Raw genomic sequence first — 57,671 nt, 5'->3', positions numbered from 1 at the left:
TTATCAAATTCAACTTGTCGATTTGGATGCTCACGTTGCGGGTGAAGCCAATTCAAAGGGCGTGATTACAATCAATAGCCGAATCCTTGATCGCGATGACCTCGTGACTCGCACGATCGTGCATGAGCTTTCTCACGTCTATGATTTCCTGAAGGTTATTCCTCAGGATATTAAAGATGCGAAGTGGGATTGCCAGATGTCAGAGCAGCATAATCGTGAATACGGTGTGCCCGACGTCTGCCAACTTTATAAGAATACAAAAACGACAGTTTCAACCATGCCTGATTTCTTAGATGCCACTGGTTGGTATCAAGAATTAAACGGCAATGGAATGCGCATGGACGAGACGACATTTGGGTATCGTTCTCCAGATCCATATGAAGCTCGCAGCCCTCAAGAGATGTTCGCCGTGAACATGGAATACTTTCTGACAGACCGTGAGTATCAATGCCGTCGTCCGTCTATATATAGATATCTAGCCAAGCACTTCAACTTTCAACCATTTGGGGAACAAGCCTGCCAAGAGACGTTGTCCTTTGTGGATTCCCAATTCGGCAAAGCTGAAAAAGCAATTCGCTCAATTGATCCAAGTCGCGTTTATCAAATTCATTATCTTCTTGCCGGAGACGGCGATGCCTTGATGAGTTCTTTCGGGCATTCCCTTGCGCGCATTGTTGTGTGTGCTCCTGAAAGAAAAACTGTGGGGCCTGAATGTCTTCAAGACATTCAATCACATATCGTCGTATCATTCCGCGCATTTCTTGATAGCCCACAAATTAGCGGCTGGGGTGGCTTGACGGGTCAGTATCCAAGTCGCCTGTTCTTCGTTCCATTCGTACAAATCATCAGCGAATACAATGTTACACAATTGCGTGATTTAAAAAGCTATCCGTTGTCATTAACTCGCGAAGAAATCAAATCGTTTCTTGAACGAGCCGTGGAAACTCATTGGTCTTATAACAACAGATATTATTTCCTAAGCAACAACTGCGCAGTTGAAATCATGAACTTGCTTAAAGCAGGCTTGGGTCGCGCCGATCTTATGAATGTTCGTACACAAACTCCAAAAGGTGTTTTGCAGGAACTAAAAAATCATAACCTGATCAGCAATGAAGTAGATATGAAGAACCTTCCTGCTGCCAAAGCCGCGGGCTACTATTTCCCATCAAATCAAGCAAACCTAGATCAGGCCTTAAGCATCATCCGTGAACTTTCGGGTCAAAAATATTCTTTGAAGAAATGGTTAAACTTTGAGCCCTCTCAGCGCAGACAACTGTACTTAAGCAGGTCCTTTGCTGAACCACTACAAAAAAGAAAATGGTCAGCAGCCTTCTTGTATCTAGAGCGCTTCATTGAAAAACGTGTGACAGAGTACACATACAATCAATTCCTTCAGGGTGACATCGACGAAAAAACTGCAGCAGGACAACAGAAGAAAAGCTTTGTTGATAGCATCCTTAAAACTCTTTCTTTCGACCAAGAGTTGACAGGCCCTGCCCAAATCGTGAAAGCCGGTTATGGCATCCCGTCACAACAAGAGTTGAATGACGTGCAAGGCTACTTATACCAGATTCAACAAAAGCGTGAGCAAAACCAGTCGCAAATCGATGCGTTGGTTCAGCAGCTGATTAAAATGTTTGGCGCCAACGAAATTACTGACACAAAAGCTAACATTGCCCTCTTCGCTTCCGGCGTTAAACTCTAGCGCCGGGGCTTGCCAAGCGTAAGCCTTCGCATTAGGATTTCTTCAAATGAAAAACCAACATCAAGACGTCGTCATTATTACGACTGGTGGAACGATCGAAAAGACCTACGATGAATTCGATGGTTCTCTTCAGAATCGTGGCACTAGCATTAAGAACCGCATTCTTTCAAAAATGCGCTTGCCGTACACAAACATCCTTGTGCATCCGCTGATGAGCAAAGACTCTTTGTACATGACGGACCAAGACCGCGAAGAAATCGCAGCGACAGTTCAAGCTGAAATGAAGCAAGGTCATCCGATGGTGGTTCTTCACGGAACAGATACGATGAGTGTCAGCGCAGAATACTGCTTCAACAAGCTTCCCCATCCAACGGTGGCCGTCGTGTTCACTGGTGCGATGATTCCAATGGGCTTCGACGATTCCGATGCATCTCAAAACGTAACCGAAGCGTTACTTGCAGCGAAACTTTTGAAACCGGGATTCTATATCTCGTTCCACAACCAAGTGTTCGCTCTACCAAATGTTCGTAAAAATAAAGAAAAAGGAACTTTCGAAAAGTTCTAGTTCAAAGAATACTCGATGGGGATTTCGAGCTTAGCTTGATCTCCCTCAAATCCTGCTGGCAACGGCTTATATCTTTTGATTCCGTTGATTAATTCAGATGCCGCTGAATTCAATCTTTCAAAATGACTTGGGTTCTTCACCATAACGTCTTGAATCGCGCCGTCTTTATTCACAGTAAATTGCACAGTGACTTTGCCAGATTCACGCAAACGTTTCGACAGCGCTGGATAAATCTTGCGTCCTTCGATCAAGACATGCAGCTCGAACAAGTAACGTTCACGAGCCGTCGCTTGGTAACCTTTAGAATGACCAAGCTCCCCGCCTTCATGAGTGCCATCTTTAAAACCGATTTCACCGCGTGCCACTTGATCTTGATTTGAATTCGCTTCAGAAACTTGTTTGTCTTCCTTCTTCGTAGAAGGAATCACGACATCGCCTTTATCCGCCGGCGCAGGTTGCGCTTTCGCACTCTGCACCGAAGTCTTTGCTGGCGAAGACAATCCAATCTCAACAAGCATTGGATCGCCTTTTTTGTAATGACCGTAAGGGATCGCAACCGGCTTCATCGCATACACCGATACCAAGCCGAACACACCTAAGTGCAAAGCCAAAGAAACGATGTATGAAAAGTAAGGGCGGACCATGACCATTAATTAATATCCTTGTGCCTAGAAGAAATAGCTTCCAGAGATACGGAAGTCACGTCCTTCTTCATACAGTGGAATTTCATTCCCATTAATCGCAAAGACCGAGCCTTGCGCCACGTATTTTTTATCAAAGATATTATGGATGGCGAAGCCAATACGAGCATCACCAATTGGCAACCACGTTGCACTGATATCATGGACATCATAGCCAGGTTGTGACGGAGAATTAGCCGGCACATCCGTTAGTTCCATCGCAAACAATGAATTCCAACCCAATGTCACATTGTATTCACTAAAGACTTTTTCAAGGCTTAAGTTAATACGATCGCCGAAGCCACTGCCGATACCAAATGCTGTGTAACCTAAAGGTTCGCTACCGAAACGTGTTTTATTGTGCGCATAAGCGACTTTACCAGTGAATGAACCCGCTGTGTAACCGACACCCACATTCACACCTTGCGAACGAACGTTATCGATATTTGAACGAGTCACCACACCGGTCGTTCTATTAATACCAACGTTGATCGGATTGCTGATGATCGTGTCATAAACAGTCAAATCACTCATGAATGGATTGTTTTTATAGTGAAGAGCCCATTGAGTCGTCTCTGCAACAGAACCTTCAAGACCGCTGACTGGAGTCACCGACGTCACATTGCCTAGCAAGAAAGACTGCGCCGGAGTCGCGCCTTTGAAAGCTTGGCTCCAAGACAAATCAGTCGCCCAGTTGCCATTGATATTGTAAGTCAGCATTACGTTCGGGCTTAGGTGATTATTACGAATCTTGCTGTCATCTGCTTGAGTCAGATTGTAATCATCCCAACGTGCTCCAACTGATCCCAACCAATTAGGAGTGAGCACTTGATCAAACTGCGCATACAAACCGTAAATGTTACCTTCTTCGTCGGCGGTGCCTTTCGAATTCGTACCTTTAGATTTATCAACGTTGTAGTCGGTACCCACCGTTAACTTGCTATCGCCCATTTTAAAAGTATTACGAACATCACCACCGTAACTATCCCAGTGACCATCCGATGTTCCTGCTGTTTGATCGTAAGCAATCGTATTGCTAGATGTGTACGCCTCAGCTTTCAAATTCAACAAAGAATTTTCAGGAGCGATATCATAGGCCAACGTATTTGTGATGGTTCTGAATTTTTGATCGGCAATGGCATTACCACCCGCAGAACCATAGTTTGAACGAATGTATCTTGTCCCATTATCTTCACGTTGCGTGCGCGACAAACTGACCTTTTGATCTGAAGTTGGACGCCAAGTTAATTTACCAAGCACACTCCATGGCTCTCCGCCCGTCAGCGGAACCTTATCGCCACCCCCGTCAGTGTAGTCATTGAATTTTGAAGATGTTCCGTATAACAAGAAGCTAGTATTTGTTGTTGGACGAGCATAAACAGCTAAAGAACCTTTTTTCTCGTCAGCGTTTGTGCCGTATTCACCTTTAATCATCGCACCAGCAACGCGACCTGGAGCCAAAAGATCTTCTGCATCTTTCGTTTCAAAGCGCATTGTGCCGCCTAAAGCACCAGGACCCGCCAACGCATTCCCCGTTCCTGCATCGACATCTACACGTTTCATCATCTCTGGATCAATGTTCAAACGACCTTGGTGATAGAACATGTTTTGACTTTGGCGTGCACCATCAACAGTGATGTTCAAGTTTTGATCTTCCAAACCACGCACATAAACTTTTTGTGCTGTATTGTTCAAACCACCCACTGTGACATCAGGAGTATTTTTAAGAACTTCTTTTAAGTTTGTTGCTTGTTTTTGTTCGATCTCTGTCGCATCGACTTTTTCAGTATCTTTCCATTCGTCATCTTGCACACGAACAGTATCCATCTTGATGTTGTCTTGTGCTTGCGCGCGAATACTAACTGCGCTGAATGCTAAAGTTAACAATAGTAATGAGTAAGGCTTAGTAATTAGAATGTTCTGAATTTTCATAGGACGCTTCTATGAAAAAAACGTCCTCAACGCAATTCTTCGAGGGAAAACGGAACAAGATGATTAAGAGTTGAGATGCAATTGAAAAGTAAAAGATAACCGAGCTTCATTCTAGAAAATAATTTCGCAGAGAAAAAAGCTCGGCTTGCTTACTCCGGCGGAGCCGGAGTGTAGACCAGCCTAGCGAAGCTTCGCGCGCAACAAATCTTGTACGTGCAAGATACCCACTGGTTTTTTTGTTTGAACATTGTCTTTATCAAGAACGAACAACATGTTGATTTGGAATTGCTCCATGATGAACAAAGCTTTTTCCGCCAATTCATTCACATCAATCGTGCGTGGATTTGCAGTCATCAAATCTTTTGCAGTTCCAGTCAATGGATCCGTGCTCTTTTCAAGACGACGACGAATTTGACCGTCGGTAATCACACCAACCAAATCACCTTTTTCATCGACAACACCTGCTGCACCACGAACATCTTTATGAGTCATGATCGAGAACACTTCGCGCAATGGCGCTTCCAAGCCCACTGTCGGTAAAGCATCTCCGCCGTGCATAACATCGCGCACGCGAGTCAACAAACGGTAACCAAGACTGCCACCTGGATGGAACTCTGCGAAGTCTTCAGTTGTAAAACCTTTTTCAGACATCACAGCCATTGCAACGGCATCGCCCAAAGCTAACGTTGCTGTACTGCTTGCGGTTGGTGCTAATCCCAACGGACAAGCTTCTTCAGAAACGTGGACGTTCAAAACAACTTGCGATGCTTTCGCTAACGATGAATTCACATTCCCCGTGATGCCAATCAAAGGCATACCTTTACGAGCAACAAAACGCAAAATTCCTGCGAACTCTGGCACTTCACCGCCATAGGAAATAGCGATAACGACGTCATCATTTTCAACGACACCCAAATCACCGTGTGAACTTTCTGCCGGATGCAAGAACACCGCAGGCGTTCCCGTTGAAGAAAACGTGCTCGCCAATTTACGAGCGATCTGACCGGACTTACCCATGCCAGTCAAAATCAGTTTGCCTTTACAAGCCGTGATTGTTTTCACCGCTTGTTCGAATTCAGCACCAATTCTGCCTTTCAAAGCTAGAATTGCCTGCGCTTCGACGTCTAATACTCGCAAACCTTGTTGAATTACTTTCGACATACGTTCACCTATTTATTCTTCAAACTTGCTTTTACAAAATGCACGAACAATGGATGTGGTGCCAATGGTTTTGATTTAAATTCCGGATGGAATTGCACACCTACAAACCATGGATGATCAGGAAGTTCGATGATCTCGACAAGATCACGCTCACGACAAATACCTGACGCCACCATACCGTTCTTTTCAAACAATGCTTTATATTTATTATTGAATTCAAAACGATGACGATGACGTTCCATGATGTTTGTTTGCTTATACACGGAATAAGCCGTTGTACCTTGTGCCAGCGCACATGGGAACGCACCCAAACGCATTGTACCGCCTTTATTCACGATACCACGTTGTTCAACCATCGAATCGATCACGAAATTGCCATTGCGTTTATTTTCCGCATGGAATTCGCGACTTGTACTGTCTTTGATTCCGCACACGTTACGAGCGAACTCAATCGCCGCCAATTGCATACCGAAGCAAATACCAAAGAATGGAACTTGTTTTTCACGCGCATATTTAATCGCTGTGATTTTACCTTCTACACCACGCGTACCGAAGCCACCTGGAACCAAGATACCGTGAACTTTACCAAGCAATTGGTTGACCGTCTTATCAGTCACTTTTTCTGAATCGACATAGATAATTTCCAAGTTGGCGTTATTCGCAACACCACCATGAACCAAAGCCTCATGCAAAGACTTGTAGGCTTCTTTCAATTCAACGTACTTACCAACCACACCGATTTTCACAGTGTGCGCTGGATGAGTCAGAACCTTCACAAGATTCTGCCAGCCTTTTAAATTCGGCTTCGTACCACCTGTGATACCAAGACGCTCAACAATCAATTGATCAAAGTTTTCATGATTCAATTTCATTGGCACTTCATAAATAAAGCGACTGTCTTGAGCCGCGATAACATTTTCTGGCTTCACAGAACAGAACAACGCAATCTTGCCCTTCAAATTGTCATCGATATGCTTTTCGCTTCTGCACACCAAGAAATCTGGCTGCAAGCCGATCATACGCAATTCTTTAACCGAGTGCTGAGTTGGCTTCGATTTCAATTCACCGGCTGCTGCGATGTAAGGAACATATGTCACATGCACCAAAACCGAGTTTTCCATGCCTACATCAATGCGCATTTGGCGAATAGCTTCAAGGAACGGTTGTGATTCGATATCACCCACAGTTCCACCGATTTCAACCAAGACAACTTCACTGCCTTGAGCCGCTTCATAAATACGCGCTTTGATTTCTTCAGTGATGTGCGGAATAACTTGCACAGTTCCACCTAAGTAATCGCCACGTCTTTCACGCGCAAGAACTGTGTCATAAATTTGACCAGTCGAAACAGAGTTTGAACGGCTCATTGTCGCTGAAGTGAAGCGCTCATAGTGACCCAAATCCAAATCTGTTTCAGCACCATCTTCCGTCACATAAACTTCACCGTGCTGAAATGGTGACATCGTGCCCGGATCCACATTCAAATACGGATCGAACTTCATGATTGTGACACGATGACCGCGGGCTTCGAGCAATGCTCCAAGACTTGCGGCTGTCAGGCCTTTACCGATCGATGAAACCACACCACCCGTCACAAAAATAAATTTTTGCTTCAAGGCCTTCTTTGTCGACTTCGCTGTCGAAATTTTCGTGGTCTTCTTTACTGCTGATTTCCTTGCTGCTTTGCTTGTCGCTTTTTTTGCCATTTTATTTTCCTTGGCTTAATAGCTTTTCGAGTTTCACTAGATCCTCAGGAGTATCCACCCCAAGGCTAGCTTCTTTCACACGAACCACTTTAATTTTTGCACCTAAATATAAAGCACGAAGCTGCTCAAGACTTTCTGCTTTTTCAATCAAAGCTTGAGGAGCTTCACAGAACTGCTTTAAAAACTTTTTCGAATACGCATACATGCCGATGTGTTTTAAACAACCCTCATATGTACCAAGCTCGGAAGCTTTCATGCGCGAATAAGGCATCGCAAAGCGACTGAAGTACAAAGCTTCATCTTTGTGATTCAAAACGACTTTCACTGAATTGACCGATTGCAGTTCTTCTTCACTGATCGGATGGGCAAGTGTCGCCATATCCATCGTCGGATCATCAATAAAAACCTGCGCTAATCTATCGACTAGCTCGCCTGTCACTAAAGGCTCATCACCTTGAATGTTAACAACGACGTCGCAATCGATATCTTTGATGGCAGCATGAATACGATCACTTCCAGAAGGAAGATCACTGTCCGTCATCGCAACTTTGCAACCGACAGCTTCTGCTGCGGCTTTGATTCTTTCATCATCAGTTGCGACGATCACATCGCTCAGAAGGCGGGATTTTTTGGAACCCTCGATCGTCCACTGAATAAGCGGTCGACCTTTTAAAGACACCAGAGGCTTCCCGGGAAAACGAGTTGAACCGTACCTAGCAGGAATCACTCCGACAATCTTCATTCTTTTATCCAATTCTCATAAATATAGTCTTCAACAGCTTGCGCGCCTTCTTTCTTCGTCGCCGAAGAAGCAAACACCGCACTTAAGCCTGTCACTTTTTTGATTTTCGCTACAGCTTGCAGAACTTGGCTGTAAGAAAGTTTATCGGCTTTCGCCAACACCACAGCGATCGGAAAACCTTCACGCTCTGAAAAACGTTTCATGATCTCTTCGTCTTCAGTCCATGAACGACGAATATCCATCACAAGAATCAAACCTTTAAGGTTTTCACGAGTTGTCAGATAGGTTTCGATCATCTGTTGCCACTCACGCAATTCATTACCACTGCGAGCTGCAAAGCCATAACCCGGCATGTCCGTCAGAACATACGAATCTTCCATATTAAAGAAGTTCAAAAGACGTGTTTTACCCGGAGTCGAAGAGACCTTTGCAATTTTGCTTTTCGCAAGACCGTTAATGAAGGAACTTTTTCCAGCGTTAGAGCGACCTGCGATAGCCACTTCGGCCATGTTATGAACGGGGTAATCTTTTGCCAGGACAGCACTTTTAATGAATTGAATCGATTTTGGCATAACCGAGTCTATCAAAGCCTTTTCCATTTCTCAATTCTGAGAAAGCCATCCTGTCCCTGATAATTAGGCGAGTCGAAATGCCGCAGAGGTTCATTTAATTGCATCTGAGCGCGGCAAGCCTCTTGTAAATGCCTTCCCTGCGACAATGAACACTTTTTAAGCAGGAGAAACCCTAATGCAACAAGCTTACCTTAAAACTTTTGGCGAAAACCCGAAAACTCTTTCAATCACGGACTTCGTGACCGTTGGTAAAGACTCCAACTGCCAGGTCCAAATTTCCGGCGAAGACGTTGCCGATCGTCACTGCCGTTTAGAGCGAAAAGAAGTCGGATTCATGATTCGCGATATGCGTTCAGCTTCCGGTACATTTGTGAACGACGCAAAGATCGTCGAAGCCCTTCTGCAAGAGGGCGACATTATCCGCATCGGCGACCAAGAGTTGCTATTCACTCTTGAAAAAGAGGTCACATCAACTTTCCCACTCGAAAGTCGTAACGAAGTTTGGAATGAAGAACTGCAAACTCTTGGCAACGTTTCTAAAACAGATTTTCCAGTTTTAATCCTGGGCCCATCCGGCACAGGTAAAGACGTCATTGCCCAAGCTTTGCATGACAACAGTCTTCGTAAAAACGGCCCGTTCATGTCCGTCAACTGCAGCGCCTTAAGTGAAACATTGATTGAGAGTGAACTTTTCGGTCACATCAAAGGCTCGTTCACGGGCGCTATCAACGACCGCAAAGGAGCGTTTGAATCAGCTCGCGGCGGTACTTTATTCCTTGATGAAATTGGTGATCTTTCTTACAGCTTGCAGGCAAAACTTTTGCGCGCTTTAGAAAACAGCGAAATTCGCCCGGTCGGTGCAGATCGTAACGTGAAGACAGACGTACGTATCATTGCGGCGACTCACCAAAACCTTTCTGATAAAATTCGCGAAGGCGCCTTCCGTTCTGACTTGTATTTCCGTTTGAACGTCGTGACGGTATCCCCACCAGCTTTGACTTTGCGTATGGAAGATTTCGATCACCTTCTTTATGCCTTTGCTAAAAAAATGAAGGTGCGTTTTTCATTCAACGCGATTGCACGCATGAAGAAACACCCATGGCCAGGTAATATCCGAGAGCTAAAAAATCTTGTCACTCGTGCTTCAGCTTTGTATCCACGTATTCAAATTGAAGAACATCACATTGAAAAACTTTTGGATAAAACTTTGCTTTCGACTCAAGAAGCGACGCCAGTCAATAACATCCCTGTGATTAAAGAGATCGAAAAACAAATGATCCTGAAACGTTTGGCAGCAAATAAAGGCAATCAACGTCGAACAGCACAAGATCTTGGAATGCCAAAGAGTACTTTGCACGATCGTTTGAAATATTACGATATCGATGTCGAGGCTTTTAAGGCTTAACGATTGCGGTCTTAATAAAGATACGACGAACTTTACCGGTCGTAAGGACTTTATTGATGTCCTTACGAAGACGGTCACAAAGAAGTTGTTTTCCTTCCCCTGACGCCATCTGATCGTAATTCATCTCTTCGATCGTCCTCAGGAATAAATCCTTCATCTCAGGCTCACGGTCTTTGATTTCGACAACGACTTCAGCGACCGTGCCTTCCACATAAAACTCCATCGCGGCCATAGGATTTGGCCCGGAGCTCTTCGAAGGGCGAATATTCGCAACAATCTTTTTCATCTCAATCATGTTTTGAGATGTTCTTGTGGAATCATAAAATGATTCCATCTGTTCTTCTTTAGTATCGTACAAATACTTCGCTTGCGCCCATTCTTCCAATGATGGCAAGAACAGATCTTGATCTTCTGGCAAAAGCTTGTGATTTGCAGCTTTGTAGCCCACGATGCAGGCGACCACTGTCGCTGCAACTAATCCCACGAATGCTAATTTTTTTACTAAGCTAAATTCTTTGAATGCAGCGAGGCCTGCGCCTATACCGTCTTTAATTTTTCCTAAGCCTGCTTTGATCGCTTTCAAAGTTGCGGGACCAGCGGCTTTAATTCCTACGCGGAGTTTTTCTTTGGTGTCGATCCACTTCAAACGAAGTGCAGATCTTTGCATTTTAATTTTATAAGAAAGACTTGGAAGGAATGGGAAAACTTTAAGGATCTTTTGGCGAAGTGCTGAACCCTTTGCCCAAAGTTTCTTTTCATCATCGACAGTATAAGTACCGTCGCTGTCGATTTGCGAATTCGGATCGATCGGACCGATCTCTCCCAAGGATTTTGCAAACTCGGGATCTTCTTCCGCCAAAATAGAATCAAGATTATCCAACGAAAGAAGCTCTTCCGAAGTTTCTTCCGGAGAGTTTTCTTTATTGTGGTCCTCTACTTTGGTCGTGCTTTCATTTTCAGCCAAACGAATCTCCCAAGACGATTGTAAGAAAAGAACTAAATAAGCAGCAAGAACAATTTATAAACAGAAGTCCATCGGCTAGAATTTAGTTTTAGGAGTCTTTCAATGAAATGGATGTCTTTTCTAGTTACCGTGCCTATGCTGGCAGGTTGTGCGGGTTTCCAAAGATCAGCAAACAGTGGTTATGGTTCTGATGGGGTTCAATACTCCGACTCACGTGATCGCAGTTCAAGTCGCGATAAAGCCGTTCGCCAAACTGCCTATGAATTAGGAAAAGATCCAAGCTCTCTGTCGGAAAGCGATCTGGAAGATATTCGCAATCGCCAAAAGGTTCGCGAACTTGAGCGCAGCCTGAGCTCTAAAAAAGAAAAAGAACAATATTCCAAAGTTTTGCCATGGTTGAAGAACGATGAAGAAAAAATCTCGTTCTTATCGATTCCTTCTTTAGAAGGTCGCCAGCAATGGATGAACAGCCACAAGATCTGGGATCGTTCGCAAGCTCCACAAGCTGAAATGAAAGATTTGATCGAGACGCAGGACATCGCCATCGGTATGCCGCAAGAATACGTGAAACGTTCGTGGGGCGAACCAGCTTCTGTCGAAGTTTCTGGAAATCCGATCTACAAAAATGAACGTTGGAAGTATCAACGCTTCTCGTCTTCACCGGAAGGTTACCGTAAAGAGACACGTTTTGTGTATTTTGAGGGTGGCCGCGTTGTCGGTTGGGAAACTGAATAATTAATCCCTGACAGCGTTCATTTGTAAGCGTAAATTGTGGGGCAAGGAGATTGCTTATGACTTCTTCCCCTTCTTCCTCTTGGAATCCAAATCAATACGAAAAATTTAAAAACGAACGTTCGCAACCGTTCTTCGATTTGATGGACATGGTTCATCCGATCCCAAACGGTACTGCGATTGATCTTGGCTGCGGCACGGGCGAGCTGACTGCAGCTTTACACCGTCACTTGCAAGCGTCTTCAACAACAGGCTTAGATTCATCTGATACGATGATGCAAGATGCGCAGAAGTTTGCTGGCAACGGTTTATCGTTTACGTTTGGTGATATCAACACGTGGTCCGCTGATAAAAAATACGGCGTGATCTTTTCGAATGCAGCTCTTCAATGGTGTGACAACCATCCTGATTTATTCAAACGCTTGTACGAAGCACTGGTGCCAGGTGGACAGTTGGCTGTACAAATGCCGATGAATCACGATTATCCAACTCACACATTAGCAGCTCAGATGAGTCATGAAGAGCCGTGGAAGACTTTGCTGAAAGGTCAAACCTACGAAAAAGCCAACACGATGATGTTGGCCGAAGACTATGCGACGTTATTATTTAAACTCGGTTTTGCAGAACAAAAAGCTCACGTAGAAATCTACGGCCACAAACTTGGCTCACGCGAAGAAGTGGTTGAGTGGGTCAAAGGTTCAATGCTGACACATTTCAGAAGCCGCTTAAGTAAAGACGACTACGAAAAATTCCTAACGGCCTACAAAGAGCGATTATTCAAAATCCTCCCCGACGACCGCCCATTCTTCTACCCCTTCAAACGCCTCTTCCTCTGGGCACGCCGTTAAACAGTCACTCTTCCGGCGCCAAAGCCTCGTCGAGACCGAGGCGCAAGGAGAAAGGCGTACTACCTGTACGCCGCCGACGAGCAACGAAGGTATCGGCGAGGATCTGGCGACGATTAGTGGGCTTCGTCCCAATTATCGCCGATGGCATAATTGACCTTGAGCGGAACCTTCAAAGCAACCACCGATTCCATGATCTTCACTAATTCAGCAGAGTACTTTTGCAAGTTTGCTTCTGTGTCTTCGAAGATCAATTCGTCATGCACTTGAAGCAGCATGCGCACTGGAACTTTTGCGGCGACATCGATCATCGCTTTTTTAACGATGTCACTTGCCGTTCCTTGAATCGGGGCATTGATTGCGGCGCGCTCGCCAAATTTTTTCAAAGCCATGTTCTTAGACTTCAGTTCATCGATGTAACGACGACGACCGAACAATGTTTCTACGTAACCTTGTTCGTGGGCCAATTTGATCGTGCCTTCGATATAGTCGCGCACGTTTTTAAAGCGCGTGAAGTAACGATCGATAATATCTTTCGCTTCCGAACGAGAAATACCTAAGTTTTCAGCTAAACCGAATGCTCCCTGACCGTAAGCGATACCAAAGTTCACAGCTTTGGCTGCACGGCGATGTTCTGATGTCACAGCCTTCAAGTCGATACCATAAACTTCCGCAGCGGTTGCCGCATGGATATCTAGGTCTTCAGCGAAGGCTTTCATCATGTTTGGATCTTCAGAAATGTGCGCCAAGATTCTTAGCTCAATTTGTGAATAGTCGACAGACATCAACTTCATTCGTGGAGCCGCGATAAAGGCTTTACGCACACGCTGACCACGCTCTGTTCTGACGGGGATGTTTTGCAAGTTCGGATGAGTACTTGAAAGACGGCCCGTCGTTGTCAGTGCTTGATTGAAGCTTGTGTGCACACGCTGATCTTTTGGAGAGATCAACGCTGGAATTGCATCTACGTATGTCGATTTTAATTTTGAAAGTTCACGCCAGCTCAAAATCAATTTCGCAATCGGATGTTCTAGTCCCAACATCACTTCTTCATCTGTTGAATAGCCAGTTTTCGTTTTTTTACCGGCTGGCAGACCCATTTTTTCAAACAGAACGACGCCCAATTGTTTTGGACTGCCGACGTTGAAACTTTCACCTGCTTCTTTGTGAATTGCGGTTTCAAGTTCCGAGATTTCTTTCGCCAAATCTTCACTTTCTTTTTTCAAAAGATCCGTGTCGATGCGAATACCCCAGTTTTCCATCGCAAGTAAGACGTTTGCGAGTGGCAATTCTAGGGTGTTGTAAACTTTGTCGCCGTGAACTTCTTTAAGAAGTTTTTGGATTGTCTTGGCAAAATGTAAATGCGAATTGTAAAGCTGTGATGGAGTTGGCATTTCACGCAACTCTTCACCCATAAACTTGTTGTACATTTTTGCGAAGTCAGTCGCATCACCGGCCTTCAAAATGTAAGCACCAAGCATGCTATCCCACGCAGCGACCGGAGTTTTTGCGCCGATCTTATGCCAGAATTCTTTCAGATCAAATCCGCTCCAGCGAACATTGAAAGTATCAGTTAAGATACCCAAGTTTTCTGAATCGGAAACCGAAATCACTTCTTTGTCAGTACCAAGGAAAACCCCGCGTTCGTCTTGGAAGCCCCATAAAGGCTGATTCTCTGCCAACACTTCTGTTAGCTCACGAGTCGACATTTTCACTTCAGGGTATTCTTGAGCGGTGTATTCAGTGATCTCTGCAATAGAGGCCGTCAATGGATCGCTGACATTTGCTGGAGCCGCTGCTACTTGCACTTTTTGAGGCGAAGGGTTGGCAGTTTCCGAATACCAGTTTGTACCGTCAGCTTTAAGTTTATCTTCGCCTTCAAGACCTAAAAGATTTTTCTCGAAGTTTTTGAAATTCAGCTCACGCAATAAAGCGCGAAGCTCTTCGGTCTTCCAAGGACGAAGTTTATAGGTCTCTAGATTCTCATCGATCGGAATATCCGTTGAAATAATCACGAGCTTTTTGGAAATCAAAGCATTGTCTTTAGAAGCAAGAAGCTTTTCTTTCACGCTTTTGCTTTCAACTTTGTCGATGTTTTCGTAGATGTCTTCAAGGTGTTTAAACTGTTCAAGCAACTTAATCGCACCTTTTTCGCCGACACCTTTCACTCCCGGGACGTTATCGACCGAGTCGCCAAGGATCGCCAAGAAATCGATGAACTGATCTGGGCGCACGCCCCATTTATTGAAGGCTCCCTCAGAGTCGTATTTGATGTCCTTCATTGTGTCGTAAAGAACAACGCCAGGTTCGATCAACTGCGCGAAGTCTTTATCGCCTGACACGATGACTACGTCCATGCCTTGACGGCGGCCATATTTTGTTAACGTGCCGATGATGTCGTCGGCCTCGAACGTTGGCACTTCCAGCGATGGCACACCCATCACGTCAGCTAAACGTTTGATGTAAGGAATTTGCACGCCAAGGTCTTCAGGCATTTCTGAACGGTGCGCTTTGTATTGGTCGTACATTTCGTGACGGAAAGAAGGTTCTTTACGGTCGTAACAGAACACAAGGTATTCTGGCTTCTCATCTTTCATGAGTTTGGAAATCATGCTGAGGAAACCATAGACGGCGTTCACTGGAACACCCGCCGGAGACGTCAGCGGTCTGATCGCGTAAAAGGCGCGAAAAAACATAGAACTGACATCAACTAAATAGAGCTTTTTCATTCGAGAACTCCCTTTGCAGAATATTTCTACAACGGGAGTGAATTATTGTCGATACGGGATTATTCGAGGTCTGCTTTAACGCGAGAAAACTCAACTTGTTCAAGTGCGCTTTTCTCTAAAACGTTTTCACAAGCAGCTGTGTACTTCACTTCATCAGAACATTCTTGGCATTGACGATACATCATCTCAAGTTGCGACTTGATGAGTGACTTCATCTCGCTTTGGCCCTTTTCGAAAGACTCAAGATCTGTCAAAGAACACTGAAGTCTGCGAGCCATGTCTGACTTGCTCCAACCCAAACGCAGGCGAAGGGCGCGAACGCTTTCTTTGTTCCAATCAAGTGAGTAGTTTTCGTTCTCAGTCATATAAACCTCTAGATTCATTAAACAAAGTAGACCTGTTTAGAGCATGAATACTAGTAAGAGTATAACCGAGAAGCACGCGTTAATGCGTCGCATTTGAGGTCTAGGTACGCCTATTGTTCAGGAAAAACAAAGACAAGGTCATGTTCGCCAGCCAAATCCAATTTATCGCGAGCCTGACGTTCGATAAAAGCTGGATCTTTGGCTTGCTTCAACTGACTTTGCAAATCGAAGATGCTTTTTTTAGTTTGTCCAATTTCACTTTCGATATGGGCGAAGTCTCTGTGTAGACCCCACAGGCGCCATAAGTTTCCGTTCAATACGATCGAAGTTGTGAAGACAACGAAGCACACCATCGCCACGCGAGTGGGATGATTTAGGAAACGACGAACACCAAGTGCAAATTGAGTATAAGACATGAATCTAGTGTAGCCACCGCAAGTCCGCGGTGGCTAGTCCAGATCGTTTTCGGAAATTATCTAAAAGCGGATTTGTCCCAGTATGTGCCCATACCACCCAAGTCTTCTTCGATGCGAAGAAGTTGGTTGTATTTCGCAGTTCTTTCACCGCGGCACAAGCTGCCCGTTTTGATTTGGTGGCAGTTCAACGCCACAGACAAGTCTGCGATCGTCACGTCTTCTGTTTCGCCAGAGCGATGAGACATCACAGTTTTGTATTTGTGTCTTTGCGCCAAATTCACAGCTTCGAAAGTTTCTGTCAAAGTACCGATTTGGTTTACTTTCACTAGCAAAGCATTCGCAGCTTTTTTATCCAAACCTTGGCGAAGACGTTTAGGGTTTGTTACGAACAAATCGTCACCAACCAATTGCATTGTTTGGCCCATTTGTGCAGTTGCATTCACCCATGAATCCCAGTCGTCTTCAGAGAAGCCGTCTTCGATAGAGATCAATGGATATTTCTCCGCCCAATTTTTGTAGATGCCAAGAAGTTCATTCGGAGTGATTTGCGAACCTTCCCAAGTGTATTTGCCATCTTTGTAAAGTTCAGTCGAAGCAACGTCCAAGCCCAAGAATACGTTTTGACCTGGATCATAACCAGCATCAACAATCGCACTCATAACCAAATCCATCGCTTCTTGATTCGAACCCAATTTAGGAGCGAAACCACCTTCATCACCAACCGCCGTCGAGAAACCTTTTTTGCCCAAGATTTTCTTAAGCGTGTGGAAGATTTCGGCACCGGCACGAAGTGATTCAGCGTAAGAGTTGTTCACAGTTGGAATGATCATGAACTCTTGGATGTCCAAGCCATTGTTCGCGTGCGCACCACCGTTCAATACGTTCATCAATGGAACTGGCAAGCGGCAAGCTTGTGAACCACCCACGTAACGGTACAACGGAAGATTTGTATCAAGAGCTGCTGCCTTCGCAACCGCCAATGAAACACCAAGGATCGCATTCGCGCCTAAGTTCGATTTGTTTTCAGTGCCGTCGATGTCGCGCAAAATTTTGTCGATGTAAACTTGCTCTGTCGCTTGCAAGCCCAACAATTCCGGAGCGATTTTTTCGCGAACGTTATCAACAGCTTTGTAAACACCTTTACCCAAGTAGCGATTTTTATCGCCATCACGAAGCTCGCAAGCTTCATGCGCACCAGTTGATGCACCTGATGGTACAGCGGCGCGACCTACGTTACCGTCTGCAGTAGTTACTTCTACTTCAACCGTTGGATTTCCACGGCTGTCCAAGATTTCACGGGAGATAAGACTGACGATTTCAGACATGATGATTTCCTTCCTTCTCGGTGTTTACTTTATTAAATTTTTTAACAAGCTCCATGCTTTCGAAAACCGTGCGTGGATATTGAGTTTTCACAAACTCCCAATCAACACGTCTCATGGCTTCCTTCACTGCTGGAGTCATTTTTCCTTGAGCGGCAAGCATCGTAATCAATTGCTGAGCACGAACCATGTAGTCGTGCATGCGCGCTAAGTTCTGATTCAAAACATAACCTGGAGATTCGCTATCGAAATGCAAGTGCGACAACGTGCCTTCTTGTGGAAGAAGCGATGGCGACTCGGCAGAAATTTTGGCGTTGCTCGCAAGATCTTTTGAAGATTGCAGTTTTTGTTTTTCGTAGTCGCGAATTTTTTCTTCAAGATCGCCAACATACTTTTGCAAATCTTCACGCTCGCGCTGAGTTCTTTGCAAATCGTCGATCAAACTCTTGAACAAATCGGGACTGACTTGGTGGCCGACATTTTCGTTTTCGCTGAAGATAGACTTCTGCTCTGTCGACCAATTCAATTTCAAACTAATGCCCGTCCACTCGCAATGAGCAGGCGGTTGTCCCACATACACCGGCAAAGATTCGAACGCCGCTTTTAAGTACGTCGTGACCAGAGGATATTGCTCGGCCGGCAGTGGAAGATCGAAGCCGATGCTTGTTTCGTCTCGGCGCAAATTTTCAATCGGTGGTTTTGGCGAAATGAAGTACGACAGGAATTGTTCCGGTTGATTAAAAATTTCCTGTGGACGTGGCATCATGCGAAGCACGCTATCAAGCACACCCCACGCACGAAGCTCGGGACCATTGTGACCTGCTTTGACAAGCACATCACCTTCATTCGATTTCAACGGAAGACGAACAACAAGTTCTAAGAACTGCTCCATGTCGGGAGCAGAAATCCAGTATGAAGAATCACGCAAAAGTTCGACAGACAGATGTGTCTGTTCATAGATCGGCGTCAGGTCTTCACCCTGCTCTTCAAGAACCGTCAAAACTGCGTTAGATATCTTACAACTAAAGTGCACGGAATGGTCTTAGCGCAAATCCCATCCCATTGAAATAACTATATTATGCAAAAACCAAAAAGGTGCCTGCCACTTTTTTGGGTCTACAGCGCGTCATAAACGCGACTCGGCCGGCGTTTTAACGCAGTATGGGCCCAAAAAAGTGCCAGGCACTTTTGCGGAAAAAGTGGCAGGCACCCTTGCATGACGCGGTGTAGACCCAAATTAGTGACAGACACCCTCGGTTAGGCGGCTGTTGGTTTTTGGAATTTGGATTTTGGGAATGGGAGTTTGTTGTCCACGATTTCTTCCATGAAGGTTGGGACGTTGCCTGTTGCTTGCAACTGACCTTCTAGTTTTCCATCGGGACGGCGGACTAAACGACCTAGTTCGAATATTGGTACGACGTCGTACGAACCGTCTGGCAAGAAACCACGCACTTCGCTGATCGCACCGATGCGGCGTGAGCCGTCTCCGTAACGCGAGATTTGTACGATGATGTCGATCGCCGATGAAACTTGTTGGCGCAAAGCTTTTTCGCTGATTTTGCCGTCGCCACCTTGGGCTAACGCTTCCAAACGAACGATCGCATCTTCAGGCGAGTTCGCATGCACCGTGCCCATACAACCTTTGTGACCTGTGTTCATCGCATTCAACAACTCAAGAGCTTCGCCGGAACGAACCTCCCCGACGATGATGCGATCCGGACGAAGACGCAGAGCACTCTTCACAAGATCTTTGATTGTGACTTCACCTTTACCCATGGCATCGGCCATGCGCGTTTCAAACATCACCAAGTGGTCGTAATCGATTTGCAACTCGGAAGAGTCTTCGATCACCAACACACGCTGACCTTTAGGAATGCGCGAGCACAACAATGAAAGCAAAGTCGTTTTACCAGAACCGGTACCACCACTGACGATCACGTTTTTGCCAAGGAACATACAGATATCCAAAAAGCGCGCACCGTCTTCAGAAATAGTGCCGAGCTTAATGTAATCCGTGAAACTGATTTTAGTATTTGTAAATTTACGAATAGAAAGCGTCGTCCCTTTACGCGAACACGGAGGGATCACCGCTGCGATACGCGAGCCATCAGGCAAACGCGCATCAAGGCGCGGGTTTTCGTCGTCGATACGACGACCGACCGATTGGGCAATCGAGTTCACAGCCGCACGCAGATCGTCTTCACCCATAAACGTGTCAGGAACCTTTTCAAGTTTACCCTTACGTTCGACAAAAATTTCTTTGGGACCATTCACAAGAATTTCAGAGACAGTAGAATCGTCGAGATACTTTGCTACAGGACCCAGATTCTGCTGGATGGTCTGTCTAAAAACATTCGATTGATCCGACATAAAACGTCCTTAACCCGCTTTAGTTAGAAGCGGGTTTTCTTCCTGAAGAGTTAGCATCAGAGTAGATAATGAATTTACCTTGCACCGCTGTTTCAGGGCATTGGTAAGAAAAGATTCCATCCGTTTTAGGAGTCACGTTGAAAACTTTTTGCTCACCGAAAACCGTGTTGTGGTGTTCAGAGAAAGCATCAAGTACGAAGCTGACGTTTTTCTCTTTACCGTTTACGTTCACAATGTGCACGCGGTAGTTGTTGCCTTTTTTCAAGCGCACAGTATCTGGTACGAAACCTTTTTCCGTATTCATGATAACGATGTCTTGAGTGGGCTCAACAGAGTCGAAAACTTTATTCAAAATTGAAGCGGATTGATCTTCTTGCACGCTGGCTGGAAGACGATCTTCGTTGCTCACCTTGTTGAATTCCACTTGGCGTCTTGAAAAGTCAACTTCCCAGGCAAACGCCGGTGAAGCCAAACACAAAAGCAAAGAGATCTTAGTGCAAGTCTTTACGATCTTGGAATTCACAGAATTCACGAGCAACCTCCATCGCGATATAATTCACGGATCTTGGATCCATCATGTGAAGTTTTTGAACCAAGAGGTCTTTGTCTCCGCGGCAGCCATTGATTGTTTGGAATGCATCACTCAAGATTTGTGGGTTTGCCATCATCTCTTTCGTCACTTCTGACCAGTCTAATTTCAAAACTGGATCGATAGCGCCTACTGTGTAAAGTGCATCAAACATCATTTGCAAATCGCCTTGAAGAAACATTGAATCCTCCTAATTCTCTGTTCACTGCTCCGCTTTCGCGAAGCCTGCACAAGCATCCGGCTCGTGCCCTTCCCATGTTGTTATATCGGTAGGAGTTCACTAGAACTTGAGTCAATTTGAGGCGATTTTCGAAGAGTTGAGGAGATCTATCGTTTGACGCTGGCCCGTGGTCTGCGCGGACGAGGGGCCAGTCAAGTCGAGGGAAATTATTGCTGAGAAGTGGAATTTTCTGCCGACGTTTCAGTCGTTTTTGCTTGTTCAGGAGCAGGTTGAGTTAGAATTTGATTCGCAATTTCTGATGGAGAAACCAAAGATTTCATCATACGAAGTGCCCTCTCATCTTGAGCGGCTTTCGAAATTTCAATCTTCGCGTCTCTGACTCTTTCAGCAATCTTCTTCTCAAAACCGTTATCTTTTACGAGAGGCTTGATCTCTGCCAAAAGATTTTCCAGAAAGATGGCGTAGGTCACTTGCACCACCGGTTTAAATGTATTTGGATGCTTCAAAGCGCCGATCGCTTCGTCAGTTAATTGACTGATCGTTTTTTCCCATGCGTCCAACTCATCTAAATTTGTGCGAAGAGGTGCGACAACTTTGTCAATCATGTCATCTTCGTTGGGTCTCGAGTAGACGGCTTGCAAGGCCTCACGCAGTGGAATTGCTTTGCCGCCCGGCGACTTTCGCGATTCTTTCACTTTGTCGTTAACCAACTTGTTCATTTGATCGAGATCTTTTGTTGCCAATTGAGAGTAGTTAAACAACAACCCTGCGTGGGCATTCATACAAAATACAAATACCAAACTTGCTAAAATAAAATTTGAATTTTTCATAGTAACAAGTGTAAAGGCTCCGGTGCCTCGAGCAAGTCCAGAGCTATCAAACTGAGACTACTCAGGGAGCCTAATTCTAGAGCGAAGCATTACGACGTAGCTAGACTAAAGTACGAGGCGTTTTTTTGTTTTCTATACCTAGTTTTTGGTGTCAAATGGAGTGGCTTTGATTTTGTACATTTAAAAAATTTCCATCTGGAGGAAAATTTGAAAGCACTTAAGTTATTCGGTCTATCTGCTATCGCACTTTCACTAGTGAACTGTGCTCCGTCTGCGAAACAATTAAAAGAAGCTGTAGAAAAAGATCCAAGCATCGTTTTCGCTGCTATCGAAAAAGCTCCTGAGCAATTCATTGAAGTAGTAAACAAAGCTGCTCAAAACGCTCAAAAACAAGCTCAAGAAAAAGCGATCGCTGAAGAATCTAAAAAGCGTGACGAAGAATTCAAAAACCCATTGAAACCAGAAGTTCAAGAAGGTCGCGTTATCTTTGGTCCAAAAGACGCTAAGATCACGATCGTTGAATACTCTGACTTCGAGTGCCCATACTGCTCTAAAGGTTACGCAACTATCGAAGAAGTTATGAAAGCTTACCCTAAAGACGTTCGCGTTCTTTACAAGCACATGCCTCTTGATTTCCATCCAATGGCGATGCCTTCAGCTCGTTACTTCGAAGCGATTGCAATGCAAGACCATGCAAAAGCTGAAAAGTTCTACCACATCGTTTTCGAGAACCAAGGCGAACTTCGTTCTAAAAAAGAAGGTTTCTTGAAAGAGACTGCTAAAAAAGCAGGCGCGGACATGAAACGTCTTGAAAAAGACTTGAAAGACGAAAAAATCACGAAACAAATCGAAGCTGACATGGAAGAAGCTCGTAAATTCAACTTCTCTGGTACGCCAGGTTTCTTGATCAACGGTGTTTCTCTTCGTGGTGCTTACCCATTCTCTGAATTCAAATCTATCATCGACCGTCAACTTGGTAACGGTGGCGATAAAAAAGAGTAAAAATAGTCGTGAATTTTTAAAAATTCTCGATAATACTGAACCCACAAATCGCAAGGTTTGTGGGTTTTTTATTTTTCTCTACCGAAGGAGTTTCTCGTGAGCGTTTCTACAGCTAAATCGATGGTTTTAAAGGCGCAAGACAACCTTGAAACTGCAAAGAACAATCTGAACGATGAGAAACAACACGATATCGCTGGTTACAACCTAGCTCAGGCTTGTGAATTGTACCTGAAAGCGATGTTGGAAATGCGTGAACTTGAATACCCACACGATGCTGAAGGTCACGACCTAGATAATTTAATGGCGATCTTGGAAGAAGAAGGCTTCGCAGAGGTTTCTTCACACGCAGACGTTATTGAGCTGACTCAATACAACGATACAAGCGCCCATGTTCGCAAAGAAGATCGTTTGGATTTAAAAGAGTACATGGGTTACGCGGAAGACCTTAAGAAGCTTGTTGGCGAACAATTGAAGTTGTTCTAATCAGGTGTCAAAAAATTCGCTCGGCAATATTTGCTGAGTCAGCATAAAAACAAAAAGCGGAGTTTTACCTCCGCTTTTTTATTATGCACCTTCTAACAAGTAATCAAATTATGTTTCTTAATTTTCAGTCGCAGAAGCATAAATCAAGCTGCCGCCTTTAATCATATTAATCACCTTCGTTCGATTTTCCATCGCAACCGCAGGACAACCCCAACTACGACCTTGAATCACGTTCGACTCAGACACATAGTCAGCTCCATGAACCACGATAGCACGTGACCGCGCATTTGAGTTCGTCGAAGACTGCCCGTCTAACTTCAAAGAATAACCATGGCTGCCATCATAAGTTTCTGCCGTCAGGTAATAGCCCAAAGAGCTTGAATTTGAACCAGAGACATTACTGAAACTATTCGCGTAACCATCATGATCAGGGTCAGAACCTTTACCATGCGCCACACGAATCGCCCACACTTCACCCGTTTTCATATTGATGATGAAGAAACGTTTTTTGCCCGAGTACTGTCTGAAATCGATGACCGACATGTAGTCTTTGTTTTTAATTTTTGAAGCGTTCTTATCGTAATAAGTTAGTGCGGATTTCAACTGGCCCGTTGGAACAATTTTAGTTGGATCAACATACGAATACTTTGCCATCACGTCAGTACTGGATGGCGTCGATCCCGAAGACGTAGATCCCGATGAGGACGATGAACTTGATCCACTTGACGAACTGGAGGAACCCCCAGAAGTCGAAGGCAATTCCGTACTGCCGCTGCTTTGGCTAGAATTATCACCGACCGAGGTCGTTTCATTATCGGGATCATCGGCAAGCTTTGTTGCTGAAGATTCAAAGCCACCCGGCGCACAGGCCGCCAAGGCAAAAGTGAGAAGGGATACCGAGAGAAGACTCTTAAATGTTGAGGGCTTCATGCCGACCTCCGTGGTTTCACGAAGGTCTTCGGAGCGCTCATATTAAAACTTTAAACTCTTTTTTTCTGTCAGATTCCTCGACAGGAATTTAAAAAATCACGTCAGAAATTTCTACGAATTACTTACACTCGTCGCCCGTGTCGCCGCCACTAGAGCTGCATCCGAGCGCTTTTTTAATTTCAGGTTTCGCAAACATGATGCGATTCACACGCAGCGAAGTTTCAGGGTGATCACCGTGGCCTTCGCCACTTTCTTTAATCACCTTCTCCATACCATCCAGGTAAGAGCATTGTTCGCCAGCGGCTGCCTTAATTTTGCTGACCACCGCTTGATGTACGTTTTCACAATCGATACTGAAGAAGATGGAATTGGAAGCGAACGCAAAATCTTTAGCTTTCGCAGAGTCTTGAATACCATCAATCTTTTTTGCAACTGTTTGCGATGCAACCCAGTCAGCAAATGATTCCTGCATATGACCGTTGTTACTGAACGTCGAGCAATATTTATATTCATCATAGTGATTGCGAATCACATTGCGCTGATCTTCGAATTGCGCTTTGGTCGCATCAAGAAGGTCGTCACCAGGCGATGAACCGCTCTCGATCTCCGTTGTATTGTCACCACGCGCTTCATCCAACAATTCTTGTTCATCTTTATCAATGCGAGAAAGCATTTCTTGTGCAGAAGGAACATCGACGCCGATCGAAGATTTTTTCTGTAAACACGAAATCACAGACGAATACGGATTGGCACTGGCTTTTAAAGCTTTGAACACTTCTTTGCCAGAAGCGGGAACACCGCCCATAAATTCTGGAACGGACATCGCTAAGCCACCTTTGTCTTTTTCAAAACCAAAAGCCATTGTACATGGATCGATGGCGTGCCCCAGCTCATGGGAAATCGTCGCATATAACGACGCTTCAGGCATGTTCATAAACTGCGGGCAAATCGTGATTTCATGTTTGCTTGGACTATAAAACGCATTCGGTGCCTCACAGCCCTCAACACTTAACGAGTATTTGGCATCGCCAAATACTGGAGTAGCCATCTTCGCACTTTGAATACGTTGAATCATATTATCAATCGCCGCGGCGTTATCGCTCGTGCGGCGAGCTTGCAACATTTCGATAACACCTTTACGCGCGTCTTCAAAAATCGTACGGGTGCGAGTTAATGCTTCTTGATAGCGCGCTTTATTTTTTTTCAATTGCGCAGCTCCGCCCGCTTTAGCCGCACTGATAAGCTGTTCGGGATAGACAAAGGGATCTTGCACTGCCGCTTGCGGGAATGGACGACGAGCACACGCTTCAGCGACATCTAAATACATCGCCATTTGGAAATTAGGAACTTGGCGACCGTCGGCGTCTTGGAACAAGTACATGCTTTGCGTTTTATCAGCAAAAGCACTGCAATAATTTTGAAAGCTACAATTTGGAGAGTTCGGCGTATCACAAGCCGCCGTCACACCTGCAGATGCAGCCAAACTTTTACGAATTTGCGAAATTTTATTGATCGATTCCTTCATGTCATTCGAATCGGCAGCAAAACTTTGCAACGAATAGAAAACCGTCAAAGCGATAATCACGTGCTTCATCATGAGTTAGGTTCCCTGCGAATAAGTACGAACTTCTTCGATATTTTTAATCATCTGCCCGTAAGCATCGCCTTCCGTGCAGCCTTCACGACGCAAAGATTTTTTATTATCTTTTTTGGTAAAAACAAATTTGCCGGATTCACACTGCAACAAACGCGAAGACTTCACCGGTCCTTTTTCGATTTGTTTCCACGCCGCTAAAACTTTTGCGGGCAGCGTTTTTCCCAAATCTTTGCCATTAAAAATGTAAGCACCGTTTTCCTGTTTAAGGATGTCGATTTTGCGAATACCAACATGATTGGTACGATCTAACGAGATCTCCCACGCAAAGGCAGAACTAGAAATGAAAAACAGGATTAACCCGACGAGATGTTTCATTATTTCAGTCTAAATCTTGGACTAAAACTTGTCGCAAAATATGTCCGGTTCAAAGCGGAGTTGGACTTTGGTCAGAATGAAAAATCTGCTCGAATCCTTAAGAGCCGGCACCTGGGCTAAAAAAAAGGAGGTCTGGGACCTCCTTTTAAAAATTTAAAAACTCAAAGCTAACTTCTTCGCAGATAAAGCCGCTTCCGCAGGACTGAGATCAACAACTAACGGAGAAATTTTAAGACCTTTTTTAGCGGCTTCACGAAGTAATTGACCGTATTCAGGATCGATATCATCAGCCGGTGCGAACGTTTCGCAGTCTTGTCTTTGTACTGTGAAAACGATTTCCGCCGAGTGGCCTTGGTCGATCAACGCCATCAGTTCGCGCAAATGTTTTTGCCCACGCTCTGTCACGGCATCGGGAAATTTCGCGACTCCGTTTTCACCCAACGTAACGTTTTTCACTTCGATGAAATGCATTTTATCTGAAGCTTTTTTCTTCAACATGAAATCCAAACGGGTCTCTGCCGAGATTTTGTATTCGGGCTTTACTTCATCAAACGAAGCCCAGTGCGAGAAGCTTTCGGCTTCATGTGAGCCCTTACCCACAAGATCCATCAAAGTCTCACGCATCACCGTGTTGGGTGTTGCCGTGTTCACGCCGATCCAGCCGCCAGCCGGTGATTGGATCATCTCAAGTGTGTATTTTAACTTTCTTTCAGGGTTGTCACTCGTAGAAAACAGGCAGTTTTGCCCTGGATTGTTCGCAGTCTTCAAGCTCCCCGTGTTCGGAAGATGAGCTACCAAAGTTTGCCCTTGGAACTCAATATCAGCGAAAAAGCGTTTATAACGTTTTAAAAACACGCCCTCTTGCAATTGTGCAGAAAATTTCATCGGTCCCCCGTACTACTTGGAATTTCCCGGTGAATTTAAAGGGGCTTGAGGCCAATTTCAACCCCCTTCCACCCGCCTCTGATAATAACGCCTTATGCGATGCGTAAGTCGGTGCAAATACTCTATGGCAGGCTTAGAAAGAACTGTTTAAAAAAAGACAGCAAAATCGCTCTGGAAAAGGACTTTTCTGAAAGGACCTTTTTGCACGAGAGATTTGATAAATTGAAAGGAACATTCGCAACATGGCAACTGATGTAAAACTGCCTGAACTTGGTGAAGGTGTCACAGAAGGTGAATTGGTAAAATGGTTGGTAAAACCAGGTGACTCTGTAAAAGCAGATCAACCTATCGCTGAAGTTCTGACTGACAAAGCAACTGTAGAGGTTCCATCTCCTACTGCTGGTACTGTTCAAGAATTGAAATTCAAACCGGGCCAAGTTGTAAAAGTTGGTTCAACAATGATCACATTGGAAGCGGGCGCAGGCAAAGCAGCTCCGGCTCCAGCAGCGGCAGCTCCAAAAGCAGCAGCTCCTCAAGCTTCAACACCAGCTCCAGCAGCAGCTGCAGGTGGCGGTAAAGTTCAAGACGTTAAACTTCCTGAATTGGGTGAAGGCGTTACAGAGGGTGAACTTGTTAAGTGGTTGGTAAAACCAGGTGACTCTGTCAAAGCAGATCAAGCAATCGCTGAAGTTTTGACTGACAAAGCAACTGTTGAAGTTCCGACTCCAGCAGCTGGTATCGTCAAAGAATTGAAATTTAAATCAGGCGACGTTGTTAAAGTTGGCTCAACAATGATCACACTTGAAGGCTCGGGTGCTGCGGCATCTGCTCCGTCTTCTTCTCCGGCGGGCGCGCAACGTGAAGTTCCTGCTTCTGCACACGCAAACTTCGCAGGTGCATCTGCAGCTTCAACTCCAGCTCCAGCAGCGAAACCAGCGGCAGCAACTGTTGCTCCGAATGGTATCTTCCCTCCAGTAGCTGATTCAAAAGTTTTGGCAACTCCTGCAACTCGCAGACTTGCTCGCGAAACTGGCGTTGATATCAACTCACTAACTGGTACTGGTCTTGCGGGTCGCGTGACTCGTGAAGACGTGTTGTCGGCTGGTGGCGGTGCTGGTGCGGGTGCAGTTTCTGCTAAAGCTCCAACTGCTTCTGCTCCAGGTATGACAATCCCACGTCCTTCTTACCAAGGCCCTGCGGGCGCGGCTGAAGAGCGTGTAGCATTGATCGGTATCCGCAAACGTATCGCTGAAAACATGCAGCGTTCAAAACAAATCATCCCGCACTTCACTATCATGGATGAAGCTAAGGTCGATTCTTTGGTTGCTCTTCGTGAGTCTTTGAAAGACTTCGCTGAAAAGAACGGTACAAAAATCACTTACCTTCCTATCGTGATGAAGGCGATGATTGCAACGATCCGCGAATTCCCAATGTTCAATGCATCTATCGACGATGCTGCGGGTGAAATCGTTTACAAAAAATACTTCAACCTTGGTTTCGCAGCTGACACTCCAACAGGTCTTGTTGTTCCAGTGATCAAAAATGCAGATCAAAAAACGATCCTTGAGATTTCTAAAGAGATCATCGATCTTTCTAAACGCGCGCGTGATGGCAAATTGAAACCAGACGAAATGAAAGGTGCTTCAATCACTATCACTAACATCGGTTCAATCGGCGGCACTTACGCAACTCCAGTGATCAACCACCCTGAAGTGGCGATCCTTGGTATGTACAAAATCGACGAAAAACCGGTTATCAAAGATGGTCAGTTGAAAGCGATCAAAGTGATGAACTACACGATGACTGCGGACCACCGTTTGATCGACGGCGCGTTGGCAGCTCGTTTCTTGGCAGCATTCATCGCTCGTATCGAGAACCCAGGTAAACTTTTGGTGGAGATGCTGTAATATGGCTCAATCTTTTGACGTAGTAGTAATCGGTGCGGGTCCTGGCGGTTATGTCGCCGCTATCCGCTCTGCTCAGCTTGGTTTTAAAACAGCAGTTATCGAAAGAGAATTCTTGGGTGGCGTGTGCTTGAACGTGGGTTGTATCCCATCAAAAGCAATGATCACGGCAACTCACCTTCTTCATAAAGCTCAACATAACTTCAAAGATATGGGCTTGATGATCAAAGGCGATATCAACGTTGATATGAAACAACTTGTGAAGTGGAAACAATCCGTATGTGACAAAATGTCTGGCGGTGTTGGTCAACTTCTTAAAGGTTACGGTGTCACTCACATCAAGGGCGACGCTGAATTCAAATCTTCTAAAGAAATCTCTGTAAAATCGTCTTCTGGTACGGAAGCGATCCAATCAAAATACTTCATCGTAGCAACGGGTTCTCGTCCAATTGAAATCCCTGGTTTCAAATTCGACGAAAAAGATATTTGCTCGTCTACTGGCGCTTTGGCATTCGACGAAATCCCAAAACGTGTTGCAGTTATCGGTGGTGGTTACATCGGTTTGGAAATCTCTTCGTACCTTCGTAAACTAGGTACTGAAGTGACTGTGATCGAAGCGATGCCTTCTCTATTGGCTGGTGTTGTTGATCCAGATTGCGCAAACGTGGTTGTACGTAAGCTTGATAAAGCGGGCGTAAAAATCATGTACGGTGCGAAAGCTAAATCTCAGAAAAAAGTTAAAGACGGCTACGAGGTTACTGTTGAAATCAACGGTAAAGACGAAGTTGTTAAATGCGATAAGATTCTTGTAACTGTAGGACGTCGTCCAAACGGTGACCAAGCGAACTTGAAAGCAGCAGGCATTGCTGTTGACGAGCGTGGCTTCGTAAAAGTGGATGCTCAACGCAGAACAAACGTGCAAAACATCTTTGCTATCGGCGATATCGCGGGCCAACCAATGCTTGCGCATAAAGCTTCACACGAAGGTGTGTTGGTTGCTGAAGTGATCTCTGGTGCAAACCGTGTTTACGATGCGAAAACAGTTCCAGCGGTTGTATTTACAGATCCAGAAATCGCATCTGCGGGTATGACTGAAGCTGAAGCGAAAGCGAAGGGCTACAACGATCTATTGATCGGTAAATTCCCATTCGGCGCGAACGGCCGTGCTGTGAGCATGATGGAAACTGAAGGTTTCGTGAAAATGATCGCTGACAAGAAAACACATGTTTTGTTGGGCGTTCACATCGTGGGTCCTGAAGCTTCAAACTTGATCTCTGAAGCAGTTCTTGCAATCGAAATGGGCGCAAGAATCGAAGATCTTGCTTTGTCGATCCATCCGCATCCAACTTTGGGCGAAACGATCATGGAGTGCGCAGAGGCAACTTTGGGCCACGCGATCCACATCATCCAAAAACCTTTGAAACACTAATTCAGATTTTAAATTTTGAATTTAAAAAGGGAGTGGCAACACTCTCTTTTTTTTGGGCTTTTTTTATTGTTTCACGCTACCGAAGACGATTTCGATTTCGAAATACATTGTCCAGGTTGCAGTGAAGTGTTCGCGGCGTGGCCATGATAGCTCTGGCGTGATTTGCACGAACAGCCAATTCAATGGCAACACAGCGGTACGATAAGTGATGCCTGCGGTGTAGTTATCAGTGTAAAGATTGTTGTCTTCAATGATCGTGATCAAACGTAAATCGAATGACGTTAAGCTGACACGATTGATGGTATAGATCAGTGAAGGCCCGTGATAAGAATTAAATTTTTCATCGCTAATTCCCCAATCCGCCTCATCAAGAAAACGAAACAGCAACTTACGATCTAAGGCATAGTCATTCGTTAGTGACGTCACAGACTCCCACAAACGATCGGAATCCCAACCGACTTGTTGATAAAAGTGATTCACGACATCGCCAGTTAAAAAGTTCTTACTTACACGCGCTAAAGCACCGTAAGCAACAGGACGACTGAAGCGAAGATTAACACCTTGGTTGAATTCCCAAGGGTTGGCTTCTTTAAATTCCTTTTGGGTCACTTTGCCTTCGTCGTCCTGCGGACCATTCCACCAATTTTGAAACTTCTTTTCCGTGTCTTTCCAATTCGGCAAACTTAAATTTAAATTGGTAGAAATATCATAGGACCCAGAACCTTTCGAATTCACGTAAGACGTTTGATAAATACGCAAACTGCTTTCGTAGTATTCATCCAAGGCACGAGTGGTACCGAACAAACGGTCGACTTCATTGGCAAGAACGATCACGCGATCTGACATGCCTTCTTGCGGACCTTGCAAATAATCAGCGGCGCGTTCGATCAAGGGCTTTGCCGGTTCAGGCTCTTTTTCGAAATCTTCAGGCTCGGTATCGACAGGACCTTTCAGTCTTTTCTTTTTCTTTTTTGGTTTGGCTTCTGCCGCGGGTGTGATCAACGTGTTGGTCATCGTTTTTTCTGATGACGGTGCTGGAGGTAGATTTGTTGTCGTTCCAGCTGGAGCCGTAGGTGGCTTAGGAATCGGCTTTTCGCCTAACATCTCTTCTGGCGAAGGCGTGCTTTGAGTGCTTTGTGCAAAACTCACAGAGCCAACGAACAATAACATGAAGAGAAAGAATTTAGCGAACACGACACCTCTCCCTTGTAATCCTAAGTATTATTAGGAGAGATGTCATGAAACTAATGAGAGATATTTTTATGGACGTTCAACGATAGCAGTTACGCCCATACCGCCCGCAGTACAGATCGAAATCAAACCGCGACCCGAACCTTTTTGTGCAAGCATTTTTGCAAGACTCACAAGAATGCGTCCACCTGTCGCTGCGAATGGATGACCAAGAGCCAAACTTCCGCCGTTCACATTCAATTTACTGCGGTCGATGGAACCTAGTGCACCGGGCTCGCCAAGTCTGTTCACGCAATATTCTTCAGTTTCCCATGCTTTCAAAGTACAAGCGACTTGGCCCGCGAATGCTTCGTGAATTTCATAGAAATCAAAATCTTGGAGTTTCAAATTATTTCTACGAAGCATACGAGCTACTGCATAGGTTGGTGCCATCAACAAGCCTTCACCAGCGACGTAATCAACCGCTGCCACTTCCGCATCAACCAAGTAAGCAAGAACTGGAAGATTATGCTTTTGTGCAAAGTCTTCGCTACCAAGAAGAACCGCAGCCGCACCGTCCGTCAATGCCGTACTGTTCCCTGCTGTCAACGTGCCCTTGCCTGTGAAGTCGAATGCTGGTTTTAACTTCGCTAGCTTTTCAAGACTTGTATCACCACGAACGATCGTATCTTTTTTCAAATTTTTGAATTCAAAAACAAGATCGTCAAAGAAGCCCGCTTTCCACGCTTTGTCGGCGTTTTGGTGGGATGCCAATGCAATCTTATCTTGTTCCAATTGTGAAATGCCCCACTCTTGAACCATCAATTCTGTATGCTGACCCATTGAAAGGCCTGTGCGCGGCTCAACCACTGCTGGGAATTTTGGTTTCAAATCTTTTGGTCTTAATTCCGCAAATTTTGCGATACGACCTAGGACAGATTTTTCTTTTTGTGCATCCATCATGATCCACGAAAATCTGTGCGGCAAAACCCCTGCGATGTCAGAGTTTGTATCAGTACCACCAGCGATACCGCTTTCCATCGCACCTGAAGCAATCTTCAAACCGATTTGCCAAGCAGTTTCCAAACCTGTACCGCAGGCACGTTGTACGTCGTAACCCGGAGTATGAGGATCCAAAGCTGAACCCAAAACTGACTCACGCGCCAAGTTCCAGTCAGAAGCATTCTTCATAACTGCACCCAAAGCGACGTCGCCAAGGCGTTGACCTTGAAGATTCGTTTTCTCTACAAGATTGCGAATTGTTGCTGTCATTAACTGTTGATTCGAAATGCGCGAATACAGACCCATTGATTTCGTGAATGGAGTTCTTGAACCCGCGATGATCGCTACAGGTCGCATTTGTTTCGTTTTCATCATAAGGAAATCCTTTTGTGTCAGAAACCTCGTATTCGAGGCCTTGATTATCTACCTACTGGTAGGTAGAATATGCCCATGGATACTAAAACACAAGCGATTAAAAGCGCCAAAGCTCAGCTCCAACTAAAAGGATTTAATGGATTTAGCTTCCAGGATATCGCTGACGATTTGGGTATCCGCAAAGCCAGTTTGCATTATTACTTTAGCTCAAAAGAAGACCTGGGTTTAGCTCTGATTTCAGATTATGAAGATGCATTTCTACAATGGACGCTTTCGCTGGGTGAAGTGAAAGCTCTAACGAAGCTAGAACGTTTCTTCGACATGTTCCAAGATATGTCATCAGATAAAATGAAGGTCTGCCCGACTGGTGTGTTTTGCATCGACTACAACACTTTGGGCACAAAAATGAAAACGGCCTTGCTTGAACTCCATAAAGGACAGAAGGAATGGATCGAACAAGTTCTGCGCGAATGTGTTTCTGATGGCGACCTTCGTAAGGGACTTAAGATACCGGAAGTTGCGAACTTGATCTTAAGTATGGTGCAAGGTTCGTTGCAAATCGCACGTCTGACCGGCAGTCAGCAATTGGTGAAGAACAACTATCATTCCCTTCTTATGATGTGTAGAAATCGCTAACCTTCTTATATGGAGGTTCGCATGAAACATCTGATCGCACTTTCCATTCTATCGCTCTTCTTTGCACTGAACTCGCACGCGCAACCAGCAGAAAAAGATAACATGAGCGGCCCACCTATGGAGCAAGGCCACGAAGGTGACTCGCCCCATACGACTGAGAAAAAGGGCACGGGCACCAAAGGGAAAAAATTAAATCGCACACAAGGAACTGGAGCCGTATCGGGTTCAGGAACTGGTGGCACTGCTGAACAATCAGACGAGAAAGCAAAACTTCGTCATCATGAATAGAACTGCTTTTCCAAAGTGAATACTAGACGTTCGCGCAGCTAAGGATCAACAATCTAGATCGAGCGAAGGTCTTATCAAATGTGAGTTATTGCTTGGTCCAGTTCCAAATTGGAGCTACACTGGCGCCTGACACATTTTTCACGGAGGAAAAATGACAAACCACTTGTCGCGCGTTCTAGTGTGCCTTCTGTTACTTATTGGAACTTCATTCGCACATGCTGCTGAGCCAATGAAAGAATGGAACTTCCTAGTATTTATCAACGGTGTGAACAACCTTGATAGCTTCGGAGCTCAGAACATCAACCAAATGGAAGAAGTTGGTTCTTCAGACAAGATGAACATTCTTGTTCAATGGGGTTCTGCTAAAAATCCAAACGTGCAACGTCTGCTTGTTAAAAAAGATAACGACAAAAAGAAAGTCACATCACCAGTTGTACAAAACTTGGGTGGCGCTGACATGGGTGACTGGAAAGAACTTGTTCGTTTCGTTGATTGGGCAAACCAAAACTATCCAGCAAAACACTACTTCATCGTTGTTTGGGATCATGGTAACGGCTGGCATTTGACGAGTGTTAATAACAACGGCACTCATATCCAAGATATCTCTTGGGATGACAGAACTGGCAACTACATGACGACTGAACAATTGGCTCAAGCAATGGCAGAGTCAGCAAAAATCATCGGTCATAAAGTAGATATCTACGCTTCCGACGCGTGCTTGATGGGTATGATCGAAGTTGCTTCTGAAATGCAAGATTCAGTTAGCTATTACGTAGGTTCACAAGATGTTGAGCCAGGTGCCGGCTGGCCTTACAACACGTTCCTAACTAAATGGGCCGCACAAGTTGATTCATTGAATTCAGCACAAGTGGCAGCTCTTCTTTCAAAAGACTATACAGCTTCATACAACGGCGGCATCAACGGCAAAAGACCCGTAACAATGTCAGCATATGATTTGTCTAAAATCGGTGCTTACGAAGCAGCCTTCGCACAAGTGGGTAGCGATTTGAACAAACTTTCTGCTTCAGACATCGCGAAAGCAAAAATGGCAGCAGGTAATACGAAGTTCTTCACGAACTGGGATTACAGAGACGCTTTGGACTTCTTAACTCAGCTTGAAAAAGGCGGCATCACTGCCTCTTCTTTCGCAGCTCTTCGTTCTGCACAAAACAGCTTTGTGCTTTCAAACGACCAAACTCAAGATCAAAAAACTTGGGGTGTTTCTGTTTGGCTGCCTTCAGATGACAGCGACTATTCACAGTATGCTGAACGTTACCAAGGTTTACGCTTCCATAAAAATTCTGACTGGGGTTCATTCCTTAAGACTTTGAATAAAAAATAATTTTTAAGACATAAAAACGAAAAACCCGGTTCACAAGACCGGGTTTTTTATTTTTTAGAAGAGCTATTTTAAAGGCGGAACGGATTCACTAAAGCGCTTTACCATTTCCATGATTTTCGCCTCATCCGTTTTTTCAGACTCATAACAAATATCAAAAAGATCCAACAACGCATCCGTTGTATTAGCCTCAATATCCCCGTCTAAAAATCCCATCGACCATTCTTTGAAATAGCGCTGGGAACTTTCAGTTTGCACAAGAACTTTGAGTTTATAATTGCGATCGTCTTCTTTGATCTTCTCAACAAGATCTAAAACCGTTGCCTTGTTACCCTCAAGAACTTGCACGAAATAACCGTCGCGATAAATCAATACGCCGGTAGTTTCAGCCAGGGAATTATTTTTTCGAGAGGTCTCTAAGATATCGCGGATGTCAGTGTAACTGAGATCCGCGACTGCGTGACTTAAATAAATTAGGTGAAAAACCTTAGGCATGTTCCATGTCGCGGCCAACCATAATAACGGCTTCGCCTTTAACGACCATGTCGCCATTGTCCTTCGTTACGTTTGTTTCGACAGTCGCAATGCCTTTTTCTTTACGAACGGCAGTGATCTTGATCGTGATTGTGATTGTGTCGTCGATGAAAACCGGATTAACGAATTTCAAAGATTGACCCAAATAAACACCGCCACCACCGATGCACTCAACAAGCGCGCGAGAAATCAACGCGCCTGAAATCATACCGTGAGCAATACGACGACCGAAACGAGTTTTAGCAGCGTATGCATCATCTAAGTGGATTGGATTATGGTCGCCAGAAAGCTCTGCAAACTGGTGCACCATTTTATCAGTCACTTTCACAGTCACTGAACTTGTAAATCCTACGTCGATGTTTTTATTCGCTGCCATTTTTAACTCCTACAGAATATTTGCTGCCAACTCTGCAAGCTCTGAACGTTCACCTTTAGTCAAAGTGACATGAGCTGCAATCGAGTGACCTTTGAATCTTTCAACCGCATACGTCAAACCGCTGTTCGCTGAATCTACGTAAGGATTGTCGATCTGATAAACGTCACCCGTAAGAACGACTTTTGTTCCTCTTCCGGCACGAGTAACAATCGTCTTGATCTCATGCGGAGTCAAGTTTTGTGCTTCGTCAACGATCAGGTATTGCTTCGGAATGCTGCGACCGCGAATGTAAGTCAAAGGCTCGATGTTCAACATGCCTTGATTGATTAATTCTTGCGCACGACCCGCTGCTTTTTTGTCCGCACCCATCAAAAACTCAACGTTATCGAAGATGGGTTGCATCCATGGATTCAATTTTTGTTCGATATCACCCGGCAAGTAACCGATGTCGCGGCCCATTGGGAAAATCGGACGAGAAACCAGCAATCTTTGGAATTGCCCTTGATCCAACGTCTTATGAAGACCCGCAGCGATCGCCATCAAAGTTTTACCAGTACCAGCTTTACCCACCAGCGATACGAACATGATTTCGTCATTCAACAAACAATCCAGTGCGAAAGCTTGCTCAACGTTTCGTGCATGAATACCCCAGATAGAATCTGCAGCTTGCATCAACGGAACGATGGCTTTTTCAGCAGCACTGTAACGACCGATTGCAGAGTGATTTGGATTCGCAGAATCCTTCATGATCACGTACTGATTCGCGTACAATTTTGCATCTGATTCAAAACGTTTTTCTTTATAGAAAGCGTCGATCTGCGCAGGAGAAACCATGATCTCATGGTAGCCTTCGTACAAATCGTCGCGGTTGATGTCATTCGTTTCGTAGTCTTTAGCGATAACGCCGTAAACGTCTGCCTTAATACGAAGATTGATGTCTTTAGAAATCAACTCCACTTTGTAGCGTGGATGTTGTTTTTGCAAAGCCAAAGCAGTGTTCAAGATACGGTTGTCCGCTTTGTGGTGATCCAACTCTGACGGCATACCAGCCAACATCAAATCCGTATTGATGTAAACCATCGTTTCAGAGTTATCAATTTGCACACCACTTGCTAAAGAGCCCTTCGCACGAAGAACGTCGATGAAGCGGCTGAATTGACGAGCATTGCGACCGTTCTCACCTTGATCTCTTTTGAATTTATCGACTTCTTCGATAACAGAGATAGGGATATGAACATCAGCTTCTCCAAAACGCAAAATAGCCTGAGCGTCGAAAAGAATAACGTTCGTATCAATAACAATTTTTCTGCGTTTCGCTTTACTCAAGAGAACCCTCCGACTTGGTCTTTCCTCGATTTGCTCGAGGTAAAAATAAAACATGGGATTTGAAGCATCCGGCTGCAGAGACCCCACAGCTAAATTGCAACAAATCCCAAGACCAAAGTCTACGGAAAAGCCCCGTGACTCGAAAATTAGAAGAACGAAAAATTAAGAAATATGAGAAACAACGACGTCGCCTGTGTCTGTCTTCAGACTCGCACTGACCGTCTCAATGAACTTAATAAAATGATGGAGTGCAACATCATTCACAGTGCCTTTTACGAAATTAGCACCATGACGAACGATACCTTCATCTTCAATCACACGCGCATTGGTTACGCGAATCGTGAATGGGAAATAAGTTGAGTGATTAAGATAAACACGCATTGCAACTTCTTCGTCTTTTTGGAATGCGCCTTCCAACATGTCCAATTCAAATGCCAAACCATTTTCAGAGATATCGTACAAAGCAGCCTTCAAAAGGCCTTTCTCTGGAAGGATGACAAAAGCACCCACAAATTCTGTCAAAATGGTGCGTTTTACTTCACGGCGATCTCTGCTCAGGATCTCTTGACGTGCCTCAGTAATGTCATGAACCTGTGCCGCTTCGGTTTTATTCTTTCCCAAAGAGTTTTCAGATCTTAGGCGCGTTGTGAACTCGAGAACTTTCCCCATTTATCCCCCATATAAGTGATATTCTTATCGGCAGGAATTGTTTCAACTTTAGCCATCTTGCACCTAAGTCTAGTTTGTACCATAATGAGACCATGAAACGAGTTCTAGAGGCCATATCCGCGAGTTTACTCTTCCACATTCTGCTTTTATTGGCAGTGGTGGTCCTTGCTCCGCGCTTTGAAAATAAGCCTCCAGAAACGATCGAAATCGCCTTGGCTCCCCCGCCGCCGACGGAGCTCATGAAAAAAACGGCGAAAAAAGAAAAACAAATCGTGCGCCAAGCACTTGTGCCTGACCAATTGAAAGCGCAAGAAGACGACACGTTGGCGCGCTTCCTTTCCGAGCAAAAACAACGCGTGAAAAAAGAAATGCAAGCAGCTGATAATGGCATGACTGCAAATCGTAGCAACCAAGCTGCCGCACAAGCTCGCCAACAACAGCAACAACAAGCGCAGCAAAAACAGCAAGCCCACAAAGAAGATGTCACTGAAAAAGATAAAGACGGTTATCGCACGGTTGATATCTCTAAAGAGTTGCGCGAGATGAATCAATTGAACGAAGGTCGCTCTTCCGTCGGCGAATCACTGCCAACAGACGTAAAAATTGGCTCATTCACAGCTTTAAATACGGATCGTTATCTGTTCTATACATTCTACGCGCGCATCGAAGAACTTGTACGTTTCCGCTGGGAATCACGCGTACAACAAGCGATCAATACCTTTGATCAATCGACGGCAATGGCTGCCAGCAACAGAAATTGGAACACGCAGGTTGAGTTCTTATTGGATCGTCGCGGCTTTTTACAAAAAGCCATCATCATGAAAGAATCTGGAATTAAATCTTTCGATGCCGCCGCGGTAAATGCCTTCAAAGAAGCGCGCGTATTCCCGAACCCACCGCAAGAGATGGTTCAGGATGACGGCTACATTCATTTGCAATTCACATTCACGGTGAACTATCGTCCACCGATGATGGTGAATGCTCGCTAGTACTTTCCGATTAAGTTTTTTTAGGAATAAATTTTAAAGACGCCGAGTTGATGCAATAACGTAGACCTGTCGGTGCCGGTCCATCATCAAACACGTGACCCAAATGCGAATTGGAACCTTTCGCACGAACTTCGACACGCATCATTCCATGACTCAGATCTTCGATTTCAACAATCGCTGCCGAATCAATCGGACGAGTAAAACTTGGCCATCCCGATCTTGAATCGAATTTATCTTCGCTTGAAAAAAGCGGGACGCCAGAAATTGCATCGACATAGATGCCCTCTTCATGATTGTCCCAATAGGCATTGCGGAAAGGTGCCTCGGTTCCGTTTTCAACCATGATTCGGTACTGCTCTGGAGTCAGAAGTTTTCTTAATTCAGCTTCGTCTTGGGGAAGTCCACACTTCAATTTCTTATCACTCATACCAAAGTTTTATTCCTTCCTAGAGCTTTAGTCCAGAGGACAACGGATTTCATGTTACTCGCCACGGCGCCTTGTTAGGATAGATGAATATGAAATGTTTTAATTTGCTAGCCGTCGTTTTGGTCAGTTTCGTCACGTTATCCGCAAATGCTATGTACACTGAGTTAGGTGCCCAATATGGCTTTAAGACTCAGACTTACGATGAAAACAACAGCAACAAAACAGAATCTTTCACGGGCTCCGTATCACTTTACTTCTGGGAACGAATCGCTCTGGAGCTTAGCTATACAGATGCAACGACGATTGTAGAATCAAAGGCCTTCACTGCCGATCCTCGCCGCGTGACGAAACAACGTTCACAAATTTTGGGCGCGGATTTGATCTTTGTCTTGGCAGAAAAAACGGCGTTGTTCCAACCTTATATTAAGGGCGGCGTGGCGCAAATCAATCGCACGCAAACAGTTCAGATCGAAGGCGTAGACACTTACACCAATGATCCTGAAAAAGCATTGGCGCCAAGTTACGGTGTTGGTTTGAAAGTCGCTTTGACTGACAGCTTTAGTTTAAAATTCAGTTACGATGCGTGGAAAACTCCGGTGGGTAACGATACATCCACTGACGACTCTGCCTTCCGTGCCGGTATCTCGTGGATTCTTTAAAGTATTTGATTTTACTTTTTCCTCTGCTAACAGGTTGCCAAGTCAGCTACCTGTTTAGCTCGGCCTACAATCAAGTCAAACTTTTGAACAGCCGTGTTCCAATTGATGATGCCCTCAAAGATCCAAACATTTCGACTGAAGAAAAACGTAAACTGGAACTTGCACAAAAAGCACGTCAGTTCGCGGAAAACGATCTGCATCTTAAGCCCACACAAAACTACACGTCTTATGTGAAATTGGATCGTCCTTATGTCACTTACGTTGTCAGTGCCGCTTATAAGTGGGAATTGAAACACTATCAGTGGTCTTACCCTATCGTTGGCAAAATGCCTTACAAAGGTTATTTCAACGAAGCCGATGCTAAATCTGAAGAAGAAGAATTAAAAAAAGAAGATTTAGATACTTACATGCGTGGCGTTTCCGCCTACAGCACACTCGGTTGGTTTAAAGATCCTTTATTAAGCTCGATGCTTCGTTATAAGGACTTCGATCTTGTGAATACAATCATTCACGAAACCGTGCATGCGACTTTGTACATCAAACACGAAGCTGACTTCAATGAGCGCTTAGCAAACTTCCTGGGCAATAAGGGTGCAGAGATGTACTACTTAAAAACGGAAGGCCCCCAGTCAGCGACATTAGCTGAGGTTCGCAAAAACAACGAAGACGACAAATTGTTTTCAGCTTTTATCTCTAAAGAAATTCGTGATTTGACAGAGTGGTATAAAAAACTTCCGGCAACAGATCGCAAAGAAGAACTTCGTGCCGCACGAATTGCCGAAATTCAAAAACGTTTCGCCGACGAGGTTCTGCCAAAAATGCAAACCCGTGACTGGGATAAGTTTACAAAAGCAAAACTCAACAACGCTCGCCTATTGGTATTTAAAACCTACATGCAAGACATGAGTGACTTTGAAACTTTGTATGAACAATCAGGTCGCGATTTCAGTAAATTTATTGAGCGCTGCAAAGCCTTACAAGGTGAAAAAGATCCTGCCGCTAAACTTAAAGAGCTGATCGCGAATCCGACGTAACCATTTTTCGACGATAAAACAAAATAATCACCGCGCAAATCACGCCAATTATTTCCATCAGCCAAAGTCCCACAAATACCCAGCGGTACTTTTCAAAAAGGAAGCCGCTCATCAAGTGCACTATCCCTGACAAAATGCCAAAACCAAGATTGTAGACGAGCGAAAAAAGCGTGCAACGCAAGGCCGTTGGTACTCGCTGACAGACATAAGCAATCAATGGGCTGTAACCGATAATCGCGACAGAACTTATGCCGGCGGAAATCAGGATCATCACAAGCGTGCTGAATCCCAAGCGCGCTTGTGCGCCCGCGTGATGAGTGACCCAATATTGCAAGAGCATGAACAGAGGAAAAATAAAAATTAAACTTAATGTCAATCCATGCAACAAAACAGTTTCACTCCCAATCCTATCTGCACGCCGTCCCCACAGATAATAACTTGGCATATACAGCAGACTTGAAGTCGCAATGATAAAACTGACCGTTGGCGCATCAACCTTCAATACCGATTGAAAGAAATAAAGTTTATAGATGTTACTAATGTATCCAACCACTCCCAACCCCACCATGAGCGGTAAGATCATCAGGAAGAAATTTTTTAGTTGGATTTTATTACTAAGAAATCCGGCAAGATGATCGCGATACTCAGCAGGGGTACTTCGTTCTGTATGAACTTGATCAAACTCATCGCTGCGATGAAGACGAAAAGTAAAATACAAAACCAGAATCGACAGCATGAAACACGCACGCCATCCCCACGATAGAAACGCTTCTATACCAATCATTAATTTTAGAATCACGATGATCGCCATCGCCGCTAAATACCCAGCAGGTACAGACAGCTGTAATAAACTTGTGTAGCGGCCTTTCGCACCTTCAGGCGCTAATTCATAGCCAAGAATTGCTGAACAGGAATACGTTCCACCAATTGCAAAACCTTGTCCCAGCCGCAAAAAGACATTCATTAAAGAAGCAACGATGCCAATCTTTTCGAAGGACGGCAAAATGCCAATTCCTAATGTCATGACTCCCAGCAAGCCCATGCTCTGAACTAAAGATTTTTTTGCACCACGAGTGTCACCAACGAAACCAAAGAACAGCGCCCCAATCGGTCGCAATAAAAATCCAAGAAAGAAACTAAGAAGTGAACTGACAGAAGCAAAGCCTGTGGAAGCAGGATTGAAAAACAGAGTGGTGCTTTCGATATAAAGAATGCCGGAAAGGTAGAAGCAGTAGAACGACAACAGATTTACAAGACACAGGGTAGCTAACTTATCCCAGAGTCTCGCAAAGCTTGTTGGTTGTTCCATATCATTTTTCTTCTATGACCTTCGGAGCTGGAAGATTTTTTTTGTCTGTCTTCGGAGCTTCAGGGTTTGCAAGCATCGACTTAATTCGTTTTGTTAAGTCTTGTTTAATTTGTAGATACTGAACAAAACGATCAGCACCTAAAAGTGGTTTCAGCTTATCAAACTCTTCTTCGCTAATATGATTGTAAGATTGCAGTGTTTTACGGTAAGCCACGAGCTGCTCTTCACGTTTCTTTGTGTTCGCGGCTTTTGACATCTTTTCGGTAATTTCTTGAAGTTCGTTATTAAGATCGGCTTTCTTACGGTTGAGGTCCTTCACAATGTCAGTGAATTTTTTCTCCTCAACCGGAGAAAGCTTTAGCTCATCACTTAATTTCCAAATGAAAAGCTCTTCTAACTGATTTTTTTTATCGGAAGTTTCAGCCCTTGCGATTTGGGTCTGAACTGTTTGGAAGACGATGAATGTAAAAACTAGGATTATGAAACGCACGTCGATCCACCCGCAATGGGTGATTAGCGCACGCTCTCACCCATGATTTTGTTGAACTTAGCTACTGATAAAGTTTCAAATGATTCATTAGCTACGTCCACAAAAAAGTCAGATTCAGACTGAGTGCTGATTAAAGTCTGGGACACATCTTCAGGAGCCAATAAAGCTTCTGCGACGATGCGTTCATGACCGTCACTCAAAAGACCCACGCGTTGCATGCCCTGGTTCACTTTTGACACCTGCCCGATCATCATGAAAGACATCAGGAACAGAGACATTAACCCCCCAACGGGGTAAAGCCATCCGCGCCAGTGAGCACGGAGCATGTTTCTGGGCGTCATCAAGACTGGCGGTGGTGCCATTTCAGCTTCTTCAACTTTCGCCATGATCTTGTCATGGAGTGAATCGAAGAAGTCGTCACTCATCGCCATTTCGAAATCATCCATGGCCTTCATTTTCTTGCGAACTTTGTCCAAAGGGACATTTTGCTCATCACGACGATCCATGTACCTATCCTTCTGCTTCCGCAAATCTATGATTCATTTCTGTAAAGAAACCACCAACTTCTTCAGTCCAGTTTTTAAGCTCTTCTTGTTGCTCAAAAGTCTGACGAAGTTTCATCAAAGCGTGGCGGTAATTCGCTTTGGCTGTATCGTATGGGCACTCCATGATCTCAGCGATTTCGTTAAAGCTAAGATCTTCGTACACACGAAGAACCAAGGCTGTCTTCTGTTTCATTGGCAACTTATCTACTTCTTTTTGAAGTATGTCAGCCACCGCCGTGTGGACCAGAGTGTGTTCAGCCTCTGCTTCCACTGCTAAATGCACGTCTTCAACATCTACAGTATCGCGCTTAAATTCGCGCAGTTTGTTGCGAGCTGTGTTCACGCCAATTTGGAACAACCAGCTTTTGAAAGACGCACGCCCTTCAAATGAGTTCAGTTTCTCGTAAGCTTTGATGAAAGCTTCCTGAGTCACGTCCTCAGCTACATCCATGTCTTTTACAAACCTCAAACTCAAGCGCAGCAAACTTCTCTGATGTCGTTTCACGAGTTCGGAAAAAGAGCGTCTGTCCCCCGACTTCACTTTTTCTACCAGTTCAAGATCCGATAGCACTATTAGATCTCTCTCCATACTTTGACTCGTTTCTGTCTATTTTCGGTTAACGTTCTGAATTTTTTTCCAGAAGAGCCATCTTGCCCCCTCTCAGCCCCCGGTAAATTCGCCCCCAAACCCGCGGTGCCTACACTGTTTCTAATAAGCAACGTTGATGCCAATTTGTGCAGAGTCAATGTGGCCCTAAATATATGAAACTATTTAGGAATTACGCATTTTGTTATGACGCACATAAGAAATTCTTATGGGTCTGGATATGGCCTTGGGAGAGGTCGCGTTGACTCGATTTGCCAACGAAATGATCCTAATAAATAGGAGGACTTATGAAAACACTGGCCGTGTTAACTGTCTGCCTTCCCATCTATATATATGCTCAGCAGCCACAACATTCTGCCCAGCAAACTCCCAAAAGTCAGAGCTCGCAAGCGATGGCAGAGCCACCAGAGCCAACTCCAAAACAAACGGAAATGCCTGACACCACTTTAGTGGGAACAAAAAAGCAGCAGAAAGAAGCGAAAAAAAAAGCTGAAAAAGAAATGAAGAAAAAAGAAAAAGAGGTGAAGGACGAACGTATTCACTAATTTCGTTTCGTCCCTCTTTTAAAGATTTACTAATTGCCAGCGTAGTTTTGCTGAAGCTGTGGTTTATTTTCTGAATTGATCCCCAGCTTGCAATAATTTTTCTTAGCCGACGTATAGGAACTATAGTTCGCAGAATTCCTACCCGTGTACGGAACGGAATTGTATTCGTTCAAATGAGTCATGCCTTTTTGATAGTGCACTTTATAAACTTCACGAGTGTTGCTATCGACCACTTCAAAGTCATAACCAAGATTGGTCTTCCACATGTCGACCACAAGCCATGCATGCGCCATGATGCCGGGAATCTGCAGTTTCTGGTAAGCAATACGCCCGCTGCGCACTTCTTGATAAAGTTCATCCATCATTGATTTTAAAACATCCGGAGCCACACGCGTTTTGCCGCTAAGACCACGCAACCATCCAAACGCAATGCCTTCGCTGATTTGCCAACGGTTCAAAGCGGATTGAATTTGTTGATGATAGTCGATTGAAAATTCATACAAGTTTTTATAACCAGGAATTTCAACGACCGCGTCGTTCGCGATGATCGCATCAATGATACGTTTAGCGCGATCCGCTGAAGCACGGGGAAGTTCCGGGCGATAGACCGCGATGTAAGTGGCGTTGCGGGTGAACATCGAATGCCACCAACAGACTCCGCCGTTACCGATGCCTCCGGCATTTAAAAACGACAGACGATTTTGATAATTGTAAATCAAGCTTTTGTAGTAGTTCGGATCTGTGCCCTGCGTGCAGTATTCTTTTTTACTTGCCGGAGCTTGTTGTTGTCCCGACTTATCAATGTCTTTTGCGTAAGTCAGCGATGCCGCCGTCAAAATTACAGCGAGCGTAAGTAAAGATAGGTTCTTCATGAAGCCCTCGTTCGTTAGGTTGTTATTTGAACGAAGGCAGGAATAACAAGCCGAAGAAATTTTGGCTTGTTATGAGTTTGAAATCTTAGTTAATTATTTTTGTTCTTCAGAGTCGTCCGCATATTCCGCAAGCCCTGCAAGATCCACGAGCGTTCCATCAGATCCTTGGCAGAAGGCCGTTTGCGAGCCGCGTGCATTGCGTGCGATGACCACAGTACCCTGCACCCATCTGCAGTATTTGCTTCCTGGATTATGAGGATTCACTCCTTCTGAAGGTAATTTCACGCCGCGCACTTTATCTAAAAACGTACGCGCATCACACGAACCGTTAATACAAGATTCAGAAAGCAACGCGTCTGTTTTCATATCGTAACAAACCGTAAAATCTTTTTCGTTCGCAGTCCAAGTCGCAGGACGACAAGTGGCCCCAGCCGCCAAGGAAGCAAATGTGATGACTAAAAAAAGTATTTTATTTGAAGACACCGACACTCCCCGTATTAGCAGTTAACTCACTGGCGCCGTACCAGCAGCCGACGTACTCGTCGACTTCATCAGGATTCGAGCAGATCTGTTTGTACTGACCTGACCACGTTCGGCACGCACAGGCTTTGGCACCTTTGGGTTTCCAATTCGTGCCCCAAGAATTGCGCACAAGATAACTGCATTGCCCATTGATGCTCTTGCGACCCGTCACTAAGATCGAATGCGCTTCGCAGTCTGGACGTGTGCCATCCATTGCATCACGCTGCGAATTCTGAGACTTCTTGACGACGCCTTTATAAGATTTATCTGTAAAAAGATTCGCGCAGACCATAAGCTGCGCTGGCATGGTTTGATTCAAACCCTTATCCATCGCACGCTTCATGTTCACGTCAGATCCGAATTGAAAAACTTCAATGTCTGGAACTTTCACCGGATGAGTTTTGCAATTCTTAAACAGGTTTTGCAAAACCGCTGGAGCTGAAGCGCCCATGACATTCCTTTTCAGAGCAACACTTTTAAGTTGCTCTTGCTGCTTGCACGACACTCCGGTTGTTGAAGTCATGACACTTGAAACTTTTGTCCAATCGGTTTTGTTGCTTTTAGGATTCAAATTTTGATAAACAGTTTCAAGGAAATGCAAAACTTCAGCTTCGGAACCGCCACTGACTTTCATATATTCAGCAAGACGCGCTTTCACTTCTTTATCGCTACACACGCCTTTTGCGCGAATCGCATCGTTCACATCGGTCGCAACACCTGCGTAAAGAGAGTTGGCCTTAAATGGATTCTTAGTTCCATAAGTGTCGTAAGCCGCATAGACAGGATTCGTTAAATCATAAGAGGTATCGCCTTTTTTGAAGCGATAGTAATCTGTCATTTGTGCTGTCGTATAAGCATAACAAATCCCAGTGCCATCTTGATCGTAAACTGGAATTTTATTGAACGGTGAATTTGCACCTTGATTCAAATCCATGTCGCCGCAATCAGCATTTAAATTCCCGCCATCAGCTTTTGCTGCCGGCTGCGTTTTTGCGGGTGGATTGAAGGTCACTTTTTTTCTACCGCCCGCAGTCTGTGCGTGGCCAGCAGAGCAAAAAAGAAGAATGGAAATGGCGAAGTGAAGGGACGTACCAGTCATTCCATTATTGTCGCTAGGCCGTTGGCTTTCGACAACGGACCTAGGTGAAGATCTCTAGAAAAAATTAAGCGATGGACGAAATCTGAATCGCTTTCACAAGAATCATAATCCACATGATCGCTAAAATCACGATACCCGTGAAAAATGCTCGCATACGATAGAACAATTTATTCTGACCCATATGAATCACGGCATGAATGGCACGTACGATCACAAAAAGCCACGCCAAAACCACAAACGCAATTCCTTGAACAGGCAAAACCATACCAACAAGGCACGCGACATAAAACAACACCGGTGCTTCAAACAAGTTCGCATAATGACGAGCGGCCTGAACTATATCCGCAGGCGGTTCGCCCTCTGTGTATGTTTTAAAGTGAGTAATTGGAATTTTTCCCGTCTTCACTGCCGCTACTCGACGACGAAAAGTCACAACTAAAACGATGATCGTCAGAAAAACCAACGCAATCATAGGAAAAACTAACTGTACATTCACTACCGGCATTTCTACCTCCTGAATGTACAGTTCATAAAATTTTTAGAGAAAAAGAAAGTCTTTATGCAACTGAGCGCAAATTTAGCTACAACCACTTAATGATGAGGAAAAGCTACAAATCAAGAAAACTTATAGCCGTCCTGGAAGCCAGAACATAGGGTGCGCCTCAAAGGAGTCTTCTATGACAAAAATAATGTTTGCTAGCGCATTGACTGTCTTAACATTTGCCTCAACGTCCTATGCAGATCCTTGCGCTAATATTCTTAACTCGATGAATAGCGTATTAAGTAGCTACCAAGCCATGATAGACGTTTGCGCTCGCACAGCGGGAGCAAATCCTTCACAATATGCACAGGCTCAGGAAGCGGCCCGCAAACTTGAAGACGCCTATTTTGCAAACTCGCAAGTATGTCTGCAAGCTTGCATGCAGCCAGCTCGCAGTTCGTGTGAATCTTATCCAACTATTTCAGGTGCGTGCCCCTAAAGACTAAGGGGCGATGGTGACTTTATTACGGCCGCCTTGTTTTGATTGATACAAGGCTTTGTCGGCGCGTTCGTACAGTTGAGTCCATTCTGTTTCAGTGGCGTTCTTCGTTGCAACACCTACTGAAATAGTGACAGACACCTTTTTTCCTTCGAATACAAATTCGCTGGTTTCGATAGTGTGACGAATACGCTCACCCACTTCACCGGCTATTTTTGCGTTTGAACCGGAAAGAAGCAGAACGAACTCTTCACCGCCATAACGAGCAAAGAAGTCATTTGCGCGGATCAATTTTGTGATCACGATACGGCACAGTTCTTTCAGAACGTAGTCGCCACCTGGGTGACCATAGGTATCGTTGATTTTTTTGAAATGGTCGATATCGAAAGTCACAAGGCTTAATGGTTCGTTCAGAACTTCTGAACGCTTCATAGCTTCAGGGCCTTTTTCGATCAATGCACCTTTTGAATGTGCACCCGTCAAAGCATCCTTCTGAGACTTTTCATACATCGCTTGGTTCGTGATCGCTTCCAAACTTCCTTTTTCAAGGAATTTGAAAATCACGTTACCCGTTTTGATTTGATCGTTATTTTTCAACAAACACGACGCTAAAGGTGGCAAAGCCTGACCATTCACGATTGTTTTATTTGTCGAGCCCAAATCGATGATCGAAACTTCACCGCTATTCACGGCGAACTTCGCATGCGAACGACTTAAACTTTTATCGTCGATGTAAACTTGGCTTTCTACGGAACGACCAATCACGATATCGTTCGCAGTAATTGGATATTGTTTCCCCACGTAACCCGGAGGTCCAATCAACACAAGAACAGCGGGCGGAACATCGTCCGCTTCACGCAAGCGACCCTTGAAAGTGTCACTCGCGACAATACTGGTTTTTTCTAAGTTATCATTGGAAGAATCATCGTTGTGAGCCATAGAAAAAATTATGAGGCTTCATGCGCTGAATGACAATCGCTCAGATCGCAAAAATGATCCCGCTAGTCTCACGCCTAGCTACGAGCGAGATAAGACCTAAGTCCTGACTCTATTAGTTCATATTTAGATGTTCAGTTGATCAACAGATAGTAAGTAATTCCCAATATAAAACATTTGTACTCACAAATTTTAAACTTGTGAGACGTGATCGAATCCAAGGCGCAAGGAGGAAGGCGTACGAAATGTACGCCGACGACGAAGCAACGCAGGAGGCGGTCACGTATCGCAAGTTTAAAACCAGGCTTCGAATTGGTAGCCAAATGTCATTCCTGATGATTTGTTTGCAAACGTTGGCGCGTTCGCTCCGATATATTTCACGTCCTCATTTGCGCTATTCCAGAACGAGTACGACATGTAGGCGCGAAGCACAGGACGACCCCAAATACTTTTGCTCATGGATAACTGCGGAGCCACTGTCACACGTGCAAGTTCACGATCACCCGCCAGTTGACCGTTCGACAAAGTTTCCGATTCATCTTTGATGTGCGAGTAACCCGTTTCAAAAACCCACTGAAATCTGTCAGAGACAAAATAAATCGGACGAATGCCGATCTCTTGCCATTGAACGATATCGTATTGATCTTTGCCGTTGCTACCGTAATTCGCAGCCAAACCGAACATGAAAGCCCAAGAATCAGTGACATCACGACTCCAGTCTTCAACAAAGCGCACGTTCCATGCGTGATTTTGTGAAGTGTCGTTAGAATTCACTGCGCTACTTCCGTAGATGTTGAAATCTTTCATCGCACCTTGGCCGAACATCAAAGTTGTATTGCTGTGACCAGTGTATGCGACTGAATCCAAACGTGTCGCAAGAACGTAACCATTTGTTGGAACGTACTCTGTCGAACCATCAGAACTTCCTGGTGCCCATGCATATACGCCCCAGAAATTTAATTTTGCATCGTCAGCAACTTTCAAAGATGTGTAACGCAAATCAATCGCATTCAATGCCGGACGACCTACTGACGTTGTATTGAAGTCTTCATTCGCTTGAATCATGTGCGCAATCGCCAACTGACCTGGGCCCACAGACAACGCTTCGATACCCGCACCAACACCACTCATGTCGGCGTAGTAGTACCAATCGAAGATGTGCAAATCGACGTCACGATAAAATCTTTTACCGACCCAGAACTCGCCAGGGACTTCAGAAAAACCGCCGGCCTTTACGAAAGCTTCAATTTCTGATTGAGGGACTTTCACTGTGTTGTTGCTAGAATTTACCGGAACAACCGTGGATTCCCATTGACGCAAACCTTTAGAGCTGTAAGCAAAGCGCAGTTGCGTCTTAAAAAATGTTGGGTCGTCCGCGGTCGCAGTTTTGTGATTAAAAACCAAGGCAAGTTCAGTATAGAAATCACACTCATTCCCTAAACGTAGGAAATTACCCGGTAATCCGTTGTTATAGAAACACTCCTTAGAACCACCTTGAAGATTCAAGCCCGTTCCACCACGTAGATAGCCTAAAAAATCAGCATTTAATGCGAAAGATTGTTCACCTAAGAATACAAATAATAGCGCCCAAATAATTCTTTTCATTCTCGTCCCTTGAAAAATACGAGGCTTACCCATAAAGTCCCGCCCTGACTAGCACTTATGCATTGAGCTGACTAGCTCATGGAATAAAAGTAGACACTCAATTCGTGGGGGAAGTGTTTTGCTTCAAAGGCGTTGTAGCCGCGGTTTTGCCGCGTTCATGTTGATCAGTCTTTTCGTTTTCGCGAAGCCCGTTTTCGCGGGACCGATGCGTGCGCAGTGGCTGAATTCACGTCAACTTTTGGTGAAGCTTTCGCAAGGACTTCGTGTTGCTGACAACATGAACTTCGTGCTTGCGAACAGCGAAGTTGCTTTCAAAAATAATCCCCTGAATTTTTCTCTGCCAGTGATTGAAGCCCATGATAACTATGCGCTTTTAAGCACAGCAAACATCAAAGCTTCTGATATCAACGAATTGATTCGTCGTCCTTTAAAAGTCTACACGATCAACAGCAATCAACAGCTTTTGGATGCAACAGCCATTCAGTATGCGGGCCTGCTTGATGATTTATATTTCTATGACGGCAAAGACCTAGGCGTCAGTTCACAAGGCTCACAGTGGCAACTAAAGTTGTGGGCGCCGACTGCGATGAGTGTGCGTGTTTTCGTTTACCGTAATGGAAATACACCGAACACTTCTCCAGAGCAGATCTACAATATGACAACAGATCATGGCGTGTGGTCTGCGACATTGCCTGCTCAATATCAAAATTATTTCTATCTTTATGAAGTGACTGTGTACCAACCGACGACGGATAAACTTGAAACGTCACTGGTCACTGATCCCTACAGCTTTAGCCTTGCAACAAACGGATCGAAGTCACAAATCGTTGACGTCAATGCTGCTGATTTAAAACCTGCGGGTTGGGATTACTTGCGCAAGCCTGCTTTGAATTCTTTCAAAGATATCGTTATCTATGAACTGCACATTCGCGATTTCAGTGCGGGTGACCAAACGGTGCCGTTTATGTATCGCGGCTCTTACATGGCGTTCACTCAAGAAAACAGCGACGGTATGACTCAGCTTCGTTCTTTAAGCGAAGCCGGTTTAACTCACGTGCATTTGATGCCATTCAATGACTTTGGCTCTGTCGATGAAGACAAAAATACGTGGGAGACTGTGAACTTCCCAAGTACAAACTTGCAAGACGTGCAAGGTGCTTTGGGACAGATTCGTTCGCAAGATGCTTTTAACTGGGGCTACGATCCCGTGCATTTCTTAGCGCCAGACGGCAGCTATGCAGTAGATCCACAAGGTTCTTCACGCATTAAAGAAGTGCGCAGCATGGTGCAGTCTTTGAATCAAACTGGCCTGCGCGTCGTTCAAGACGTCGTTTTCAATCACACTTACAAAAACGGTCTGTTGCCGCAATCGGTATTCGATAAGATCGTGCCTTCTTACTATTACCGTCTTGATGATGAAGGTAATGTGCAAACGTCTTCATGCTGTAATGACACGGCTTCTGAACATCGCATGATGGAAAAGCTGATGATCGATAGCGTTTTGTTCTGGGCACGTACATACAAGATCGACTCTTTCCGTTTTGATTTGATGTCTTTCCATACTCGTCAAACGATGTTGAAAATTAAAGATGCAGTTCGCTCTTTAACGGAACAAAACGACGGCATCGATGGTTCTAAAATTTATATTTACGGCGAAGGTTGGTCGTTTGGTTCCTTATTTGGCCAAGATCCTGGCAGTGCGATGACGGCTGCAAATTCTTTCGGCGCTGGCATTGGTCTTTTCAACGATCGTCTGCGCGATGCTGTTCGTGGTGGGACAACAAACTCCACTGAAAAATCGGATCAAGGCTTTGCGACGGGTTTGTATTTCGATTTCAATCGTGAACCTGCGAATCGCAACACGCCTCCGGATGCTGATGGCCAACGCGATAAATTGCTTCACTTGGGCGACGTTATCAAAGTCGGTCTTGCTGGCAACTTACGTGATTTCACTTTCCGTGAACACTTAGGCTCTGTCATTCACGGTGGCGATCTTTATTTCCGCTCTTCATCGGTGGGCACATCGGCGACACCGATTGAAACGATTAACTACGTTTCGGCTCACGATGGTTATTCGTTATGGGATGCGGTTCAAGCCAAAGCCCCGTTCTTTACAAGTGGTCGTACTCCAACATTAACGACTTCTGAAGATCGTCAACGTATGGTGCAGTTGGCGTTGGCTATTCCGATGCTGAGCCAAGGCATTCCGTTTGTAGAAGCTGGAACTGAATTGCTGCGTTCAAAAAATGGCGACCAAGACAGTTATGATTCTGGCGACTTCTTCAACCGTGTTGATTGGAGCAAACAAAACAATCACTGGGGTGAAGGCTTACCTCCAGCATGGAAAAATCTTGATGATTGGTCCTTCTGGCAGCCGCGCTTGGTTGTGCCTGAAATGAAAGTATCGCCAGAGTTGATTCAACAAACGGATCGCTATTTCAAAGCCTTGATTCGTGTGCGCCAAAGCAGTTCGTTGTTTAAAATGAACTCGCTAGATGAAATCATGGCGAAATTAGTTTTCATTGATGATGAAGTGACGCCGCAACCGGGTTTGATTGCGATGGCTCTTCACCAAGGCAATGAAGCTTTATTGATTATGTTTAATAGCTCTCGTGAACCGCGTTTATTCTCGAATAAAGTGCTGGGTTATTCATGGCAGCTTCATCCATTGTTAGACGCTAAAGTAGATCCTGCTTTAGCCCAAGTCGTCTTGATGCCAGCGCAATCTGCTATTCAGATTCCTGGTCGCAGCACTGTTGTATTGAAACTTGTTTCTGCGACGACAAAATCTAAAGGTGCTAGATAATGCGTAGTCTGTTTTTCCTGTTAAGCCTTCTATTTGCCGTCAGCGTGCAAGCGAAAGAAATTCGCGTGCACATCTGGCATCAAATGATCTATGCCCATCGCCAAGTTTTGGCAGAGGCCTTAGAAAAATTCGAAAAAGAAAATCCCGGCGTTAAAGTTCAAGCGACTTATCGGGAAACTGAAGAACTGCGCAGCAGTTATCAATCAGCAGCTATGGGTGGTAGCGGTCCTGAGCTGGTTTACGGTCCTAGCGATCAAATCGGTCCGTTTGCCACAATGGGAATCATTCGTCCGTTAGATGAAATCTTAGGCGCTGATTTCTTTACGCAATTTGATCCACTTGCAGCACCAAAGTTTCACGATCAGCACTTCATGATCGGTGACGGCGTCGGCAATCATTTGATGCTTCTTTATAATAAGAAGTTGATGCCAAACCCACCGACGAATTCTGATGAATTGATCGCGATGGGCAAAAAATTGACGATCGATAAAGACGGTGACGGCAAGATTGATCAGTGGGGTCTGGTATTTAATTATACTGAGCCATTCTTCTTTGCCCCGTTTATTCCGGCATTTGGCGAAGACTTCATGAAGAACGACACGCAACCAAACCTGAACACAAAGGCTTTGCGTGACACGTTCCAATTTATTTTAAATCTGCGCGATCAATATAAAATCATTCCTAAAGAATGTGACTATGAAACAGCAAATGCTTTGTTCAAAGGTAACAAAGCTGCGATGTTGATCAATGGTGACTGGTCTTGGGGTGATTATAAAGAAGCGAAAGTTGATTTCGGCATCGCTCGCATCCCAATGATTTCTTCAACAGGTAAATGGCCGGCTCCGCTTGTTGGAACTAAAGGTTATTCTTTAAACGTAAACATGAAATCACCAGAGCATTATGATGCCGCGGTGAAATTGTTGAAATATCTGACGTCACAACCTGTACAAATGTTGTTTGCAGAAAAAGTAGGAATTCTTCCTTCAAACTTGCAAGCGCGTGAATCTGATGTTGTGAAGAACAACCCTTTATTGAAGATCTCTTCAGACATTATGGCCGTTGGTCACCCGATGCCGATTGTTCCTGAAGTGCGCGCGATCTGGGATAGCTTACGCATTCAATATCAAAAGGTTTTGGCTGGCAGTGCGACGCCAACAGCAGCTGCTGAAAGTGCACAGATCACAGCGGAAAAACAAATCACCGAGATGAATGAAGTTCTGGAACCAGGCCCCGGTGCATGGATCTTGAAAGGTTTATTCCTGGTTCTGATCTTGTGGGCGATCTTTGCGTTCAGAAAATCATTTGTTGCGTTCGTCAAAGGCTTCCAAGGTCCGAATCGTTTCGCTTACTACATGATGTTGCCAGCGTTCATCGGCATCTTTGCGGTGATCATCTACCCGTTCTTCTATAATATCGCGATTTCGTTTTCGAACTTCAGCCTTCGCACCTTCCAAGATTGGTCGCTAGTTGGTTTTACTCACTATGTGAACGCACTGACGGATCCACGTTTCTATTCGTTGTTCTTAAAGACGGTGATTTGGACTGTGGTCAACGTATTCTTCCACGTGACGATTGGTGTGTTCTTGGCGGTTGTAATCAACCAAGTGATGCCAGCCAAAGGTTTCTGGCGTGCCTTGCTCATCATCCCTTGGGCGGTTCCGCAATACATCACAGCACTTACGTGGCGAGCTCTGTTCAATCAAGAATACGGCCCGATCAATATCTTCCTGCAAAAATTTTTGCATCTCTCTCCGGTTCAGTGGTTAAGCCAACCGTTTACGGCGTTTACCGCTTGTATTCTTACGAACGTATGGTTGGGATTCCCATTCATGATGATCGTAGCATTGGGTGGTTTACAGTCCATTCCACACTCGTTGTATGAGGCCGCAGTGCTTGATGGTGCGAATGCATGGCAACGTTTCCGTCACATCACTTGGCCATTGTTGTTGCCAGTGATGGCGCCAGCAGCATTGCTGGGTTCTATATGGACATTTAATAATTTGAACGTGATCTGGCTTGTTTCCAACTCTGGCGAGCCGGGCGATCAAACGCACATTCTTGTCAGCTACGTTTATAAAGCGGCCTTTAACTTGTACCGCTATGGATACGCAGCTTCCGTGTCTGTGTTGATCTTCTTGATTCTTGTGGTGTGGGGCTTGAGCTCTTTGCGCGCGCAATACCGTAAGGAGACTCAGTAATGATTAAAAAAGCTTTTGCTTGGTTTAGCATTTTATTGTTTGCAGCGTTTTCGTTGTATCCAATCCTTTATGTGATTTCAGTTTCTTTGCGTGGTGACAACGCTTTCCAAACGCAGTCACTGGAAATCATTGGACCGAATTCAACGTTAAAGAATTTCTGGGCCTTGTTTGTGGAAACGGATTTCTTGTTGTGGCTGCGTAACTCGTTGTTGATCAGTGCCGTGACGACTTTTGTTGGTGTGGCGTTGGCATCGACAAGCGCCTATGCGCTGTCTCGCTATCGTTTCCGTGGCAGAAATATGATGTTGTTTTCATTGTTAACGACACAGATGTTTCCAGCGACGATGCTGATGCTGCCTTTTTTTGTGATTCTTTCTAAACTTCACTTGATCGACAGCTTCATTGGCTTGTTTGTGATTTATTCGTCGACGGCTTTGCCATTCTGTATCTGGCAGATGAAAGCCTATTACGACACTATCCCGAAGGAGCTTGAAGAAGCAGCTTTGTTGGATGGCTGTTCAAAGTGGATGATCTTTACGAAAATTATTTTACCCGTGTCATCACCCGCTTTGGTTATCACGGCTTTATTCAGCTTCATGAATAGCTGGAGCGAATACGTGATTGCGGCGGTGGTATTACAGGACCCACAACTTTATACATTGCCGTTGGGGCTTCGCTCTTTCCAGGCAAGTCTTGCAACGCAATGGGGTTTGTATGCAGCGGGCGCATTGATCGTCAGCGTTCCTGCTTTGATTTTGTTTATTAGTATCAGTCGTTATCTGGTTTCAGGTTTAACGATGGGCAGTGTGAAGGGTTAGTTATGGCTTCAATTGAATTTGCAAAATGCGAAAAAAGCTTTGGCGCGGCAAAAATTCTTAAAGGAATTGATCTGCAAATCTCTTCAGGAGAATTCCTGGTTCTTGTCGGACCTTCTGGTTGCGGTAAATCAACTTTGTTACGTACTCTTGCGGGCCTTGAAACATTGGATGCCGGTCAGATTAAGATCGAAGGCAAGGTCATTAATAATATCGAACCGCAAAACCGTGACATCGCAATGGTATTCCAAAGCTATGCGCTTTACCCGCACATGACCGTTGAAGAAAACATGGGCTTCAGCTTGAAACTACAAGGTCTGAATCCTGCAGAAATTTCTTCGCGCACGAAAGAGATCGCGGATCTTTTGCAGATCTCTCACCTGCTGGCTCGCAAACCCAAAGAACTTTCTGGCGGTCAACGTCAGCGTGTTGCCTTAGGGCGTGCATTGACTCGTCAAACGCCGGTGATTTTATTCGATGAACCGCTTTCGAATCTGGATGCCCATCTTCGTTCGCAAATGCGTGTGGAAATCAAACGTCTTCACCAACAACTTAAAAGCACCATGATTTATGTTACACATGATCAAATGGAAGCAACGACAATGGGTGATCGTATCGCTGTTTTGAAAGACGGCGTGATCGAGCAAGTGGGAACTCCTTCCGAGATTTATCACAAGCCTAAGAACATGTTCATCGCAAGTTTCATTGGCTCCCCTGAAATGAACTTCATTGAAGGCGATATCGTGAAAAGACTTCCATGGTCTGAAGCCCAAAAATCCGATCAGGTTTTGGGAGTTCGCCCAGAAGCCTTTAAAGTGAAAGAGGGCGCTTTAACCCAGAATGAAGTGGAATTAGGTAGCTTTAAAATCGAGCTGTCAGAAAATTTAGGCGGCCAACAAATGCTGCACGGTCAGTTAGGGAACCAAAGTGTGAGAATCCTCGTCGATTCACAGGCTAATTTTTCCACGGGTCAGTCGGTTCCTTTGAAGATCGACCTGACAAAGGCACACCTGTTTGATAAAAAAACGGGCCTGAATCAACGCCTTTAGGAGCCTAAACTTTGAAGAAGCTAAGCCTTTGTCTTTCCATCTTCTGCCTGTTC

General features: G+C 44.8%; 59 protein-coding genes (2 of these 59 running past the window's edge). 22 read left to right on the top strand and 37 right to left on the bottom strand.

The window, feature by feature from the left end:
• On the top strand, nt 1-1,705 hold the 3' portion of the coding sequence (locus tag DOE51_RS03910; RefSeq protein ID WP_142695273.1) for a DUF4105 domain-containing protein. The gene continues 197 nt to the left of window position 1, outside the view; the window shows 1,705 of its 1,902 coding nt (coding positions 198-1,902); its start codon lies beyond the left edge, outside the window; its stop codon occupies nt 1,703-1,705.
• Nucleotides 1,706-1,751: 46 nt separating this feature from the next.
• Complete coding sequence (locus tag DOE51_RS03905) at nt 1,752-2,270, top strand: asparaginase domain-containing protein (RefSeq protein WP_142695272.1); 519 nt, start codon at nt 1,752-1,754, stop codon at nt 2,268-2,270.
• Here DOE51_RS03905 and DOE51_RS03900 read toward each other — a convergent pair.
• From DOE51_RS03900 to yihA, 6 genes are all read right to left on the bottom strand, one after another.
• Nucleotides 2,267-2,920 carry an energy transducer TonB gene (locus DOE51_RS03900; protein ID WP_142695271.1) on the bottom strand — a complete coding sequence of 218 codons (654 nt, stop codon included), beginning with the start codon at nt 2,918-2,920 and terminating at the stop codon, nt 2,267-2,269. The two genes, DOE51_RS03905 and DOE51_RS03900, sit on opposite strands and share 4 nt — an antisense overlap.
• Before the next feature lie 18 nt (nt 2,921-2,938).
• Nucleotides 2,939-4,882, bottom strand: a complete 1,944-nt coding sequence (locus DOE51_RS03895) for a TonB-dependent receptor domain-containing protein (RefSeq protein ID WP_142695270.1) — start codon at nt 4,880-4,882, stop codon at nt 2,939-2,941.
• Nucleotides 4,883-5,062: 180 nt separating this feature from the next.
• Nucleotides 5,063-6,043, bottom strand: coding sequence for an SIS domain-containing protein (locus DOE51_RS03890; RefSeq protein ID WP_142695269.1), 981 nt, complete (start codon nt 6,041-6,043; stop codon nt 5,063-5,065).
• Nucleotides 6,044-6,051: 8 nt separating this feature from the next.
• The gene (locus DOE51_RS03885; protein ID WP_142698169.1) at nt 6,052-7,659 is read right to left on the bottom strand and encodes a CTP synthase; all 1,608 of its coding nucleotides are present in this window, start codon (nt 7,657-7,659) and stop codon (nt 6,052-6,054) included.
• Between the two features lie 91 nt (nt 7,660-7,750).
• Nucleotides 7,751-8,491 (bottom strand): 3-deoxy-manno-octulosonate cytidylyltransferase, encoded by a 741-nt coding sequence (gene kdsB, locus DOE51_RS03880; RefSeq protein ID WP_142695268.1) that lies wholly within the window; start codon nt 8,489-8,491, stop codon nt 7,751-7,753.
• A complete protein-coding gene (gene yihA, locus DOE51_RS03875) occupies nt 8,488-9,063 on the bottom strand; it encodes a ribosome biogenesis GTP-binding protein YihA/YsxC (protein WP_142695267.1) in 576 nt (191 codons plus the stop codon). Before yihA ends, kdsB begins: the two co-directional genes overlap by 4 nt.
• A 175-nt stretch (nt 9,064-9,238) precedes the next feature.
• Between yihA and DOE51_RS03870 the strand changes: the two genes are divergently transcribed.
• Nucleotides 9,239-10,468 (top strand): sigma 54-interacting transcriptional regulator, encoded by a 1,230-nt coding sequence (locus DOE51_RS03870; RefSeq protein ID WP_142695266.1) that lies wholly within the window; start codon nt 9,239-9,241, stop codon nt 10,466-10,468.
• Here DOE51_RS03870 and DOE51_RS03865 read toward each other — a convergent pair.
• Complete coding sequence (locus DOE51_RS03865) at nt 10,458-11,432, bottom strand: flagellar basal body-associated FliL family protein (RefSeq protein WP_142695265.1); 975 nt, start codon at nt 11,430-11,432, stop codon at nt 10,458-10,460. The two genes, DOE51_RS03870 and DOE51_RS03865, sit on opposite strands and share 11 nt — an antisense overlap.
• Nucleotides 11,433-11,534: 102 nt before the next feature.
• Here DOE51_RS03865 and DOE51_RS03860 point away from each other — a divergent pair, with 102 nt between their 5' ends.
• Together DOE51_RS03860 and DOE51_RS03855 are read left to right on the top strand one after the other, a co-directional pair.
• Entirely contained in the window at nt 11,535-12,167 is a 633-nt protein-coding gene (locus DOE51_RS03860; protein ID WP_142695264.1) for a hypothetical protein, read from the top strand.
• Nucleotides 12,168-12,223: 56 nt separating this feature from the next.
• Nucleotides 12,224-13,012 (top strand): methyltransferase domain-containing protein, encoded by a 789-nt coding sequence (locus tag DOE51_RS03855; protein ID WP_142695263.1) that lies wholly within the window; start codon nt 12,224-12,226, stop codon nt 13,010-13,012.
• 113 nt (nt 13,013-13,125) lie between these two features.
• Here the strand turns inward: DOE51_RS03855 and polA are convergent, their stop codons facing one another.
• The 9 genes from polA to DOE51_RS03810 all read right to left on the bottom strand — a co-directional run bounded on the left by polA (nt 13,126) and on the right by DOE51_RS03810 (nt 21,811).
• Nucleotides 13,126-15,738, bottom strand: a complete 2,613-nt coding sequence (polA, locus tag DOE51_RS03850) for a DNA polymerase I (protein WP_142695262.1) — start codon at nt 15,736-15,738, stop codon at nt 13,126-13,128.
• Nucleotides 15,739-15,797: 59 nt separating this feature from the next.
• Nucleotides 15,798-16,103 carry a helix-turn-helix domain-containing protein gene (locus DOE51_RS03845; RefSeq protein WP_142695261.1) on the bottom strand — a complete coding sequence of 102 codons (306 nt, stop codon included), beginning with the start codon at nt 16,101-16,103 and terminating at the stop codon, nt 15,798-15,800.
• Nucleotides 16,104-16,213: 110 nt separating this feature from the next.
• The gene (locus DOE51_RS03840; RefSeq protein WP_142695260.1) at nt 16,214-16,519 is read right to left on the bottom strand and encodes a septum formation initiator family protein; all 306 of its coding nucleotides are present in this window, start codon (nt 16,517-16,519) and stop codon (nt 16,214-16,216) included.
• A gap of 56 nt (nt 16,520-16,575) precedes the next feature.
• Nucleotides 16,576-17,844 carry a phosphopyruvate hydratase gene (gene eno, locus DOE51_RS03835; protein ID WP_142695259.1) on the bottom strand — a complete coding sequence of 423 codons (1,269 nt, stop codon included), beginning with the start codon at nt 17,842-17,844 and terminating at the stop codon, nt 16,576-16,578.
• Nucleotides 17,837-18,841: a hypothetical protein gene (locus DOE51_RS03830; protein ID WP_246845345.1), complete on the bottom strand. Its 1,005-nt coding sequence runs from the start codon at nt 18,839-18,841 to the stop codon at nt 17,837-17,839. The genes eno and DOE51_RS03830 overlap by 8 nt, the downstream gene beginning before the upstream one ends.
• 257 nt (nt 18,842-19,098) lie before the next feature.
• Nucleotides 19,099-20,211: a CpaF family protein gene (locus DOE51_RS03825; protein WP_142695257.1), complete on the bottom strand. Its 1,113-nt coding sequence runs from the start codon at nt 20,209-20,211 to the stop codon at nt 19,099-19,101.
• A gap of 19 nt (nt 20,212-20,230) precedes the next feature.
• Nucleotides 20,231-20,743 (bottom strand): cupredoxin domain-containing protein, encoded by a 513-nt coding sequence (locus tag DOE51_RS03820; RefSeq protein ID WP_246845343.1) that lies wholly within the window; start codon nt 20,741-20,743, stop codon nt 20,231-20,233.
• Nucleotides 20,703-20,981 (bottom strand): cytochrome, encoded by a 279-nt coding sequence (locus DOE51_RS03815; RefSeq protein ID WP_142695256.1) that lies wholly within the window; start codon nt 20,979-20,981, stop codon nt 20,703-20,705. The genes DOE51_RS03820 and DOE51_RS03815 overlap by 41 nt, the downstream gene beginning before the upstream one ends.
• 206 nt (nt 20,982-21,187) lie before the next feature.
• Complete coding sequence (locus DOE51_RS03810; RefSeq protein WP_246845341.1) at nt 21,188-21,811, bottom strand: hypothetical protein; 624 nt, start codon at nt 21,809-21,811, stop codon at nt 21,188-21,190.
• A 207-nt stretch (nt 21,812-22,018) separates the two neighbouring features.
• Here DOE51_RS03810 and DOE51_RS03805 point away from each other — a divergent pair, with 207 nt between their 5' ends.
• Nucleotides 22,019-22,813, top strand: a complete 795-nt coding sequence (locus tag DOE51_RS03805; protein WP_142695255.1) for a thioredoxin domain-containing protein — start codon at nt 22,019-22,021, stop codon at nt 22,811-22,813.
• Between the two features lie 96 nt (nt 22,814-22,909).
• Nucleotides 22,910-23,296, top strand: coding sequence for a HEPN domain-containing protein (locus tag DOE51_RS03800; protein WP_246845339.1), 387 nt, complete (start codon nt 22,910-22,912; stop codon nt 23,294-23,296).
• Nucleotides 23,297-23,413: 117 nt separating this feature from the next.
• Here DOE51_RS03800 and DOE51_RS03795 read toward each other — a convergent pair whose 3' ends face one another.
• The 4 genes from DOE51_RS03795 to sfsA all read right to left on the bottom strand — a co-directional run bounded on the left by DOE51_RS03795 (nt 23,414) and on the right by sfsA (nt 27,083).
• Nucleotides 23,414-24,226, bottom strand: coding sequence for a murein L,D-transpeptidase catalytic domain family protein (locus DOE51_RS03795; RefSeq protein ID WP_142695254.1), 813 nt, complete (start codon nt 24,224-24,226; stop codon nt 23,414-23,416).
• A 118-nt stretch (nt 24,227-24,344) separates the two neighbouring features.
• The gene (locus DOE51_RS03790) at nt 24,345-25,823 is read right to left on the bottom strand and encodes a hypothetical protein (protein WP_142695253.1); all 1,479 of its coding nucleotides are present in this window, start codon (nt 25,821-25,823) and stop codon (nt 24,345-24,347) included.
• 3 nt (nt 25,824-25,826) lie between these two features.
• Nucleotides 25,827-26,198 carry a hypothetical protein gene (locus DOE51_RS03785; protein WP_142695252.1) on the bottom strand — a complete coding sequence of 124 codons (372 nt, stop codon included), beginning with the start codon at nt 26,196-26,198 and terminating at the stop codon, nt 25,827-25,829.
• A gap of 153 nt (nt 26,199-26,351) precedes the next feature.
• On the bottom strand, nt 26,352-27,083 hold the full coding sequence (gene sfsA, locus DOE51_RS03780; RefSeq protein WP_142695251.1) for a DNA/RNA nuclease SfsA: 732 nt from the start codon (nt 27,081-27,083) through the stop codon (nt 26,352-26,354).
• 242 nt (nt 27,084-27,325) lie between these two features.
• On the opposite strand from sfsA, the gene DOE51_RS03775 reads away from it, so the two are divergent.
• The gene (locus DOE51_RS03775) at nt 27,326-28,990 is read left to right on the top strand and encodes a 2-oxo acid dehydrogenase subunit E2 (protein WP_142695250.1); all 1,665 of its coding nucleotides are present in this window, start codon (nt 27,326-27,328) and stop codon (nt 28,988-28,990) included.
• 1 nt (nt 28,991) lies between these two features.
• Nucleotides 28,992-30,416, top strand: coding sequence for a dihydrolipoyl dehydrogenase (gene lpdA, locus DOE51_RS03770; protein ID WP_142695249.1), 1,425 nt, complete (start codon nt 28,992-28,994; stop codon nt 30,414-30,416).
• Between the two features lie 63 nt (nt 30,417-30,479).
• On the opposite strand, the gene DOE51_RS03765 is transcribed toward lpdA, so the two are convergent.
• Together DOE51_RS03765 and DOE51_RS03760 are read right to left on the bottom strand one after the other, a co-directional pair.
• Nucleotides 30,480-31,610: a hypothetical protein gene (locus DOE51_RS03765; protein WP_142695248.1), complete on the bottom strand. Its 1,131-nt coding sequence runs from the start codon at nt 31,608-31,610 to the stop codon at nt 30,480-30,482.
• Nucleotides 31,611-31,676: 66 nt separating this feature from the next.
• Nucleotides 31,677-32,963, bottom strand: a complete 1,287-nt coding sequence (locus tag DOE51_RS03760) for an acetyl-CoA C-acetyltransferase (RefSeq protein WP_142695247.1) — start codon at nt 32,961-32,963, stop codon at nt 31,677-31,679.
• A gap of 75 nt (nt 32,964-33,038) precedes the next feature.
• Here DOE51_RS03760 and DOE51_RS03755 point away from each other — a divergent pair, with 75 nt between their 5' ends.
• The 3 genes from DOE51_RS03755 (at nt 33,039) to DOE51_RS03745 (ending at nt 35,229) form a co-directional block, all read left to right on the top strand.
• Nucleotides 33,039-33,599 carry a TetR/AcrR family transcriptional regulator gene (locus DOE51_RS03755; RefSeq protein WP_168196386.1) on the top strand — a complete coding sequence of 187 codons (561 nt, stop codon included), beginning with the start codon at nt 33,039-33,041 and terminating at the stop codon, nt 33,597-33,599.
• A gap of 21 nt (nt 33,600-33,620) precedes the next feature.
• The gene (locus DOE51_RS03750; RefSeq protein ID WP_142695245.1) at nt 33,621-33,887 is read left to right on the top strand and encodes a hypothetical protein; all 267 of its coding nucleotides are present in this window, start codon (nt 33,621-33,623) and stop codon (nt 33,885-33,887) included.
• A gap of 151 nt (nt 33,888-34,038) precedes the next feature.
• Complete coding sequence (locus DOE51_RS03745; protein ID WP_142695244.1) at nt 34,039-35,229, top strand: clostripain-related cysteine peptidase; 1,191 nt, start codon at nt 34,039-34,041, stop codon at nt 35,227-35,229.
• Nucleotides 35,230-35,292: 63 nt separating this feature from the next.
• Here DOE51_RS03745 and DOE51_RS03740 read toward each other — a convergent pair whose 3' ends face one another.
• From DOE51_RS03740 to DOE51_RS03725, 4 genes are all read right to left on the bottom strand, one after another.
• The gene (locus DOE51_RS03740) at nt 35,293-35,721 is read right to left on the bottom strand and encodes a BLUF domain-containing protein (RefSeq protein WP_142695243.1); all 429 of its coding nucleotides are present in this window, start codon (nt 35,719-35,721) and stop codon (nt 35,293-35,295) included.
• Nucleotides 35,714-36,136: a MaoC family dehydratase gene (locus tag DOE51_RS03735; RefSeq protein WP_142695242.1), complete on the bottom strand. Its 423-nt coding sequence runs from the start codon at nt 36,134-36,136 to the stop codon at nt 35,714-35,716. Before DOE51_RS03735 ends, DOE51_RS03740 begins: the two co-directional genes overlap by 8 nt.
• A 9-nt stretch (nt 36,137-36,145) precedes the next feature.
• On the bottom strand, nt 36,146-37,516 hold the full coding sequence (locus DOE51_RS03730) for a PhoH family protein (protein ID WP_142695241.1): 1,371 nt from the start codon (nt 37,514-37,516) through the stop codon (nt 36,146-36,148).
• Between the two features lie 108 nt (nt 37,517-37,624).
• A complete protein-coding gene (locus tag DOE51_RS03725; protein ID WP_142695240.1) occupies nt 37,625-38,131 on the bottom strand; it encodes a PilZ domain-containing protein in 507 nt (168 codons plus the stop codon).
• A 92-nt stretch (nt 38,132-38,223) separates the two neighbouring features.
• On the opposite strand from DOE51_RS03725, the gene DOE51_RS03720 reads away from it, so the two are divergent.
• Entirely contained in the window at nt 38,224-39,120 is an 897-nt protein-coding gene (locus DOE51_RS03720) for an energy transducer TonB (protein WP_142695239.1), read from the top strand.
• 10 nt (nt 39,121-39,130) lie between these two features.
• Here the strand turns inward: DOE51_RS03720 and msrB are convergent, their stop codons facing one another.
• Nucleotides 39,131-39,547, bottom strand: coding sequence for a peptide-methionine (R)-S-oxide reductase MsrB (gene msrB / locus DOE51_RS03715; RefSeq protein ID WP_142695238.1), 417 nt, complete (start codon nt 39,545-39,547; stop codon nt 39,131-39,133).
• Nucleotides 39,548-39,636: 89 nt separating this feature from the next.
• Between msrB and DOE51_RS03710 the strand changes: the two genes are divergently transcribed.
• Together DOE51_RS03710 and DOE51_RS03705 are read left to right on the top strand one after the other, a co-directional pair.
• Nucleotides 39,637-40,206 (top strand): outer membrane protein, encoded by a 570-nt coding sequence (locus tag DOE51_RS03710; RefSeq protein WP_142695237.1) that lies wholly within the window; start codon nt 39,637-39,639, stop codon nt 40,204-40,206.
• Nucleotides 40,207-40,211: 5 nt separating this feature from the next.
• Entirely contained in the window at nt 40,212-41,240 is a 1,029-nt protein-coding gene (locus DOE51_RS03705) for an aminopeptidase (protein ID WP_246845335.1), read from the top strand.
• Here the strand turns inward: DOE51_RS03705 and DOE51_RS03700 are convergent.
• The 4 genes from DOE51_RS03700 to DOE51_RS03685 are packed head-to-tail and all read right to left on the bottom strand — an operon-like array spanning nt 41,212 to nt 44,173.
• A complete protein-coding gene (locus tag DOE51_RS03700) occupies nt 41,212-42,549 on the bottom strand; it encodes an MFS transporter (protein WP_142695236.1) in 1,338 nt (445 codons plus the stop codon). The genes DOE51_RS03705 and DOE51_RS03700 overlap by 29 nt on opposite strands.
• 1 nt (nt 42,550) lies before the next feature.
• Nucleotides 42,551-43,039 carry a hypothetical protein gene (locus DOE51_RS03695; protein WP_246845333.1) on the bottom strand — a complete coding sequence of 163 codons (489 nt, stop codon included), beginning with the start codon at nt 43,037-43,039 and terminating at the stop codon, nt 42,551-42,553.
• A 23-nt stretch (nt 43,040-43,062) separates the two neighbouring features.
• Entirely contained in the window at nt 43,063-43,545 is a 483-nt protein-coding gene (locus DOE51_RS03690) for a hypothetical protein (RefSeq protein ID WP_142695235.1), read from the bottom strand.
• 4 nt (nt 43,546-43,549) lie between these two features.
• Entirely contained in the window at nt 43,550-44,173 is a 624-nt protein-coding gene (locus DOE51_RS03685; RefSeq protein WP_142695234.1) for an RNA polymerase sigma factor, read from the bottom strand.
• Nucleotides 44,174-44,478: 305 nt separating this feature from the next.
• Between DOE51_RS03685 and DOE51_RS03680 the strand changes: the two genes are divergently transcribed.
• Nucleotides 44,479-44,736, top strand: a complete 258-nt coding sequence (locus DOE51_RS03680) for a hypothetical protein (protein ID WP_142695233.1) — start codon at nt 44,479-44,481, stop codon at nt 44,734-44,736.
• 29 nt (nt 44,737-44,765) lie between these two features.
• Here the strand turns inward: DOE51_RS03680 and DOE51_RS03675 are convergent, their stop codons facing one another.
• The 4 genes from DOE51_RS03675 to DOE51_RS03660 form a co-directional block, all read right to left on the bottom strand.
• Nucleotides 44,766-45,608 carry a hypothetical protein gene (locus DOE51_RS03675; RefSeq protein ID WP_246845331.1) on the bottom strand — a complete coding sequence of 281 codons (843 nt, stop codon included), beginning with the start codon at nt 45,606-45,608 and terminating at the stop codon, nt 44,766-44,768.
• A 93-nt stretch (nt 45,609-45,701) separates the two neighbouring features.
• Complete coding sequence (locus DOE51_RS03670; protein ID WP_142695232.1) at nt 45,702-46,091, bottom strand: DUF333 domain-containing protein; 390 nt, start codon at nt 46,089-46,091, stop codon at nt 45,702-45,704.
• Entirely contained in the window at nt 46,078-47,229 is a 1,152-nt protein-coding gene (locus DOE51_RS03665; protein WP_142695231.1) for a C1 family peptidase, read from the bottom strand. The genes DOE51_RS03670 and DOE51_RS03665 overlap by 14 nt, the downstream gene beginning before the upstream one ends.
• Nucleotides 47,230-47,293: 64 nt before the next feature.
• A complete protein-coding gene (locus DOE51_RS03660) occupies nt 47,294-47,734 on the bottom strand; it encodes an MAPEG family protein (RefSeq protein WP_142695230.1) in 441 nt (146 codons plus the stop codon).
• A 172-nt stretch (nt 47,735-47,906) separates the two neighbouring features.
• Here DOE51_RS03660 and DOE51_RS03655 point away from each other — a divergent pair, with 172 nt between their 5' ends.
• Complete coding sequence (locus DOE51_RS03655; protein ID WP_142695229.1) at nt 47,907-48,209, top strand: hypothetical protein; 303 nt, start codon at nt 47,907-47,909, stop codon at nt 48,207-48,209.
• Nucleotides 48,210-48,212: 3 nt separating this feature from the next.
• Here DOE51_RS03655 and DOE51_RS03650 read toward each other — a convergent pair whose 3' ends face one another.
• Both DOE51_RS03650 and DOE51_RS03645 read right to left on the bottom strand, forming a co-directional pair.
• Nucleotides 48,213-49,148, bottom strand: coding sequence for a diguanylate cyclase (locus DOE51_RS03650; protein WP_142695228.1), 936 nt, complete (start codon nt 49,146-49,148; stop codon nt 48,213-48,215).
• 291 nt (nt 49,149-49,439) lie between these two features.
• Nucleotides 49,440-50,750 carry a carbohydrate porin gene (locus DOE51_RS03645; protein WP_246845329.1) on the bottom strand — a complete coding sequence of 437 codons (1,311 nt, stop codon included), beginning with the start codon at nt 50,748-50,750 and terminating at the stop codon, nt 49,440-49,442.
• 157 nt (nt 50,751-50,907) lie between these two features.
• Between DOE51_RS03645 and DOE51_RS03640 the strand changes: the two genes are divergently transcribed.
• The 5 genes in view from DOE51_RS03640 to DOE51_RS03620 are tightly spaced (at most 11 nt apart) and all read left to right on the top strand, a layout consistent with a single transcriptional unit that may run on beyond the window.
• Nucleotides 50,908-53,556, top strand: a complete 2,649-nt coding sequence (locus DOE51_RS03640; protein ID WP_142695227.1) for an alpha-1,6-glucosidase domain-containing protein — start codon at nt 50,908-50,910, stop codon at nt 53,554-53,556.
• Nucleotides 53,556-55,754 (top strand): extracellular solute-binding protein, encoded by a 2,199-nt coding sequence (locus DOE51_RS03635; RefSeq protein ID WP_142695226.1) that lies wholly within the window; start codon nt 53,556-53,558, stop codon nt 55,752-55,754. The genes DOE51_RS03640 and DOE51_RS03635 overlap by 1 nt, the downstream gene beginning before the upstream one ends.
• Nucleotides 55,754-56,572, top strand: coding sequence for a sugar ABC transporter permease (locus tag DOE51_RS03630; RefSeq protein ID WP_142695225.1), 819 nt, complete (start codon nt 55,754-55,756; stop codon nt 56,570-56,572). The genes DOE51_RS03635 and DOE51_RS03630 overlap by 1 nt, the downstream gene beginning before the upstream one ends.
• Nucleotides 56,573-56,574: 2 nt before the next feature.
• On the top strand, nt 56,575-57,618 hold the full coding sequence (locus DOE51_RS03625; RefSeq protein WP_142695224.1) for an ABC transporter ATP-binding protein: 1,044 nt from the start codon (nt 56,575-56,577) through the stop codon (nt 57,616-57,618).
• A gap of 11 nt (nt 57,619-57,629) precedes the next feature.
• Nucleotides 57,630-57,671, top strand: the 5' end (the start) of a protein-coding gene (locus DOE51_RS03620; protein WP_246845327.1) for an alpha-amylase family protein. The gene runs 1,410 nt beyond the window's last position; only the first 42 of its 1,452 coding nucleotides appear in the window; its start codon is at nt 57,630-57,632; its stop codon lies beyond the right edge, outside the window.

This window comes from Bdellovibrio sp. NC01, from assembly GCF_006874625.1.
Classification (GTDB): Bacteria; Bdellovibrionota; Bdellovibrionia; order Bdellovibrionales; family Bdellovibrionaceae; genus Bdellovibrio.
This window is presented reverse-complemented; position numbering and strand designations above follow the sequence as displayed.

Bases quoted from the DNA above. Each gene is read 5' to 3' on its own strand.
- DOE51_RS03640 (WP_142695227.1), top strand. From the start codon at position 50,908: ATGTTGATCAGTCTTTTCGTTTTCGCGAAGCCCGTTTTCGCGGGACCG.
- DOE51_RS03745 (WP_142695244.1), top strand. From the start codon at position 34,039: ATGACAAACCACTTGTCGCGCGTTCTAGTGTGCCTTCTGTTACTTATT.
- DOE51_RS03870 (WP_142695266.1), top strand. From the start codon at position 9,239: ATGCAACAAGCTTACCTTAAAACTTTTGGCGAAAACCCGAAAACTCTT.
- DOE51_RS03775 (WP_142695250.1), top strand. From the start codon at position 27,326: ATGGCAACTGATGTAAAACTGCCTGAACTTGGTGAAGGTGTCACAGAA.
- DOE51_RS03760 (WP_142695247.1), bottom strand. From the start codon at position 32,963: ATGATGAAAACGAAACAAATGCGACCTGTAGCGATCATCGCGGGTTCA.
- DOE51_RS03685 (WP_142695234.1), bottom strand. From the start codon at position 44,173: ATGGAGAGAGATCTAATAGTGCTATCGGATCTTGAACTGGTAGAAAAA.
- DOE51_RS03690 (WP_142695235.1), bottom strand. From the start codon at position 43,545: ATGGATCGTCGTGATGAGCAAAATGTCCCTTTGGACAAAGTTCGCAAG.
- DOE51_RS03700 (WP_142695236.1), bottom strand. From the start codon at position 42,549: ATGGAACAACCAACAAGCTTTGCGAGACTCTGGGATAAGTTAGCTACC.
- DOE51_RS03675 (WP_246845331.1), bottom strand. From the start codon at position 45,608: ATGAAGAACCTATCTTTACTTACGCTCGCTGTAATTTTGACGGCGGCA.
- DOE51_RS03665 (WP_142695231.1), bottom strand. From the start codon at position 47,229: ATGACTGGTACGTCCCTTCACTTCGCCATTTCCATTCTTCTTTTTTGC.
- DOE51_RS03825 (WP_142695257.1), bottom strand. From the start codon at position 20,211: ATGTCGGATCAATCGAATGTTTTTAGACAGACCATCCAGCAGAATCTG.
- DOE51_RS03635 (WP_142695226.1), top strand. From the start codon at position 53,556: ATGCGTAGTCTGTTTTTCCTGTTAAGCCTTCTATTTGCCGTCAGCGTG.
- DOE51_RS03655 (WP_142695229.1), top strand. From the start codon at position 47,907: ATGACAAAAATAATGTTTGCTAGCGCATTGACTGTCTTAACATTTGCC.
- DOE51_RS03710 (WP_142695237.1), top strand. From the start codon at position 39,637: ATGAAATGTTTTAATTTGCTAGCCGTCGTTTTGGTCAGTTTCGTCACG.
- DOE51_RS03785 (WP_142695252.1), bottom strand. From the start codon at position 26,198: ATGAAACATCTCGTCGGGTTAATCCTGTTTTTCATTTCTAGTTCTGCC.
- DOE51_RS03855 (WP_142695263.1), top strand. From the start codon at position 12,224: ATGACTTCTTCCCCTTCTTCCTCTTGGAATCCAAATCAATACGAAAAA.
- DOE51_RS03895 (WP_142695270.1), bottom strand. From the start codon at position 4,882: ATGAAAATTCAGAACATTCTAATTACTAAGCCTTACTCATTACTATTG.
- DOE51_RS03735 (WP_142695242.1), bottom strand. From the start codon at position 36,136: ATGGCAGCGAATAAAAACATCGACGTAGGATTTACAAGTTCAGTGACT.
- DOE51_RS03750 (WP_142695245.1), top strand. From the start codon at position 33,621: ATGAAACATCTGATCGCACTTTCCATTCTATCGCTCTTCTTTGCACTG.
- DOE51_RS03840 (WP_142695260.1), bottom strand. From the start codon at position 16,519: ATGTCTTATACTCAATTTGCACTTGGTGTTCGTCGTTTCCTAAATCAT.
- DOE51_RS03645 (WP_246845329.1), bottom strand. From the start codon at position 50,750: ATGAAAAGAATTATTTGGGCGCTATTATTTGTATTCTTAGGTGAACAA.
- DOE51_RS03740 (WP_142695243.1), bottom strand. From the start codon at position 35,721: ATGCCTAAGGTTTTTCACCTAATTTATTTAAGTCACGCAGTCGCGGAT.
- eno (WP_142695259.1), bottom strand. From the start codon at position 17,844: ATGTCTGAAATCGTCAGTCTTATCTCCCGTGAAATCTTGGACAGCCGT.
- DOE51_RS03790 (WP_142695253.1), bottom strand. From the start codon at position 25,823: ATGATGAAGCACGTGATTATCGCTTTGACGGTTTTCTATTCGTTGCAA.
- DOE51_RS03845 (WP_142695261.1), bottom strand. From the start codon at position 16,103: ATGACTGAGAACGAAAACTACTCACTTGATTGGAACAAAGAAAGCGTT.
- DOE51_RS03680 (WP_142695233.1), top strand. From the start codon at position 44,479: ATGAAAACACTGGCCGTGTTAACTGTCTGCCTTCCCATCTATATATAT.
- DOE51_RS03900 (WP_142695271.1), bottom strand. From the start codon at position 2,920: ATGGTCATGGTCCGCCCTTACTTTTCATACATCGTTTCTTTGGCTTTG.
- DOE51_RS03725 (WP_142695240.1), bottom strand. From the start codon at position 38,131: ATGGGGAAAGTTCTCGAGTTCACAACGCGCCTAAGATCTGAAAACTCT.
- kdsB (WP_142695268.1), bottom strand. From the start codon at position 8,491: ATGAAGATTGTCGGAGTGATTCCTGCTAGGTACGGTTCAACTCGTTTT.
- msrB (WP_142695238.1), bottom strand. From the start codon at position 39,547: ATGAGTGATAAGAAATTGAAGTGTGGACTTCCCCAAGACGAAGCTGAA.
- DOE51_RS03860 (WP_142695264.1), top strand. From the start codon at position 11,535: ATGAAATGGATGTCTTTTCTAGTTACCGTGCCTATGCTGGCAGGTTGT.
- sfsA (WP_142695251.1), bottom strand. From the start codon at position 27,083: ATGAAATTTTCTGCACAATTGCAAGAGGGCGTGTTTTTAAAACGTTAT.
- DOE51_RS03625 (WP_142695224.1), top strand. From the start codon at position 56,575: ATGGCTTCAATTGAATTTGCAAAATGCGAAAAAAGCTTTGGCGCGGCA.
- lpdA (WP_142695249.1), top strand. From the start codon at position 28,992: ATGGCTCAATCTTTTGACGTAGTAGTAATCGGTGCGGGTCCTGGCGGT.
- polA (WP_142695262.1), bottom strand. From the start codon at position 15,738: ATGAAAAAGCTCTATTTAGTTGATGTCAGTTCTATGTTTTTTCGCGCC.
- DOE51_RS03810 (WP_246845341.1), bottom strand. From the start codon at position 21,811: ATGAAAAATTCAAATTTTATTTTAGCAAGTTTGGTATTTGTATTTTGT.
- DOE51_RS03795 (WP_142695254.1), bottom strand. From the start codon at position 24,226: ATGAAGCCCTCAACATTTAAGAGTCTTCTCTCGGTATCCCTTCTCACT.
- DOE51_RS03890 (WP_142695269.1), bottom strand. From the start codon at position 6,043: ATGTCGAAAGTAATTCAACAAGGTTTGCGAGTATTAGACGTCGAAGCG.
- DOE51_RS03905 (WP_142695272.1), top strand. From the start codon at position 1,752: ATGAAAAACCAACATCAAGACGTCGTCATTATTACGACTGGTGGAACG.
- DOE51_RS03650 (WP_142695228.1), bottom strand. From the start codon at position 49,148: ATGGCTCACAACGATGATTCTTCCAATGATAACTTAGAAAAAACCAGT.
- DOE51_RS03755 (WP_168196386.1), top strand. From the start codon at position 33,039: ATGGATACTAAAACACAAGCGATTAAAAGCGCCAAAGCTCAGCTCCAA.
- DOE51_RS03730 (WP_142695241.1), bottom strand. From the start codon at position 37,516: ATGTTTTATTTTTACCTCGAGCAAATCGAGGAAAGACCAAGTCGGAGG.
- DOE51_RS03660 (WP_142695230.1), bottom strand. From the start codon at position 47,734: ATGCCGGTAGTGAATGTACAGTTAGTTTTTCCTATGATTGCGTTGGTT.
- DOE51_RS03630 (WP_142695225.1), top strand. From the start codon at position 55,754: ATGATTAAAAAAGCTTTTGCTTGGTTTAGCATTTTATTGTTTGCAGCG.
- DOE51_RS03720 (WP_142695239.1), top strand. From the start codon at position 38,224: ATGAAACGAGTTCTAGAGGCCATATCCGCGAGTTTACTCTTCCACATT.
- DOE51_RS03815 (WP_142695256.1), bottom strand. From the start codon at position 20,981: ATGTTTCTTCAAGGCGATTTGCAAATGATGTTTGATGCACTTTACACA.
- yihA (WP_142695267.1), bottom strand. From the start codon at position 9,063: ATGCCAAAATCGATTCAATTCATTAAAAGTGCTGTCCTGGCAAAAGAT.